52 protein-coding genes (2 of these 52 only partly in view) are annotated in these 57,535 nt (G+C 62.5%); 26 read left to right on the top strand and 26 right to left on the bottom strand.

The features are described from left to right. The 6 genes from ACN0X9_RS02210 to fliQ all read right to left on the bottom strand — a co-directional run. Positions 1-373: the 5' end (the start) of a DUF3137 domain-containing protein gene (locus tag ACN0X9_RS02210; RefSeq protein WP_417486002.1), read on the bottom strand. It extends 599 nt beyond the left edge of the window; 373 of the gene's 972 nt are visible here — the first part of the coding sequence; it begins with the start codon at positions 371-373; the stop codon falls past the left edge of the window. After that, positions 373-3,156: a valine--tRNA ligase gene (locus ACN0X9_RS02205; protein ID WP_417486001.1), complete on the bottom strand. Its 2,784-nt coding sequence runs from the start codon at positions 3,154-3,156 to the stop codon at positions 373-375. Before ACN0X9_RS02205 ends, ACN0X9_RS02210 begins: the two co-directional genes overlap by 1 nt. Positions 3,157-3,278: 122 nt before the next feature. Next, positions 3,279-5,840 carry an ATP-binding protein gene (locus ACN0X9_RS02200; protein ID WP_417486000.1) on the bottom strand — a complete coding sequence of 854 codons (2,562 nt, stop codon included), beginning with the start codon at positions 5,838-5,840 and terminating at the stop codon, positions 3,279-3,281. 39 nt (positions 5,841-5,879) lie between these two features. Beyond that, the gene (gene flhB / locus ACN0X9_RS02195) at positions 5,880-6,971 is read right to left on the bottom strand and encodes a flagellar biosynthesis protein FlhB (RefSeq protein ID WP_417485999.1); all 1,092 of its coding nucleotides are present in this window, start codon (positions 6,969-6,971) and stop codon (positions 5,880-5,882) included. A gap of 15 nt (positions 6,972-6,986) precedes the next feature. Beyond that, positions 6,987-7,739, bottom strand: coding sequence for a flagellar biosynthetic protein FliR (gene fliR / locus ACN0X9_RS02190; protein ID WP_417485998.1), 753 nt, complete (start codon positions 7,737-7,739; stop codon positions 6,987-6,989). After that, positions 7,736-7,999, bottom strand: coding sequence for a flagellar biosynthesis protein FliQ (gene fliQ / locus ACN0X9_RS02185; protein WP_417485997.1), 264 nt, complete (start codon positions 7,997-7,999; stop codon positions 7,736-7,738). Before fliQ ends, fliR begins: the two co-directional genes overlap by 4 nt. 112 nt (positions 8,000-8,111) lie before the next feature. On the opposite strand from fliQ, the gene ACN0X9_RS02180 reads away from it, so the two are divergent. The 3 genes from ACN0X9_RS02180 (at position 8,112) to ACN0X9_RS02170 (ending at position 13,920) form a co-directional block, all read left to right on the top strand. Then, positions 8,112-10,001, top strand: coding sequence for a DUF885 domain-containing protein (locus ACN0X9_RS02180; RefSeq protein WP_417485996.1), 1,890 nt, complete (start codon positions 8,112-8,114; stop codon positions 9,999-10,001). A gap of 133 nt (positions 10,002-10,134) precedes the next feature. Continuing rightward, entirely contained in the window at positions 10,135-12,021 is a 1,887-nt protein-coding gene (locus tag ACN0X9_RS02175; RefSeq protein ID WP_417485995.1) for a DUF885 domain-containing protein, read from the top strand. A 21-nt stretch (positions 12,022-12,042) separates the two neighbouring features. After that, complete coding sequence (locus ACN0X9_RS02170) at positions 12,043-13,920, top strand: DUF885 domain-containing protein (protein WP_417485994.1); 1,878 nt, start codon at positions 12,043-12,045, stop codon at positions 13,918-13,920. A gap of 86 nt (positions 13,921-14,006) precedes the next feature. Here the strand turns inward: ACN0X9_RS02170 and fliE are convergent, their stop codons facing one another. The 3 genes from fliE to flgB are packed head-to-tail and all read right to left on the bottom strand — an operon-like array spanning position 14,007 to position 15,248. Then, positions 14,007-14,327 carry a flagellar hook-basal body complex protein FliE gene (gene fliE / locus ACN0X9_RS02165; RefSeq protein ID WP_417485993.1) on the bottom strand — a complete coding sequence of 107 codons (321 nt, stop codon included), beginning with the start codon at positions 14,325-14,327 and terminating at the stop codon, positions 14,007-14,009. A gap of 44 nt (positions 14,328-14,371) precedes the next feature. Further along, complete coding sequence (flgC, locus tag ACN0X9_RS02160; RefSeq protein ID WP_323762791.1) at positions 14,372-14,785, bottom strand: flagellar basal body rod protein FlgC; 414 nt, start codon at positions 14,783-14,785, stop codon at positions 14,372-14,374. Between the two features lie 10 nt (positions 14,786-14,795). Then, positions 14,796-15,248 carry a flagellar basal body rod protein FlgB gene (flgB, locus tag ACN0X9_RS02155; RefSeq protein WP_417485992.1) on the bottom strand — a complete coding sequence of 151 codons (453 nt, stop codon included), beginning with the start codon at positions 15,246-15,248 and terminating at the stop codon, positions 14,796-14,798. 107 nt (positions 15,249-15,355) lie between these two features. Between flgB and ACN0X9_RS02150 the strand changes: the two genes are divergently transcribed. Continuing rightward, entirely contained in the window at positions 15,356-15,688 is a 333-nt protein-coding gene (locus ACN0X9_RS02150) for a hypothetical protein (protein WP_417485991.1), read from the top strand. Further along, a complete protein-coding gene (fliP, locus tag ACN0X9_RS02145; RefSeq protein WP_011643877.1) occupies positions 15,685-16,440 on the top strand; it encodes a flagellar type III secretion system pore protein FliP in 756 nt (251 codons plus the stop codon). Before ACN0X9_RS02150 ends, fliP begins: the two co-directional genes overlap by 4 nt. Before the next feature lie 633 nt (positions 16,441-17,073). Here fliP and ACN0X9_RS02140 read toward each other — a convergent pair. Genes ACN0X9_RS02140 through ACN0X9_RS02120 form a run of 5 tightly spaced genes read right to left on the bottom strand, consistent with a single transcriptional unit; the run spans position 17,074 to position 23,328 of the window. Then, the gene (locus ACN0X9_RS02140) at positions 17,074-20,496 is read right to left on the bottom strand and encodes a hypothetical protein (protein ID WP_417485990.1); all 3,423 of its coding nucleotides are present in this window, start codon (positions 20,494-20,496) and stop codon (positions 17,074-17,076) included. Further along, positions 20,480-21,211 (bottom strand): MotE family protein, encoded by a 732-nt coding sequence (locus ACN0X9_RS02135; RefSeq protein ID WP_417485989.1) that lies wholly within the window; start codon positions 21,209-21,211, stop codon positions 20,480-20,482. Before ACN0X9_RS02135 ends, ACN0X9_RS02140 begins: the two co-directional genes overlap by 17 nt. 4 nt (positions 21,212-21,215) lie before the next feature. After that, positions 21,216-21,608, bottom strand: coding sequence for a DUF6468 domain-containing protein (locus tag ACN0X9_RS02130; protein ID WP_417485988.1), 393 nt, complete (start codon positions 21,606-21,608; stop codon positions 21,216-21,218). After that, positions 21,605-22,735 (bottom strand): flagellar motor switch protein FliM, encoded by a 1,131-nt coding sequence (gene fliM, locus ACN0X9_RS02125; protein ID WP_417485987.1) that lies wholly within the window; start codon positions 22,733-22,735, stop codon positions 21,605-21,607. Before fliM ends, ACN0X9_RS02130 begins: the two co-directional genes overlap by 4 nt. Before the next feature lie 29 nt (positions 22,736-22,764). Next, the gene (locus ACN0X9_RS02120; protein ID WP_417485986.1) at positions 22,765-23,328 is read right to left on the bottom strand and encodes a flagellar basal body-associated FliL family protein; all 564 of its coding nucleotides are present in this window, start codon (positions 23,326-23,328) and stop codon (positions 22,765-22,767) included. A 262-nt stretch (positions 23,329-23,590) separates the two neighbouring features. Between ACN0X9_RS02120 and ACN0X9_RS02115 the strand changes: the two genes are divergently transcribed. The 4 genes from ACN0X9_RS02115 to flgH are packed head-to-tail and all read left to right on the top strand — an operon-like array spanning position 23,591 to position 26,871. Then, positions 23,591-24,340 carry a flagellar hook-basal body complex protein gene (locus ACN0X9_RS02115; RefSeq protein WP_417485985.1) on the top strand — a complete coding sequence of 250 codons (750 nt, stop codon included), beginning with the start codon at positions 23,591-23,593 and terminating at the stop codon, positions 24,338-24,340. A gap of 16 nt (positions 24,341-24,356) precedes the next feature. After that, entirely contained in the window at positions 24,357-25,142 is a 786-nt protein-coding gene (gene flgG / locus ACN0X9_RS02110; protein ID WP_417485984.1) for a flagellar basal-body rod protein FlgG, read from the top strand. 12 nt (positions 25,143-25,154) lie between these two features. Next, positions 25,155-26,099, top strand: coding sequence for a flagellar basal body P-ring formation chaperone FlgA (gene flgA / locus ACN0X9_RS02105; protein WP_417485983.1), 945 nt, complete (start codon positions 25,155-25,157; stop codon positions 26,097-26,099). A gap of 16 nt (positions 26,100-26,115) precedes the next feature. Next, entirely contained in the window at positions 26,116-26,871 is a 756-nt protein-coding gene (gene flgH, locus ACN0X9_RS02100; RefSeq protein ID WP_417485982.1) for a flagellar basal body L-ring protein FlgH, read from the top strand. Between the two features lie 118 nt (positions 26,872-26,989). On the opposite strand, the gene dksA is transcribed toward flgH, so the two are convergent. Both dksA and ACN0X9_RS02090 read right to left on the bottom strand, forming a co-directional pair. Further along, positions 26,990-27,418, bottom strand: a complete 429-nt coding sequence (gene dksA / locus ACN0X9_RS02095; protein ID WP_011643887.1) for an RNA polymerase-binding protein DksA — start codon at positions 27,416-27,418, stop codon at positions 26,990-26,992. A gap of 160 nt (positions 27,419-27,578) precedes the next feature. Beyond that, a complete protein-coding gene (locus tag ACN0X9_RS02090) occupies positions 27,579-27,989 on the bottom strand; it encodes a flagellar assembly protein FliX (RefSeq protein ID WP_417485981.1) in 411 nt (136 codons plus the stop codon). A gap of 249 nt (positions 27,990-28,238) precedes the next feature. Between ACN0X9_RS02090 and ACN0X9_RS02085 the strand changes: the two genes are divergently transcribed. From ACN0X9_RS02085 to ACN0X9_RS02070, 4 genes are read left to right on the top strand one after another with little or no spacing between them, the layout of a single operon-like run. After that, positions 28,239-29,354 (top strand): flagellar basal body P-ring protein FlgI, encoded by a 1,116-nt coding sequence (locus ACN0X9_RS02085; RefSeq protein WP_417485980.1) that lies wholly within the window; start codon positions 28,239-28,241, stop codon positions 29,352-29,354. Between the two features lie 2 nt (positions 29,355-29,356). Beyond that, positions 29,357-29,683 carry a rod-binding protein gene (locus tag ACN0X9_RS02080; protein WP_011643890.1) on the top strand — a complete coding sequence of 109 codons (327 nt, stop codon included), beginning with the start codon at positions 29,357-29,359 and terminating at the stop codon, positions 29,681-29,683. A gap of 2 nt (positions 29,684-29,685) precedes the next feature. After that, a complete protein-coding gene (locus ACN0X9_RS02075) occupies positions 29,686-30,135 on the top strand; it encodes a flagellar basal-body protein FlbY (protein WP_417485979.1) in 450 nt (149 codons plus the stop codon). A 47-nt stretch (positions 30,136-30,182) separates the two neighbouring features. Continuing rightward, entirely contained in the window at positions 30,183-30,878 is a 696-nt protein-coding gene (locus ACN0X9_RS02070) for a class I SAM-dependent methyltransferase (protein ID WP_417485978.1), read from the top strand. Here the strand turns inward: ACN0X9_RS02070 and ACN0X9_RS02065 are convergent. Continuing rightward, positions 30,875-33,628, bottom strand: a complete 2,754-nt coding sequence (locus ACN0X9_RS02065) for a hypothetical protein (protein WP_417485977.1) — start codon at positions 33,626-33,628, stop codon at positions 30,875-30,877. The genes ACN0X9_RS02070 and ACN0X9_RS02065 overlap by 4 nt on opposite strands. Before the next feature lie 238 nt (positions 33,629-33,866). On the opposite strand from ACN0X9_RS02065, the gene pseB reads away from it, so the two are divergent. Then, positions 33,867-34,940: a UDP-N-acetylglucosamine 4,6-dehydratase (inverting) gene (gene pseB, locus ACN0X9_RS02060; protein ID WP_417485976.1), complete on the top strand. Its 1,074-nt coding sequence runs from the start codon at positions 33,867-33,869 to the stop codon at positions 34,938-34,940. Here pseB and pseC read toward each other — a convergent pair. The 7 genes from pseC to flbT all read right to left on the bottom strand — a co-directional run bounded on the left by pseC (position 34,937) and on the right by flbT (position 40,742). After that, positions 34,937-36,103 (bottom strand): UDP-4-amino-4,6-dideoxy-N-acetyl-beta-L-altrosamine transaminase, encoded by a 1,167-nt coding sequence (gene pseC, locus ACN0X9_RS02055; protein WP_417485975.1) that lies wholly within the window; start codon positions 36,101-36,103, stop codon positions 34,937-34,939. The two genes, pseB and pseC, sit on opposite strands and share 4 nt — an antisense overlap. A gap of 138 nt (positions 36,104-36,241) precedes the next feature. Further along, positions 36,242-37,075 (bottom strand): flagellin, encoded by an 834-nt coding sequence (locus ACN0X9_RS02050; RefSeq protein ID WP_417485974.1) that lies wholly within the window; start codon positions 37,073-37,075, stop codon positions 36,242-36,244. Between the two features lie 231 nt (positions 37,076-37,306). Further along, positions 37,307-37,672, bottom strand: coding sequence for a flagellar protein FlaG (locus ACN0X9_RS02045; protein WP_417485973.1), 366 nt, complete (start codon positions 37,670-37,672; stop codon positions 37,307-37,309). A 99-nt stretch (positions 37,673-37,771) separates the two neighbouring features. Continuing rightward, positions 37,772-38,596 carry a flagellin gene (locus ACN0X9_RS02040; protein ID WP_417485972.1) on the bottom strand — a complete coding sequence of 275 codons (825 nt, stop codon included), beginning with the start codon at positions 38,594-38,596 and terminating at the stop codon, positions 37,772-37,774. A gap of 352 nt (positions 38,597-38,948) precedes the next feature. Continuing rightward, complete coding sequence (locus ACN0X9_RS02035; protein WP_011643899.1) at positions 38,949-39,776, bottom strand: flagellin; 828 nt, start codon at positions 39,774-39,776, stop codon at positions 38,949-38,951. A gap of 199 nt (positions 39,777-39,975) precedes the next feature. Further along, positions 39,976-40,356, bottom strand: a complete 381-nt coding sequence (gene flaF, locus ACN0X9_RS02030) for a flagellar biosynthesis regulator FlaF (RefSeq protein ID WP_417485971.1) — start codon at positions 40,354-40,356, stop codon at positions 39,976-39,978. Then, the gene (flbT, locus tag ACN0X9_RS02025) at positions 40,356-40,742 is read right to left on the bottom strand and encodes a flagellar biosynthesis repressor FlbT (RefSeq protein ID WP_417485970.1); all 387 of its coding nucleotides are present in this window, start codon (positions 40,740-40,742) and stop codon (positions 40,356-40,358) included. The genes flaF and flbT overlap by 1 nt, the downstream gene beginning before the upstream one ends. 173 nt (positions 40,743-40,915) lie before the next feature. On the opposite strand from flbT, the gene ACN0X9_RS02020 reads away from it, so the two are divergent. The 6 genes from ACN0X9_RS02020 (at position 40,916) to ACN0X9_RS01995 (ending at position 47,402) form a co-directional block, all read left to right on the top strand. Next, a complete protein-coding gene (locus tag ACN0X9_RS02020) occupies positions 40,916-42,712 on the top strand; it encodes a tetratricopeptide repeat protein (RefSeq protein WP_417485969.1) in 1,797 nt (598 codons plus the stop codon). A 5-nt stretch (positions 42,713-42,717) separates the two neighbouring features. Beyond that, positions 42,718-43,662: a hypothetical protein gene (locus tag ACN0X9_RS02015; protein WP_417485968.1), complete on the top strand. Its 945-nt coding sequence runs from the start codon at positions 42,718-42,720 to the stop codon at positions 43,660-43,662. 82 nt (positions 43,663-43,744) lie between these two features. Beyond that, positions 43,745-44,710 carry a sulfotransferase gene (locus ACN0X9_RS02010; protein WP_417485967.1) on the top strand — a complete coding sequence of 322 codons (966 nt, stop codon included), beginning with the start codon at positions 43,745-43,747 and terminating at the stop codon, positions 44,708-44,710. Then, positions 44,707-45,756 (top strand): ATP-grasp domain-containing protein, encoded by a 1,050-nt coding sequence (locus ACN0X9_RS02005; protein ID WP_417485966.1) that lies wholly within the window; start codon positions 44,707-44,709, stop codon positions 45,754-45,756. The genes ACN0X9_RS02010 and ACN0X9_RS02005 overlap by 4 nt, the downstream gene beginning before the upstream one ends. Then, on the top strand, positions 45,753-46,481 hold the full coding sequence (locus tag ACN0X9_RS02000) for a cytidylyltransferase domain-containing protein (RefSeq protein WP_417485965.1): 729 nt from the start codon (positions 45,753-45,755) through the stop codon (positions 46,479-46,481). Before ACN0X9_RS02005 ends, ACN0X9_RS02000 begins: the two co-directional genes overlap by 4 nt. A gap of 3 nt (positions 46,482-46,484) precedes the next feature. Then, on the top strand, positions 46,485-47,402 hold the full coding sequence (locus tag ACN0X9_RS01995; protein ID WP_417485964.1) for an N-acetylneuraminate synthase family protein: 918 nt from the start codon (positions 46,485-46,487) through the stop codon (positions 47,400-47,402). Between the two features lie 104 nt (positions 47,403-47,506). On the opposite strand, the gene ACN0X9_RS01990 is transcribed toward ACN0X9_RS01995, so the two are convergent. After that, a complete protein-coding gene (locus tag ACN0X9_RS01990) occupies positions 47,507-48,220 on the bottom strand; it encodes a cupin domain-containing protein (RefSeq protein ID WP_417485963.1) in 714 nt (237 codons plus the stop codon). A 144-nt stretch (positions 48,221-48,364) separates the two neighbouring features. Between ACN0X9_RS01990 and ACN0X9_RS01985 the strand changes: the two genes are divergently transcribed. The 4 genes from ACN0X9_RS01985 (at position 48,365) to ACN0X9_RS01970 (ending at position 53,054) form a co-directional block, all read left to right on the top strand. Then, on the top strand, positions 48,365-49,243 hold the full coding sequence (locus ACN0X9_RS01985; RefSeq protein ID WP_049755801.1) for an AAA family ATPase: 879 nt from the start codon (positions 48,365-48,367) through the stop codon (positions 49,241-49,243). Positions 49,244-49,903: 660 nt separating this feature from the next. Beyond that, on the top strand, positions 49,904-50,503 hold the full coding sequence (locus ACN0X9_RS01980) for a CatB-related O-acetyltransferase (protein ID WP_417486028.1): 600 nt from the start codon (positions 49,904-49,906) through the stop codon (positions 50,501-50,503). 172 nt (positions 50,504-50,675) lie between these two features. Further along, positions 50,676-51,911 carry a parallel beta-helix domain-containing protein gene (locus ACN0X9_RS01975; protein WP_011643916.1) on the top strand — a complete coding sequence of 412 codons (1,236 nt, stop codon included), beginning with the start codon at positions 50,676-50,678 and terminating at the stop codon, positions 51,909-51,911. A gap of 18 nt (positions 51,912-51,929) precedes the next feature. Next, positions 51,930-53,054, top strand: a complete 1,125-nt coding sequence (locus tag ACN0X9_RS01970) for an SO2930 family diheme c-type cytochrome (protein WP_417485962.1) — start codon at positions 51,930-51,932, stop codon at positions 53,052-53,054. Here the strand turns inward: ACN0X9_RS01970 and ACN0X9_RS01965 are convergent, their stop codons facing one another. Further along, complete coding sequence (locus ACN0X9_RS01965) at positions 53,055-53,606, bottom strand: TetR/AcrR family transcriptional regulator (RefSeq protein ID WP_417485961.1); 552 nt, start codon at positions 53,604-53,606, stop codon at positions 53,055-53,057. A 336-nt stretch (positions 53,607-53,942) separates the two neighbouring features. Between ACN0X9_RS01965 and ACN0X9_RS01960 the strand changes: the two genes are divergently transcribed. Both ACN0X9_RS01960 and ACN0X9_RS01955 read left to right on the top strand, forming a co-directional pair. Continuing rightward, positions 53,943-56,372 (top strand): TonB-dependent receptor, encoded by a 2,430-nt coding sequence (locus ACN0X9_RS01960; RefSeq protein ID WP_417485960.1) that lies wholly within the window; start codon positions 53,943-53,945, stop codon positions 56,370-56,372. A gap of 111 nt (positions 56,373-56,483) precedes the next feature. Next, a protein-coding gene (locus ACN0X9_RS01955) for a vWA domain-containing protein (RefSeq protein WP_417485959.1) crosses the window boundary here: on the top strand, positions 56,484-57,535 show its 5' portion. 124 nt of this gene lie beyond the right edge of the window; only the first 1,052 of its 1,176 coding nucleotides appear in the window; the start codon lies at positions 56,484-56,486; the stop codon falls past the right edge of the window.

Here is a 57,535-nt window from a genome sequence, read left to right as displayed (position 1 = left end):
GATCCGAAGACGGCAGAAGACCGAACTCGCGCAGGCGATCAAAGCGGGCCGGGGAATAGGGCTTGGGCGAATAGGTCAGACCCAGCGCTTGCGCGATGGTGGTATTCAGCTCCGCCTTGACCCGTTTGGACATGGCATGCAGCGCGTGGCTGCCGATCATGTAGCCAAGGAAAGGCCCGATCACCATGACCATGACGATCGGGACCCACTCGACACGCTGGAATACCATCACGCAGGCGATCACCGCCGACAGGATCGTGCCGGCAGCGGTCCAGTTCCAGCGCAGCCGGACATAACGGACCCTGTCCGCCTCCAGCCCGGCCAGCCAGGGTTCCAACTTGTCTTGCCACACGGTCTGAAAGCGGTCGTCCATCACATCGCCTCGAGCCGGGCCAGGGCTTCGGCCATCTTGGCTTTCTGGCCGGCATAGTCGGTGAGCTTTTCGCGCTGTTCAGCGACGACCTCGGCCGGCGCATTGGCGACGAAACGCTCATTGCCGAGCTTCTTTTCGAGCCGGCCGATCTCTCCGTCCAGCTTGGCGACTTCCTTGGCGAGGCGGTCTTTTTCGGCACCGAAATCGATGACGCCTTCCAACGGCAGGGCCAGGGTGGTGGTGCCCAGAACGGTCTGGGCCGAGGCCGGCGGGACGGTGTCTGCGGTCTCGATCGAGGCCAGGCGGGCCATGCGCTGGATCAGCGCGTCATGGCGAGCCAAACGATCCGCCACTTCGGCGTCAGCTCCGACCGCGACCAGCGACAGTTTCGCGCCAGCCGGGATGTTCATCTCGGCACGCAGGCGGCGGATATCGGTGACCAGATTGATCAGCCAGTCCATCTCGGCCGTGGCATCGACATTCTGGAGACCGTCCAGCTGCGGCCAGTCGGCGATGATGAGCTGGGTGTCGCGCGTGCCGGTCTGCTGCCACAACTCCTCGGTGACGAAGGGCATGAAGGGGTGGAGCATTTTCAGGGCCTGATCGAGCACGAAGGCGGTGGTCGCCCGCGTCTCGGCCTTGGCGGCCTCGTCCTCGCCATTGAAGAGCGGCTTGGCAAATTCCAGATGCCAGTCGCAGAACACATTCCACACAAAGCGATAGGCGGCCGCAGCGGCGTCGTTGAAGCGGTAGGTGTCGAGCCCGGCATTGATCGCCTCGACCGCCTGGGCGGCCTCCGACAGGATCCATTTATTGACGGTCTGGGTGACGGATTTCGGGTCATACCCGTCCGGCACGACGCATTCATTCATCTCGCAGAAACGCGCCGCATTCCACAGCTTGGTGCCGAAATTGCGATAGCCTTCAACGCGTTCCTTGGACATGCGGATATCGCGGCCCTGCCCGGCTTGGGCGGCCAGGGTGAAGCGCACGGCATCGGCACCGTATTCGTCGATCAGCTCCAGCGGGTCGATCACATTGCCCTTGGACTTGGACATTTTCTGCCCGTTCTCGTCGCGGACGAGGGCGTGGATATAGACATCCTTGAAGGGCGCGACCTTCATGAAGTGGAGGCCCTGCATCATCATCCGGGCAACCCAGAAGAAGATGATGTCAAAAGCGGTGATCAGCACCGAAGTCGGGTAATAGCGCTCGACCATCTCCGGCGTGTCGTCCGGCCAGCCCAGCGTCGAGAAAGGCCAGAGCGCGGAGGAGAACCAGGTGTCGAGGACGTCGGGGTCTTGGGACAGCACCGCTTTTTGAAGCACATCCCTGCCGCTTGCATCAGTACTTCCAACTCCCAGCGAGTTCTCGCCGAAAGCGACTTCGACATCCGAACCGTAGTAGTCAGATGCCTGCCGTAAAACGTCAGCCTCGTCGAGGCCCACGAAGAACTTTGCGTGGTGGTTGACGCTATCCGCGTATCCGTCTGAATTGCTCAGAGGCCCATACCAGGCCGGCACGCGATGCCCCCACCAGAGCTGGCGGGAGATGCACCAGGGCTGGATATTGCGCATCCATTCGAAATAGGTCTTTTCCCAGGTCTTGGGATGGAAGGTGGTGCGGCCATCCTCGACAGCGGCGATGGCGTCCCTGGCCAGCTCGCCGGCATTCACATACCACTGGTCGGTCAGCCAGGGCTCGATGACGACGCCGGAGCGGTCGCCATAGGGCTGCTGGATGGTCTTGTCCTCGACTTCGCGGAGGAGGCCCAGCTCCTCCATCTTCGCGACCAGCGCCTTGCGGGCCTCGAAACGGTCCATGCCGCGCCATTCAGCGGGAATGCGATCAAAACCGCCTGTGCCGTCATCTTCGCTCAAGAGGCGGGCCTGCCGGTCGAGAATATTGACCTTGGGCAGGTCATTGCGCTTGCCGACCTCGAAATCGTTAAAATCGTGCGCCGGGGTGATTTTCACACAGCCGGTACCCTGCTCCGGATCGGCATGCTCGTCGGCGACAATCGGGATTTCCACGTCGGCGATGGGCAGACGGATCATCTTGCCGATCAGGTGCTGATAGCGCTCATCGTCCGGATGGACGGCGACGGCGCTGTCACCGAGCACAGTTTCCGGGCGGGTGGTGGCAACGACCAGCTCACCGGAGCCATCGGCCAGCGGATAGGCGAAATGCCAGAAATGGCCTTGGGTTTCGCGGTTCTCGACCTCAAGATCGGAGATGGCGGTCTGGAAATGCGGATCCCAGTTCACCAGGCGTTTATCGCGATAAATCAGGCCCTGCTGGTGCAATTCCACAAAGACCTTGAGGACGGCCTTGGACAGGCCCTCGTCCAGGGTGAAACGTTCGCGGGACCAGTCGCAGGTGGCGCCGAGGCGGCGCAGCTGCTGCATGATGGCGCCGCCGCTTTCCTCTTTCCATTCCCAGACCCGCTCGATGAAGGCGTCGCGACCCATATCGGCGCGGGAGATATTGCCTTCTGCGGCCAGCTGGCGCTCGACCACCATCTGGGTGGCGATGCCGGCATGGTCGGTACCCGGCTGCCACAGAACCGAACAGCCCAGCATGCGCTTGTAGCGGACCAGCACGTCCTGAAGCGTGTTGTTCAGCGCGTGACCGATATGCAGGCGACCGGTGACATTGGGCGGCGGAATGACGATCGAGAAAGCCTCGGCATTGTCGTCATCTTTTGGCTGGAAAGCCCCGCTGTCTTCCCAAGCCTGATAGATCCGGGTTTCGGCGTCGTTCGGGTTGAAGGTCTTTTCCATGAGGGTCCGCATGTGCTTGAGGCGCGCGAGCGCGCGCGTTTGCCACCTTTATGGACATCTCACCCGAATTGTCAGCCCGCAAACTGCGGATCGGCGACGCCCATTGGCGGGTTTGGTCGCAGCTATTCGCCCTTCTGACCCAGTTCTTCCTTCACCTTCTCGGCCAGCTGGGTCAGCGTGAACGGCTTGGGCAGGAAGGACACGTCCTGTTCCTGGGACAGGGTTTCGGAGAATTGCTCGGCGGCATAGCCGGAGATGAAGACGACGCGGGTGTCGCCCAGCATGTCGCGGGCCTTCTTGAGCAGGCCCGGACCGTCGAGGCCCGGCATGACGACGTCGGAGATCATCAGGTCGAACCCCTCCTCGTCATCCTCGAGGATTTCATAGGCCTCTTCGCCGTCGCACGCCTCGACCACGTCATAGCCGCGCTTGACCAAGGTCTTGGCAGCGATCTGGCGGACAGCGTCCTCGTCTTCGACCAGCAGGATGCGACCACGACCGGACAGGTCGGCGGGCGCCTTCTCGACCGTCTTGGCGACTTCGGCCTGCTCGAGCTCGCTGGTTTCCTCCTCGGTCGGCTCGTGGCCGGGCAGGTAGATGGTGAAGGTCGTGCCCTTGCCCACCTCACTGTCGGCAAACAGGAAACCGCCGGACTGTTTGACGATGCCATAGACGGTGGCGAGCCCCAGACCCGTGCCCTTGCCCGCCTCCTTGGTGGTGAAGAAGGGCTCGAAAATCTTCTCCATCGTCGCCTTGTCCATGCCGTGACCCTCATCGGTCACCGCAATGGCCAGCCAGTCACCCTCGCGCGGGTTGGGGGCCCCCGCACTGCGCACTGTGTCGGCGTCGACGCGGGCGGTCTTCACCACCAGCGAACCACCGCCATTGTCGCGCATGGCGTCGCGGGCATTGGCAGCGAGATTGATGATCGCCGTTTCCAGCTGGCCCTTGTCGGCCTTGATCAGCGGCAGGTCGCGACCATGCTTGATATCCAGCCGGACCGTCTCCTCGACGATCTGGCGCAGCAGGACCGAGACATCCGACAGCAGGTCACCGATCTCCAGCGTCTCCATGCGGAAGGTCTGCTTGCGCGAAAAGGCCAGCAGCTTGCGCACCAGACCTGCGGCGCGAGCAACGGTCTGGTTGATCGATTGCAGCTCGGAATAGTCCGGATCGCCGACCGGGTGGCGGTTCAGCAGCTCGTCGCAATTGAGCCGGACTGCAGTCAGCAGATTGTTGAAGTCGTGGGCGACGCCGCCGGCCAGCTGGCCGACCGCCTGCATCTTGTTGGCCTGGCTGAACTGGCGCTCCAGCTCTTTCCAGGCCGTCACGTCGATGACATAGGCGACCCGCTTGCCACCGCGCGCCGGGGCGAAGGCCAGGTGGACATAGACACCCTTGTCTTCCCGATCGATGCGGGCTTCGGCCGGATCGCTGCTGCCGGCCATCGCTGCCGCGAAAGCGTCGGTCGGCGAGCGACCATCCTCCCAGTTGAACAGGTCGCAGAACTTGATGCCGGGCAGCGCCTTGCCGCCAGACAGCTGGACCAGGGCCGGATTGACGTCCTCGATCATCGCGGTTTCCGGGTCGGCACCATCGAGACGGACGACACCGAAAGGCGCGTTGCCGAACATGTCATCCAGGGTGCGGCCCGCCGGTCGGGCCTCCGATATCGCACCGTCCGCCATAGCCTGGGCGACGCCCGGAGGCGCGCCGGTAACTGACAGGCCATACATGACCGCACGGCCTGCTGCCGGTTCGCCCGGCGCCCATTCGACCGCAATCGCCACCGGGCTCTCGATACCGTCGCGCGCCTTCAATCGGGCATCGATGCGGGCCACACCTTCACCGCCCCTGGTCTGCAGGACGCGCCGGGCACCATCGCCCGTCAGCATGTCTTTCAAAGGCGGCAGGGCCGCGCCCTCGCCCAGGCCCAACCAGTCCCGCAAGGTCGCATTGGCCATCGGCACATCACCACTGGGACGCAGTGAGAAGAGCGCCACTGGCGCATGCTGGGACCAGTCTGACAGGGCCCCGGACACACTGCTATCGCCGTCTCCCTGGGGCGACAGGCGCCACAGGATGAGGCCGTCGTCCTGTGGTGCGGCTTCCAGATTGAAACGGCGAACACCATGCTCGCCCAGGTCGAGCGGCGGGAGGAGTTCGCGGGCGACCTCGCCGCGGGCCGCCGAGCGGGCCAGCCGATAGACCGTGCCGTCCCCGCCACCGGACCCGGCCCACAGGCGGTCAACGGTCGGCAGGCCGAAACTCTGACCGAAGCCGCCGGCCTGGCGGGACAGTTCACGATAAGCCGCATTGGCCCAGCGCGCCGCGCCTCGCTGGTCCGAGATCAGGACCGGATCCGGAAAACCGTCCATCGCCGCATAGCCCAGTTCTGCGGTGGTCGGTGCCGTGTTGCGCGCGACCTGGCGGCGCATGGTCTGACCGGCCGCTTCACCGGCTGCGATGGCGAACAGGATCAACACCGCAATGACCGCGAGGCCGAACAGGTAGACAAGGCCATGCCCGCCATCCTGGCCAGCACCGATCAGCGCCACGGCTGCCGCAGCGACCGCGATGCCGCCGCAGACCCAGAACGCCACTCGTGCGGCCGGTTTCGACCAGAACCGCTTTTGCCCGGTCTCGGCATCAACTTGCGGGGGCGTAGGGGACGTGTCGACCATGCGGCTCTCCGGCGCGAATCAGGACTGCTTGCAGGAAGTCTACTCGCTCGGGCGGTATCGTGCGCGCCGCCCCTGCGAGATAGACAGGACGTAGCCGACGACTTTCGCCACGGCCTGGAAGTGCTCGGTGGGAATTTCCTCGTCAAGATCCGCGGTGGCGTGCAGGGCACGCGCCAGCGGCGGGTCTTCGACGATGGGGACGCTGTGCTCTTCGGCCAGTTCACGGATGCGCAATGCGACCTCGTCCACGCCCTTGGCGACACAGACCGGCGCCGGGGTCTCACCCTGCACATAATGCAGCGCGATGGCATAGTGGGTGGGGTTTGTGACGACGACGGTCGCGTCCGGGACCTTGGTCATCATGCGCCGCTGGGAGCGTTCCTGACGCAGCTGACGCAGTTTCGCCCGGATCTGCGGGTCGCCCTCGGACTGCTTCATCTCGTCCTTGATCTCGCGTCGCGACATCCGGTTGCGCTTCATGAAGCTCTGACGCTGGAATATATAGTCCAGGCCGGCAATGACCGCATAAACCGTCAGCGCCGCCAGCAGCAGTTCGATCGCACCCTGGCGTACCAGCGACAGCAGGGAGCCGATATCCAGCGCCGGCAGGCCGGCCAGGATTTCCCGCTTGGGATAGATGACCAGGAAGGCCGCGACGGCCACAAGCGCCATCTTGCCGACGCCCTTGAGAAAATTGGCCAGGCCCTGCGGTCCGAAATTCCGTTTGAAGCCCTCGATCGGATTGAGCTTGCTCAGCTTGGGCTGGATTTTCTCGGTGGTGAACAGCATGCCCTGCTGGATGTAGTGCCCGGCAAAACCGGCGAAGGCCAGCGCGCCGATCGGCAGCCCTACAATGGCGACCACCTGCCATGCCACAGACTGCATCAGGCCCATCATGGCCCCGGGGTTGATGGCAAAATCGTGTGGTTGCTCGAAGAAGACTTCCAGATTGCCGGCCAGCGCCCGCGACATCATCGGGAAAATGAAGCTCAACAGGGCCAGCCCCGCCGCCAGCACGAACCAGCCGGGAATCTCCTGCGACTTGGCGACATCGCCCTTCTTGCGCGCGTCATCCAGCCGCCGCTGGGTCGGCTCTTCCGTTTTCTGGCTGTCGTCTTCGCCTTCGGCCATGCCTCTTCAGCCTTCTCAGTTCATGTCCATGGCGAAACGCTGCATGCGCTCCAGCCAGACCGCACTCATCGCGCCGAGCGCAATGGTGAGGATGAACAGGCCAATCATGATATTCGACGGCATAGCGATAAAGAAGATCTGTGCCTGCGGCATCAAGCGCGACAGTACGCCAAGCGCCAGATAGAAAAGCAGGCCGTACATGATCAGCGGCGAGGCCAGCTGCACCCCGATCCGGAAGGCATCGACAAAGGCGCTCAACGCCCAGTCGGCGGCATCGGTCAAGGACGGCATGCTGCCCGGATCAAACACCTGGTAGGAGTTGGCCGCCATCTGCAGCAGCATGTGGTGGGTGTTGGTCGCCAACAGAAGCATCAGGAAGGTCAGGTTGAGGAAGGTCGAGATCAGGGCCCCTTGCGCGCCCTGGGACGGATCGAACGACTGGGCCATGGCAAGGCCCGACTGCATGCCGATCACCTGACCGGCGACCGCTGCTGTGGACATGAAGATACGGGCGACCGCACCGATCATCAGCCCGATGATCAGCTCGCTCATCACGATGCCCGCCATTGCCAGCGGCTGCTCCGGCATGGCCGGCAGTGACGGGGCGATGATCGGGCCCAGGATCAGACAGAAAAGGAGGGCGAAGGCGAGCCGGAACCGGACCGGAATCGAGGGTTCGCCAAAACCCGGCAGCAACATCAGGATCGCCCCGAGCCGCGCGAACACCAGCCCGGCCGCGTAAACCAGCGCGGGGAGTTCAGGGATCATGGGTTGGCGATCCGGTCGAAAATCATCGCCATGAAGCCGGCCATCAAACCACCCATCAAAGGCAGGAACAGCAACAAGGCAATGAAGATTGCGATGATTTTCGGAACGAAAACCAACGTCATTTCCTGCACTTGCGTCAAAGCCTGGAACAAGGCGATCGTGACACCCACGGCCAAACCGACCAGCATGATCGGGGCTGCCATGGCAAGCATGAGCCAGATGGCTTCCCTTGCAAAATCGAGAACTTCAGGTCCGGTCACGGGTCTCGCCTCAGCACGAGCGGGGAGAATCGGTCTTACGGTTAATTATGTTTACGCATGCTCCAGCAGCGTTAAGAAATGGTCAATTCTGGTAAACGGGGAATATCCAGCCATGCGCCTTCACCTTCTGCTCGCCAGCGCGAGCGCCCTTGTCCTGGCAGGCGCTTGCACGCCGGCCGACGAAACTGAAACCGCTGCCGCGACCGCGAATCCGCCGGTTGCCGAGACAGGGTCCGAACCGGCCGCCGCGAGCGAGCAGACCGAGACGGAACGCCTTTACGCCTGGTTCCAGCAGGAATTCGAGGCGGAAATGGCCTATTCGCCGATCGGTCAGACCTATCTCGGCATGATCGACGATCTCGACGCCTATGGCCGCTGGGATGACCCGAGCGAGCAAGCCTATCGCGATGGCCTGGAGCGCGCCGCAGCACGTCAGCGCTACATGCAAGAGAATTTCGACTATGACGCCCTGACTCCCGAGGCCCAGGTCACCTGGCGCTTTGCCGAATTCATCACCGAGAACAATGCCCAGCAATCGGAATTCTGGGATCACGGCTACGTCTACTCGTCCTTCTTCGGCCCTCACACCGGCCTCGCCTCGACCATGATCGGCTATCACCGGGTCGAGTCTGTCGAGCACGCCGAAGCCTATGTCAGCCGTCTCCAGGGAATGGGTGATGTGCTCAACACCGCGACCCAGCAGGCCGACGACCGGGCGCAACAGGGCGTCCTGGCACCCGCATTTGCCTATCCGATCATCATCGAAGCCGCACAGCGCTTCGTCACCGGCGCACCGTTTGACGACAGTGGAGAGGATTCCCCGCTCTGGGCTGACTTCCAGGCCAAGATCGGTGAACTCGAGATAGAAGATGAAGCGCGCCAGGACCTGCTGGACCGCGCTCAGGCTGCGCTCCTGACGAGCGTCGGCCCGGCCTATGACCACCTGATCGCGACCATGGAAACGCATGCCGACATGGCCGGCGATGCCATCAATGGCGCCTGGGCGCTGCCCGAGGGCGAGGCCTATTATCGCAGCCAGCTGATGAATTACACGACCCGGGCGGACATGACGGCGGACCAGATCCACCAGACGGGTCTGGACGAGGTCGAGCGCATCCATGGCGAGATGCGGGCGATCATGGAAACGGTCGGGTTTGAAGGCACCCTGCTGGAGTTCTTCGAGCACCTGCGCACAAGCGACGAGTTCTACTACGAAGACACTGAGGAAGGCCGGCAGCGCTATCTGTCCGAGTCGGCAGCGATGATCGACCAGATCAGCGAAGTCGCTCCGCAATATTTCGGTCAGCTTCCGCGAGCGGAACTCGATGTTCGTGCGGTTGAGGAATACCGGATCACGACGGCGACCGGGGCCTTCTACGAGCCGGGTTCCCTCGATGGCACGCGACCGGGCGCCTATTACGTCAATCTCGCCAACATGCGTGACAATCCGACCTATCTGATGGAATCCCTCGCCTATCACGAGGGCGCACCGGGTCACCATTTCCAGTCCTCGCTGGCCCAGGAGCTGGAGAACGCGCCGATGTTCCAGCGCCTGCAGTGGTATTCCGCCTATGGCGAAGGCTGGGCGCTGTATGCCGAGAATCTCGGCAAGGACATGGGCTTCTTCACCGATCCCTACCAGGACTTCGGCCGCCTCTCCTATGAGGTCTTCCGCGCCGCCCGCCTGGTCGTCGACACCGGCATCCATCACCTGCAATGGAGCGAACAGGAGGCGGTCGACTACATGCTCGCCACCACGCCGATGCCGGAAGGCGACATCGTCAACGAGGTCCGTCGCTACATGGTCTGGCCCGGTCAGGCGGTGTCCTACAAGGTCGGCATGCTGACCATTCTCGACCTGCGCCAGCGCGCCATGGATCAGCTGGGCGATGATTTCAGCTATGGCGAATTCCATGACATCGTGCTGACCAATGGTTCGATCCCGCTGACCTTGCTGGAAGAGCTGGTCGATGACTGGATCGCCCGCAAACTGGCCGAATAGTCCGGTCCGCCAATCGGGCGAGACCGCGACCATCGTTTGACAGTCCGACCGGGCGGCAGGTTATTCTGCCGCCCGGATCGTTTGAGCGGCCCGCCCTGTTCCGGGAGAGACAGGGCCTGCCGGGGGAGAACTCATGACACGCCTTCAAAACTGGCTCGCTGCCGCCTCGGTTCTGGCCATTGCCGCTGCCTGCTCGCCGCAAGCCGCCGCGCCGGCCACCGATACAAGCCCGGTCGTCGAAGCCGAGGCCGCGACACCACCGGTCGAGCAGACAGAAAGCCAGCGCCTCTACGCGTGGTATTCGGAACTCTTCGAGGCCGATCTCGCGCGCTCACCGCAGCAACAGACGGGCCTGGGCCGCATCGACGACCTGGACGCCTATGGACGCTGGGACGATGTCAGCGACGCCGCCGCCGAGGCTGCCCAGCAGCGCCGCGTCGATCGCCTCGCCTACATGCGCGAAAACTTCGATTTCGACGCGCTCGATCGCGATGCCAGCGTGTCCTGGCGGGTGTTCGAATACCTGCAGGAAACCGGCATCCGCCAGTTCGAGTTCCGTGATCAGACCTACGTCTTCACGCAGATGTTCGGTCCGCACACCGGCCTGCCGTCGACCCTGATCGGCCAGCACCGGGTCGAGAATGTCGACCATGCCGAAGCCTATATCTCGCGGCTCAACGGCATCGGGCCGGTCCTCGACACGCTGATCGCCCGCGCCGATGCCCGTGCCGAAGCCGGCGTCATCCCGCCCCGCTTCGCCTTTCAATACCTGATCGGCAATACCGGCGCGGTTGTCACCGGTGCCCCGTTTGATGACAGCGATGCGGTCTCGCCCCTGCTCGCCGACCTCACGGCTAAGGTGGAATCGCTCGATATCGACGACGACGCCAAGGCAGACCTGATCGCCCGCGGCACCACCGCGCTGACGGACGTCGTGGGCCCCGCCTATGGCCGGTTGATCGCAATGTTCGAACGCCACGAAGCGATGACCGACGAGCGCGACGGCGCCTGGAAATTGCCGAACGGTGAGGCCTATTACCAAAGCCAGCTGGCCGCCTTCACCACCCTGCCGGACCTGTCGCCGCAAGAGGTACACGATACCGGCCTGGCCGAGATCGAGCGCATCCATGGCGAGATGCGCGGCATCATGGAGCAGGTCGGCTTTGAAGGCAGCCTCCAGGACTTCTTCGAGTTCATGCGCACCGACGAGCAATTCTACTACCCGTCCACCGATGAGGGCCGCGCGCGCTATATCGCCGAAGTCTCGGACGTGTTCGACCGCGTTCGCGGCGTCATCCCCGACTATTTCGACACCGTGCCGCAGGGCGAGATGGTGGTGCGTGAAGTCGAGGCCTATCGCGCCGCCGGCTCACCAACCGCCTTCTACAATACCGGTTCGCTCGATGGTTCCCGACCGGGGATCTACTACGCCAACACGCTGAACATGCGGAACCTGCCGACCTACCAGATGGAGACGCTGGCCTATCACGAGGGCATTCCGGGTCACCATTTCCAGCTCACGCTTGCGCAGGAGCAGGAAGGCACGCCGATGTTCCAGCGCTTCCTCTACCTGTCGGCCTTTGGCGAGGGCTGGGCGCTGTATGCCGAGAGCCTCGGCAAGGACATGGGCCTGTTCGACGATCCCTATCAGGATTTCGGCCGCCTCGCCTATGAGCTGTGGCGGGCCGGACGCCTGGTCGTTGATACCGGCATCCATTCCCTGCAATGGTCACGCGAAGACGCCATCGACTATCTGCGCACCAACACCTCCTTCACCGAGGAGGAGATCACCCGCGAGGTCGAGCGCTATATCGTCTGGCCCGGCCAGGCGACCTCCTACAAAACCGGGCAGATGCGGATCCGGCAATTGCGCGACTTCGCGCAGGCCGAGCTGGGAGACGCCTTCGATTATGGCGAATTCCACGATGTCGTGCTCACCAATGGCTCTCTGCCCTTGGCGGTGCTGACGGCATTGATCAATGATTATGTCGACGAAAAGCGGACCGAAGCGTCCGACTGATGCACTTGAAGGGGTAAGATAATGCGTATTTCACACTGGACTGTCGGCGTTTCGGCGCTCGCCCTCCTCACCGCCTGCAATGCCACCGAGGACACCACGGCCGCCTCCGAGACGATGCCGGCCGAAACGGTCGCAACGGAAACCACGGAACAGGTCGAAACCGCCAGCGTGGAGGAGACGGAATCCGATCGCCTCAATGCCTGGTTCCAGGAGGTCTTCGACCGCAATGTGGCGCGCTCACCGATGACCCAGACCTATCTGGGCATGAAGACCAATTACGACCAGTGGTCGGATGCGTCTCCCGAGTATGCCCAGGAAGGCTTTGAGCTCGGTCAGGCCGATCTGGCACACATGCAGGCCAGCTTCGATTTCGATGCCCTCGACGACAGTGCCCAACTGTCCTGGCGCCTGTTCGAATACAATGCCGAGCGCGCCCGGGAAGCCCAGCGCTGGAATGATCACGGCTACACATTCACGCCGCGTTCGGGCCCGCACATGAATGCGGCCTCATTCCTGATCAACAATCACCGGGTCGATACGGCCGAGGACGCTGAAGCCTATATCGGCCGCCTGCGCAATCTGCCGACCTATCTGGACCAGAACATCGCCAATTCGCGCCGCTCTGCCGAACTGGGCGTCCTGACCCCGCAATGGACCTACGAGCCGATGATCGCCACGGCCCGCAACATCATCTCCGGCGCACCGTTTGATGATGGCGAAGCCAGCCCGCTCCTCGCCGATTTCACTGGCAAGGTCGAAGCGCTGGACATTGACGATGCCGACAAGGCCCGCCTGATCACCGAAGCGACAACGGCTCTCACCGAAGCGGTCGCCCCGGCCTATGAACGCGTCATCGCCCTGTTCGAGGAACAGGCGGAAGTCGCCACCGAGGACGATGGCGTGTGGAAACACCCCGATGGTGGTGAGTTCTACAATTTCCTGCTCAACGGCTACACGACGATGGATTTGTCGGCCGAAGAGATCCACCAGCTCGGCGTCTCGGAAGTCGCGCGCATCCACGATGAAATGCGCGGCATCATGGACCAGGTCGGCTATGAGGGGTCGCTGCAGGACTTCTTCGAATTCATGCGCACCGACGAGCAGTTCTACTACCCCAATACCGATGAGGGCCGGGCCGAATACCTGGCCGAGGCGACCTCGCTCATCGACACGATGACCGAGACCCTGCCGCAAATGTTCAACACCTTCCCCCGCGCCGAGCTCGAGGTTCGCCGGGTTGAGGTCTTCCGCGAGGACGCTGCCGGCAAGGCCTTCTACCAGCGCCCCGCCCCGAACGGCTCCCGTCCGGGCGTCTACTATGCCAACCTGCGCGACATGTCGCTGATGCCGACCTACCAGATGGAAGCGCTGGCCTATCACGAGGGCAGCCCGGGTCACCACATGCAGCTGGCGATCATGCAGGAGCTGGAAGGCATTCCCGCCTTCCGTCGCTTTGGTGGCTACACCGCCTATACCGAAGGCTGGGGTCTCTACACCGAATTCCTGCCCAAGGAATACGGCTTCTATTCGGACCCCTATTCCGACTTCGGTCGTCTGGCGATGGAGCTGTGGCGGGCCTGCCGCCTCGTGGTCGATACCGGCCTGCACTATCACCAGTGGACGCGCCAGGAAGCGATCGACTATCTCAGCGAAAACACGCCGAACCCGCTCGGCGACAATATCGCCGCGATCGACCGCTATATCGTCTATCCGGGCCAGGCGACCGCCTACAAGATCGGCATGCTGGAAATCCTGCGCCTTCGCGGCATTGCCGAAGAGGAGCTGGGTGAAAGCTATGACATCCGCGACTTCCATGATGTCGTGCTGACCCAGGGCGCCATGCCGCTCTCGGTGCTGGAAGAGCGCGTCAATGCGTGGGTCGAAAGCGAGCAGAACTAACGCTCATACATCGGTCGATTGACGACCAGACATGAAAAAGCCCCGGTCTCGGCCGGGGCTTTTGCATTGATGGATGATCACAGGGATCAGATCGGCATGCGCAGGATTTCCTGATAGGCCTTCACCACCTCATCACGAACGGCGACGACAGTTTCCAGCGAGATCTCGGCGGCCGAGACAGCGGTCACCACATCGATCAACTCGGCTTCGCCGGCCGCGCCGGCTGCCGTCATCTGCTCGGAATGGGCCAGCGTCTGGCTGGTGTCGGCAATCGCATTGCCCAGCAGCGAGCCGAAATCGAGGCCGCCACTGGCGGCTGCGCTGTCCTGGCTCGACCCGAGCGAGGATTGCTGGGCCGTGCGGATAGCGGCCTGGTAGGCCTGTACGGCAGAGAGATCAGCGGCCATGGACGTCGTCCTTCATCCTGTTTCTAGGGCTCGCGTCGACTATTCTAGCGACGCAGCAGATCCAGAGCCCGCTCCTGCATGCGGCGGGCATTCTCGATCATGTTGAGATTGGCTTCGTAGGAACGCATCGCTTCGCGCATGTCCATCATTTCCACCAGCGTCTGCACGTTGGAATACTGGACATAGCCCTCGGCATTGGCGGCCGGATGGCCGGGATCATATTCGAGCGTGAACTCGCTCTGGTCGTGCGCGACATCGGTCATGCGGACGGCATTCAGCCCGGTGGCGCGATCAAGCTCGGCCTCGAACACCGGGACCTGACGCCGATAAGGGTCGCCGCCCGGCTCGCGTGCGGTGGAATCGGCATTGGCGATATTCTCGGAGATGATCCGCATCCGTGCGGCTTGTGCCCGCATGCCGAAAGCCGAGATCTGCATCGTATCTGAAGCGTTACCCATCGATCACTCCCTATCGACCCGGCGCACGGATCGCCGTGCGCAGCAGGCCGATGCTTTTCTGGTACAGGGTCAGGGCGCTCTCATAGCGCATCCGGTTTTCCTGGGCCCGCACCATCTGTTCCTCGATGACGACCGAATTGCCGTTCACCGTTGTTTCCGAGTCAGGACGCTCGCTCGCCTCCCAGCTCGATGATGATCCGCCACCCGAGCTGGATGCCGGAATATGCCCGGCGGCGGTTGTCGTCAGATTCAGCGCGCCACGATTGCTGCCGCCGGCGCCGCCCGAATTGCCACCCATCTGGGCGCGAAGCGCGGCGTGGAACTCGGATTCGTCGATATCCCGCGGCGTGTAACCCGGCGTGTTCGCATTGGCGATGTTCTCCGCGATCACCTGCTGGCGATCAGAGTGGAAACTCATCGATTGTCGAAGCAGTGCCAGGACCGGCACGTCGTCGGGCCGCATGCGCGAATCCCCTTTCTCAGTTATGAACGAAGGTGGTCCCGCACGGTTAACGCCGACTTAACCGCATCACCCCAGACAGTGGTTATTGTTTATGAGGCCAAGGCTCGATGTCCGATATCGTCAGCTGGACCAGCTACTTGTTCGCCATCTCCATCCTCGTCGTCCTGCTGGGCGGACTGGGGCTGTTTGGCTATGCCGTCCAGAAGGGCTGGCTGCTGCAGCAAATGACGGGATTGCGTCAGCTGGGCGGAACCGATCGCCGCCTCAAACTCCGCGAAACACTGGTCATTGACCCGCGCCGGCGGGTGGTGATCCTGCAGGCCGACGGCGAGGAACATGTGGTGCTGTTGGGCGCGGAACGGGAGACCATTCTGTCGACCGGCGCGGCCAAGCCGGTCAGTGCTGCGGACTTGCGAGACGCGATGGAGAGCTCGGCATGAGTGCCCGCAAAGGTTTCTGGTTCTGTTTTTCGCTGTTCCTGCTGGGCGTGATCACCCTGATCGGCTTTCAGGCCGACGCCCAGACCGTGACCATCGATGCCGGCCAGGAAGGCGCGCTGACCGAGCGGGTCTTGCAGCTGATGGCGCTTTTGACCGTGCTGTCGCTGGCGCCGTCCATCATCATCATGACCACCAGCTTCGTGCGCATCATCGTGGTGCTGTCGCTGCTGAGAACCGGGCTCGGCCTGCAACAAAGCCCGCCAAACGCGGTCCTGGTCTCGCTGGCCATCTTCATGACCGGCTTCATCATGGCGCCGGTTTTCACCCAGTCCTATGACGAGGGCATCCAGCCCCTTCTGAACGAAGAGATCGAGCTGACCGAGGCCTTCGACCTGTCGACCGCGCCGCTCAAGACCTTCATGCTCAGCCATGTCCGCGAGGACGATCTCGCCCTGTTCATCGACATGTCCCAGGAGGCCGTTCCGGAATCGCCGGAAGCGACCTCGTTCTGGATCGTCGCTCCGGCCTTCATGATCTCGGAATTGCGCCGCGCCTTCGAGATCGGCTTCCTGCTGTTCATTCCCTTCCTGATCATCGACCTCGTCGTCGCCTCGATCCTGATGTCGATGGGCATGATGATGCTGCCCCCGATCGTCATCTCGCTACCGTTCAAGCTGATCTTCTTCGTGCTGGTCGATGGCTGGCGACTGGTGGTGGGATCCCTGGTCCAGAGTTTCGGGACGTTGAGTTGAATAACGGGGACAGGTGTATTTAACGCGCGGGCTCGTCGGCCGAGCGGCCCAGGAATGGACGCGTTAAATATACCTGTCCCTTTCTGTCTCCCCCCTTTATCCCCCGAATAGCCCATCCAGTACCGTCATCCTGACGAAAGTCAGGACCCAGCCTCGCACACTCAATTTCACCAAGCGTGGCAACGGCTTCGCGTCGCAATCTGGGTCCCGATCGTCATCGGGATGACAGTGTGTGAGGCGGGGATAGAGACGAACTTATCCTCCCCCCTCGCCGCCCACCCCATAATGCCTTCGGTTTTCGGGACGGGAGGCGCGAGCTCAGTCACTTGTGCCCGGAAACGAGCGGAGCCTGTCCGCGCGACGGGGATGACTTCCCGAAGCTCCGGCAGGGCGTGCGACCAGGTCGCGGGGCACTAAACGACCGACCCCATCTACCTGACGCATTGGAAACGGGGTGGAGACAGCCCGGGAAATCTCCGCGAACGGGATGTCGACGATGTCACGTTAATCATATCAACCCGATGTCGAATGACATCCCGTTCCCTCCCATCCTTCGGCGCGAAAGCGTGCGGAGACGAAGAGGCATGGACGTCACGGAGGGACACGTACCAAAGGTACATGACCCAAGCCCAGTCAGCTCGGCCCACCGCCATTCACGAAGCGCGCCCGGAAGGGTTCCATGAAGGCATCCAGCGTATCGATGCTGGCGATACGGGAGGCCATGTCGGAGAAGCGGACATTGCCCGGGGTCGCCCCATCGTCGGTCAGCAGGCTGAACGCGGCCGCCTGGTCTGTCAGTGTCATCGCTTCGCCATAGCGCTCACCCAGGCGCACCGCGCCCGCCGTGTCCCGTGACAGGCTGTATGCGATGGCGGCACGCAGGAGGTCGTCTTCCTCGGTCGGTTCCAGCGGAGCCGGATCGGAATATCGATTGCCGAGAATGCCTTCCAGACGACGGCCGGCATTGCGCCAGTCGCGCTGGGTCCAGGCCACATCAGCGCGCAGGCGGCTGGCGGCCTCGGACTGGTCGGAGGCGATCAATTCCAGCGCCTGATCCGATCGACCCAGCTCGGACAGGGCCCGCGCTTCAAGCAGATAGCGTTCATCGACCAGCTCTTCCGGGAGGCCGGCTATGCGCGATCGCCGGATCGTGTTGAGGGCATCCTCATAACGGCGGTCCATCAGGTAGACGATGGCCAGATCCGTTGCGACCCGCGCCCGGGCCAGCGGTTCGCGCAGGCGATAGTCGACCTGGTGCTGCAACAGCTCAGCGGCCGGATCGAGCAGGTCGAAGGCGATCAGCCGGTCGGCCAGGCGCCGGATCATGCGGTCACCATCGGCACCGATCGGGGCCAGGTGTTGATACTGGTAGAAGATCGCGACGGCCTCAACCGGGTCCATGCGATCAGCTTCGCCATCCAGGAACAGGCGACGGAAGATCGACACCATGTCCTCGCCGATACGGCGTCCAGCTTCCGATTCCGGGAAGCGCGCCTGGGCCGTGGCCATGGTTTCCAGTCCACCGGCGAAGTCGCCGGACTGGACATAGAGTTCGCCAAGCGTGCGGACCGTTTCCAGCTCGATCGTGTCACCGCGCCAGCGGAATCGCAGGTTTTCCAGGTTCTCGATGGCTTCGCTGCGGCTGATCAGGCCTTCCTCCAGCTGCAGCCGGTTGAGGTCGTACAGGGCCCGGGCTTCCGACTCCGGATGACCGGACTCCGACAACTCCTCGAAGCGGCGGATCGCCTCGGTGCGGTTACCGCCGGCCTCCGCCAGTCGGGCCGCGACGAAGCGGGCGTCCAGACGCGTCTGCCAGTCCGGATCACCGGCCTCAACGGCATAGAGATAATCCTGGGCCGCAGCGGTGTCGCCCAGTTCGAGAGCGGCTCGGGCATGGGCGGCATTGAATCGCGCCTGCCATTCCGGCGGATAGTGATAGACGGTCGCTTCGCCGGTATTGAACCGGCGGCGGGCGTCCTGCCACCGCTCCTCTTCGACAGCAATCATGGCGCGCCAGAGGTCGGCTGCGGGATCCTGCGCCAGGGACGCATGCGACAGGTAGGCCGTTGCGTCTTCCGGGCGATGCAACATGTAGCTGGCAACAGCTCGGAGCGACCGAACGTGCGGGTCATCGACCAATTGCGGCTCGGCGGCGACGGCCAGTTCGACCATGCCCAAGGCCTCCGGCGCCAGGTCGCGGGCCAGCAGGAAACGCGCAAGCGCTATCTGCCCGTCCGTACCATCTTCCAGCGCGGTCCGGCGCAGGCGGGCATTCCATTCATCCATGTATCGACCGGCACCGCGCCAGGCGTCGAAATACATCAGGGCCGGCGAGGAAATATTGGCCAGGACAGAGCTTTCCACGTCAGCGCGGCCGGCGGTGGCGGCCGGTGTCAGGTCCAGCCCGCTGGGACGGCTGATCGCCGCACCGGCGCCGATCAAGGTAATCTCGATGTCTTCGGCAACAGCCTGCACAGCGCCGCCCTGGGCACTGGGCAACAAGGCTCCACCAACGAATTCGCTGCGCGCAGCGAGTCCCTGGATCGGACCCAAGGCGGTAATCACGCCAACCGTGTCACCGACCACCGGATCATCGATCCAGCGGATGGCGTGGGCGCTGGCCATATCCATCAATATGCGACCGGGTCGACCCCGACGGGCATCCCGGCGCACGGTGATCGGACGCGGAGGAGCATCAATCCGCTCGGACAGGACCACGGTCCAGCGATTCCCGTCCAGGCGGGCTTCCGCCTGCGAAGTGGCCGGCACGATCAGGCGTGCAGCCGCATAGGTCTCGCCATTGACGCCGGTGAAGTTGCGAACGTGGCGCCGGCTGGCGCCATCGAGCTCGCCGAGGTCGAGGTCGGCAGCCGCATCGAAAACCACCCAGATCGCCTCACCCCGCCGGAAAACCGCCATGCCGAGTGGCGCCTGCCAGTTGAAGTCGATCCTCAGATCGCCGTTGAAATCAGAGACTTCGGCGCGCACAACGCCGTCGGTCGGGACCGGGTTGGCGCCGGGCCGCGAAGCTGACAAATCCGTCGGACCGTTGTCGGCCAAGGCAGCAGCAGGCGGCGGCGTTTCGGCAGCAACCGGCGCAGGCTCCTCGGCCGGACGTGTGGCAGGACGTTGCGGACGTGGAACAGGGACCGGCTCGGCCTCTGCCTGCGAAACCGCGTCGCCGGCAATATCATCCGGTTCGAATTCAGCGCCGGTGGCCGCCTCGATTTGCGCCAGCAGAGTCTCGGCATCGGCAAAGGCCGGGTCAGGCAGATCGATCGCGACACGCCCGCCCTCGCCCCAGGCCCGCACCTGGACGCCGGGCTCGACATCGAGCGTCAGGACAAATTCATCACCGTCGCGTGTCGCCGTCAGACCGTTGAGGAACCGCGGCGGAGATCCGGCCAGACGGCTCAGATCAACATCCGCCGGCGCGTCAAACCGCACTTCCGCGACATCTCCGGACTGACTGACCGAAACCTCGACCTCTCGCGGCCAGAGCAATTCAATCCGTGTGTATTCAGTGGCTTGGCCGACCCGGTATTGCACTGGCAGCGCCTCAGCAGGCGGCGGTGCAGGCGGGGGCAGCGCGGCCTGTTCAGCAGCCAGGCGCGCGGCCTCGATCTCACGCGCCTCACGGGGCGAGACAATGTCGTCCGGTCGGGCTCCACCCACCGGGACAAAATCGATCGCGACCTGGTCGTAACTCGCCGAGGCATAAGCCTCGACAGTCTGGTTGAGGGCGATACGGAGCGTCGATCCGTCAGCATCCAGCCGGGCTCGCGCAGCAAGCCCTTGCAGCTCCCCACCCAGTGAAGACCCATCGGCGTCCAGCGGTTCGCTCAGACGGGCGATCAGGACTGTATGCTCGACGGTCACATCGGCCGTCGGCTGCCTGTCGGCCACCGCATCGTCATAATCGATCAGCAGGCGCAGGGAATTATCGCCACGCTCGACACTGAGCGTGGCTGGCGACTGGGCCAGGGCTGTTGACGCCAGCAACAGCGGCAGGACGCATCCGGCAAGGCCGGCCGTATGTCTAGTCGCCCTCGGCAATCCGCGCCTCCAGCTCGGCGACGGTTTCCGGCAGGTCCGACCGGCGTGCCATGCGCTCGGTCAGCGCCGCGGCGGCACCGGTATTCATCTCGGCCAGGATTGCCCCGAACACGCGTTGCGACATGCGTGAGGCGATCTGCAGCTGGGTATCCATGTCCAGGGTCGCGATGCGCTCGGAGGAATCGCGGGGGTCCATGGCGGAATACCAGGACACAATCACCTGCATGTCTTCATCTTCGCGGTCCGACAATTCGCCGGACAGGCTTTCGATCTGGGTCCGCAGGGCATTCAGCTCGGTAATCTTGGTGTCCACCCGCTGTTCCATCGCCAGCATCAGGGCTTCGCGTGTCTCCAGCTCGCGCTCGCGACTGTCGAGCTCGGCGCTACGCTCCCGCAAACGGTAGATGACGCGTTCTTCCTCGGCTGTCCGGACACCACTCGCGATCCGCTCGGCAAAGGCGGCGGACACGTCCGACGCACTCGGCTCGTCCCCGGACGGTATGGGCGCAGCGTGATCGGCCGGCATGATGGGCGCATCCTCGCCTTCTCCGGCTTGATTTTCGCCCTGGGCCTGCTCTGAGACTTCGGCGGCCATGGCACTGCCCTGGGCTTCCCACCAGTCAGCCGCACCATTGGCGATCGACAGTGTCTTGAGACCCAGCAGGCCGCCCATCAGGACGGCAAGCACGGTGAGGAAGCGAAGGGGTTCGCGCATGAGACTATCTCACATCCTTGAGGTCATTGATGACGCGGGAGCCGGCTCCGTCCGGAAAAATGTCGGCAGCGCGGCGACGCGGAGCCCGGCGCTGGGCCAGGCTGTCGGCCTTGCGGTCGACATTGCCGGTCACCAGATGGAGTTCATCGGCAAGGGTCCGCGCTTCACTGACACGCTTTTCCAGCACGTCGACAGACTGTGCGGTGGCACGTTCCAGGGCGCCAAGGCTGGCGCGGGCACGATCGGTCGCCTCATTGAGGGCGATCACCGACTCGCGCACCCCGTCCTGGCCCTTCTTCAGGGCGCTGAGACGGCGATCCACGCGCCAGCACATGACGACAGCCACGACCAGGAGCGCGGCCACGAGGCCTTCGAAAATCAGGGCGGCGAGTGTCATGCAAACCTCATCATGGCTTTTTTGGCGCCCGGCGAGAGCGGTCCGCTCAGGCGCAGGGCAACATTGTGTCCGATGCGACCCATGCGGCCGCGGGTCAGGGGGACCTGACCGCAGCGCAGCTCGACATCACTGCTCGGCGACGCGTCGAGATAGAGCGTGTCACCCACTTTCAGATTGGCCACGGTGCCCAGGGACACGCGCTGCTCGTCGAGCACGGCCTGGACCTCCATCTTGGTCGACCAGAGTTCGGTCGCCAGGTGGCCTTCCCAGATATTATCACGTCCGAATTTTTCCCCCATGAACTGCTGGAGCAGCATTTTCCGGATCGGCTCCAGAGTCGCATAGGGAAGAAGAAGCTCGATTCGACCGCCGCGGTCTTCCATGTCGATCCGCAGCTTGACCAGAATGGCCGCATTGGCCGGTCGGGCAATAGCGGCAAAGCGCGGATTGGTCTCGACACGCTCGAGGTCAAATTCGACATCGGTCAGCGGTGCGAAGGCCTGTTTGGCATCGCCCAGAACGACTTCGATCATGCGCTGGACCAGCATCCGCTCGATCGTGGTGTAGGGCCGGCCTTCGATCCGCATGGCCGATGTGCCGCGGCGACCGCCGAGCAAAACGTCCACAATCGAGTAGATCAGGTTGGAGTCGACGGTCAGCAGGCCGTAATTGTCCAGCTGCTGGGCCCGGAACACCGCCAGGATGGCCGGCAGCGGGATCGAGTTGAGGTAGTCGCCAAAGCGGATCGAGGAAATATTGTCGAGCGAGACCTCGACATTGTCCGAGGTGAAATTGCGCAGAGACGTCGTCATCAGCCGCACGAGGCGGTCAAAGACGATCTCCAGCATCGGCAGGCGCTCATAGGAGACCAGCGCCGAATTGATGATCGCGCGGATGCCGGACTTGTCCGCAGCGTCGTCATCAGAGAGCGAGAAGCCAAGCAGGCTGTCGATTTCGTCCTGGTTGAGGATACGCTCGGCACCGCCGCCGACGGTCGGCAGCTCCTGCTCGTCGTCCTCGGCACCGACCATGGCCTCCCATTCGGATGCCAGGTCGAGGTCGTCTCCGTCCTCGGCCATGGCCTCCCATTCGGCCGCCAGTGCATCTTGGTCCATATCGTCAGACATGCGTGTGCTTTCCGTTGGTCGCCGTGGGCCTAGTCGACAATCATGAATTCCTGGATCCAGACCGCGTCGATCTGCGCGGGCTCGATGGCCAGGTTGACCCGGCGCAGCAGCTCCAGCTTCACGCGGTGCATGCCGGCAGAGCCGTAAAGGTCGTCCTCGCGCAATTCGCGCAGAAACATGATGAACTGGTCCATGATCGGGTCGACATGCTCTTCCAGGATCGGACCGAGATCGTCGCGGCTGGATTCAAACGTGATCTTCAACTGTACGATGACCGGCCGCCCGGTCGCCGAGCGGATATTGGTGGTGATGGTCTCTTCGGTGCCGTCGCCCTCGCGCAGGTCATAATAATATACCTCGTCAGTGGCGTGGCTGTCGGCGCCGCCATGACCGTCCGCACCCTCACCATGACCGGCGTCGGCATGTTGTTCTTCATCATCGCCGCCACCGGCGAACATCATGAATCCACCGACACCCGCGAGCAGCAGGATCAGAACGGGAAGACCGATAAAGAGCACCAATTTCAATGGGTTCTTCTTCGGCGCCTCTTCGCCTTCGGCGTCGTCTTCAATCTCTTCGTTGTCGTCAGCCATGACCAGGCTCCCAGTCGGGGGAATCATCTGATCCCATTAACGGCCAGCGCGGTTAACGTTTCGTAGTGATTGGCGGCGACCCGGCAACTTCTTCCCCCCGCTGTGACGGTCTTTGCCGGAAAGGCTTGCCGGGCTTTTCGCCTCCTCCCCGTCAACCTCTTGTTTTCCATGAAAATTAACCTTGGCACGCCGCGTGCAGCAGCACTGGCAACTGCCGCGCAATGACGACGGCGGACCCCAGGCTCCAGAAAGGAACCGCCCGATGGACAACGCAATGATGATCGGCCTCTCGCGCCAGATGACCCTTCGCCGGTCTATGGATGTCGTGGCCAACAATATCGCCAACGCAAACACGGCCGGATTCAAGGTCGAATCCCTGCTGCTGGAAAACCGCGCCGCCCCGACCGCGACACATGATGACGGACCGAGCGACGTCCAGTTCGTCAATACATGGGGCATGGCACGCGATTTCCGCCAGGGGGAATTGGCCTTCACCGGTCGCGAATTCGACCTCGCCATTGATGGCGAAGGTTTCTTCGCGGTTGAGACGAATGGCGAAGAACAATTCACCCGCGACGGACGCTTCCGCCTTGATGGTGCCGGCCAGCTGGTCGCCTCCGACGGCGCCCCGGTGCTGGACGCCGATACCCGCGGCCCGATCCTGATCGACGCCTCGGCCGGCAGCGTCCAGATCGTCGATGGCGGCATGATCATGCAGAACGACCAGCAGATCGGCCGGATCGGCGTGTTCGAGATCGCCAACCGCTCGGAAATGTCCAAGCAGGGCAATGGCCGCTACACCATCCCGCCGATCGAAGACCCGGCCAACGAGCCGCTGGCGATGATCGATCCGACGGTGAGCCAGGGCTTCGTCGAGCAGTCCAACGTCCAGTCGATCCTCGAACTCACCGACATGATGTCTGTCATGCGCAGCTATCAGTCGGTCTCGAAATTCCTTGAACAAGCAGAAGATCTGAGCAAGCGCGCCATCGAGCGCCTTGGCCGGATCTGATCGGAGGAGAACGAATATGCGTGCTCTCACCACCGCCGCCACCGGCATGCAGGCCCAACAGCTGAATGTCGAAGTGATCTCGAACAACCTGGCCAACATGAACACCACCGGGTTCAAGCGCCAGCGGGCCGAGTTCCAGGACCTGCTCTACCAGAACGTCCAGCAGATGGGCATGGACTCATCCGACGCCGGCACCATCGTGCCGACCGGTGTCCAGGTCGGCCTGGGTGTCCAGACCGCCTCGATCTATCGCATCACCGAACAGGGCGCCCTGTCGAACACCGGCAACCCGTTGGACCTGGCTATCTCCGGCCATGGCTATTTCCGGGTGCAGATGCCGGACGGGTCGGACGGCTATACCCGCGCCGGCAATTTTTCGACCAGCCCCGAAGGCGAACTGGTGACGACCGACGGCTATACCGTCGCACCGGGGATCGCCATTCCCAATGGTGTCCGCGAGATCTCGATCAATCAGCAAGGGCAAGTCCAAGCCCTGATCGACGGCCAGACCGATCCGCAAACACTCGGCCAATTGGAGCTGGCGACCTTCTTCAATGAGGCAGGCCTGGAAGCGCGCGGAAACAATCTGTTCCTGGAAACCGCAGCGTCCGGCGCAGCCAATACCGGCACGCCGGGCTCACCGGGCTTCGGTTCGGTTCGCCAGGGCTTTGTCGAGACCTCGAACGTCAATTCGGTGTCCGAGATCACCTCGCTGATCCAGGCCCAGCGCGCCTATGAAATGAACGCCCGCGTCATCACCGCATCCGACGAGATGATGGCCGCTTCCTCCAACCTTCGCTAACGGGAGAAATTGATGATCCGCACAAGTCTCATCGCACTCGCCTGCCTCACCACGGCCCCGTTTGCGACCTCCTCAGCGCTGGCGGCCGAAGCCGTCGTGTTGCGCGAAACCATCCGCGTCGACAGCGCCCAGATCACCCTGGGCGATCTGTTCGACATCACCGGAGAGCAGGCCGACATCGTTTTGGCCCGCGCCCCGGCGCCCGGCAGCCGCACCGCGCTGGACGTCAATTATGTCCGCCGTATCGCGCTCGAGAATGATCTCGACTGGGCCAATGCCGGCGGCCTGCGCCGTCTGTCGATCGAACGCGCCAGCCGCGTCGTCTCGGCCGACACGCTGGCCGACATGCTGGAAGGCGAGCTGTTCGCCTCGGAAGGGCGGGTTCACGATGTGCAGCTGTCCAACACCGCGATGGCCTTGCACGCCCCGCTCGATAGCATTGGTGGTCCGGAGATCCATGATCTCTCCTTCGACAGCCGCTCGGGCATGCTGGCTGCCGAAATCGCGCCCTATCACGGCGCCCAGACGGTCCGTGTCACAGGCCGGGCCTACGCCACGATCGAACTGCCCGTGCTGGCCCGCCCGGTCGCATCCGGACAGGAAATCACGGCCTCAGACATCACCTGGATCAGTCATCGTTCGGACCGTCTGCGTCCCGATGCCATTCTCGACCCGGAAGCCCTGATCGGCATGGAAGCGCGCCGCGCCCTGCGGCCCAACGAGCCGCTTCGTGGCTACGATCTGCAGCGCCCGCTGATGGTCGAGCGCGGCGACCTGGTCGTCCTGATGTTTGAAGTTCCCGGCATCCAGCTGACCGTGCGCGCCCGCGCCATGGAAGACGCCGCCGACGGCGAAGTTGCCCGCTTCGTCAACCTGCAATCAAACCGCACGGTGGAGGCCCTCGTCGACGGCCCGGGTCGTGCCCGCGTCGGCACCTCGCCGTCCGCCAGCTTCTGATCAAGGAGATCACGCCATGATCCGCAAACTCGCCGCCCTCATCGTCGCCGCTGCCGCCCTGCAAGCTTGCGCTGTCTCCGACCGTCTGTCCTATGTCGGCCAGACACCGCCGATGACGCCAATCCAGAACCCCGCCGAACTCGCCGGCACCGGTCCGTCGCAACTGCCCATGCCAATGCCGCGCATGCCGCAACAGCGCTATGCGACCAATTCGACCGCCAACAACTCGCTGTGGACCGCCAATTCTCCGACATTTTTCGGTGATCCGCGGGCTGACCAGGTCGGTGACATCGTCACGGTCAACATCGCCATTTCCGACAGCGCCCAGCTGAACAACACCACCAACCGCAGCCGTTCATCGGCCGAGGACAGCGACCTGACCAGCTTCCTGGGCGCCGACCTGACCGGCTTCTTCAATGACAATATCGACCCGACCTCGATGACCAGCCTCGGCTCGACCTCGTCGCTGGCGGGTTCGGGATCCGTCAACCGCACCGAAAGCATCTCGCTGACTGTCGCGGCCCTCGTCACCCAGGTCCTGCCGAATGGCAATCTGGTGATCGCCGGCCGTCAGGAAGTCCGCGTGAACAATGAGGTGCGCGAACTTCTCATCACCGGCATTGCGCGTCCGCAGGACATCGGGTCTGACAATACGATCGCCCACACGCAAATCGCCGAAGCCCGCATTTCCTACGGCGGTCGCGGACATCTCTCTGATGCCCAGCGCCCCCGCTACGGCCAGGAACTCTATGACATCCTGATGCCGTTCTAGGACCACGAATCCCCACCACCATCGGGACCAACTGGGCCGTTGCGCAACACGCGCGACGGCCCATTTTTTATCGGGAATTCACAATAGGAGCGTGCGGCGTAAGGCCTGGAACGCGCTATCAGCTGTCGCGGTGGACGCGTTCCTTGCGCTCGTGGCGCTCCTGCGCCTCGAGGCTCAGCGTGGCGACGGGGCGGGCGTCGAGACGGGCCAGCGAGATCGGCTCTCCGGTCTCGTCACAATAGCCGTATTCGTCCTCTTCCAGTCGGCGCAAGGCCTTGTCGATCTTGGAGATCAGCTTGCGCTGGCGATCACGGGCCCGCAGTTCCAGCGAGCGGTCCGTCTCGGTCGACGCACGGTCGGCCAGGTCGGGCAGAGCCCCCATATCCTGCTGGAGATTCGTAATCGTCGAGCGGCTCTCCCGGAGGATGTCATCCTTCCAGGCCATCAGCTTGCGTCGGAAATATTCCTTCTGCCGGTCATTCATGAACGGCTCGTCTTCCGACGGGAAGTAATCCTTGGGCAGTTCGATCGGTTCAGCTTCGCTCATCGCTTTCCACTCAACTCCACGCGGTACAGCGCTCTCCCCCAGAAAGCGGGCGGAGAATATGCACCGAGCCGCTCAAGTCAATGTGGAGACGCTGTTGCTACACCTGTCAGAGAGAGCAAATAGCGAAAAACCTTGAATGATTTGTGTCGAAATCCGCGAGCTAGCTGAACTTGGCCAGCTCCACCGCGGCCCGGGTCTCGACCTCGTCGAGCGCCGCTTCGAGACGGGCATCATTGGTCGCGTCCCGACGGGTCTGCAGAAGATCCATCAGCGCGATCAGCTTGGCCCGTGGCAGGCCACCCTCGAGCAAGGCAATCTTGAGCTCGTCGAGCATGTCCAGCATGTCGAATGCGCGATCGGTCGCCTGCTTGCGGGCATGGGTGAAGTCCTCAACGCCCTGCAACGCCAGGATGGCATCAACCGACTGGACCGAGGACACACCGCTTGCCGTCATCCCGGCGCCGGCCTTGGCCGGCGTATCCAGCTTGAACGCTTCACCGGACGTGCGCGAAGTGGTCTTGCGCTTGCCGGCAGAAACGGAACTGGTTGAGCTGGGTCCGGAGACTTTCATGGCAGGAATCATTTCCTCGTGATGACGCCCAATGGATGCGGCCGGGGCGATTAACAGAGACTTAACCCGATTGCCCGGATCGGCAAAATCTGCCGGTGCGCTATTGCAGGCGGCGCGTTTTTCCGCCCCTGCGATCAGCACTCTACTCGCCAACCCATTGTTTTTCAGCGTTTTATTTTATTAACCAAATCCGGAATTCTGGCACGCCTCTGGCAAGGTCGTGGGCGAACCTGTTCCGGAGACCGCAAAATGCGCCTGATCATCGCCCTTCTCGCCGCCTTGTCCTTGGCGACGCCCGCCCTGGCGTCCTCCCGCATCAAGGACATGGTTGATGTCGAGGATGTCCGCGACAACCATCTGGTCGGTTACGGCCTGGTGGTGGGTCTGGACGGGTCCGGCGACAGCCTGCGCAACTCTGCCTTCACCAACCAGTCGCTGAACGCGATGCTGGAACACTTCAACGTCAACACCCGCGACGCCAACCTGAACACGCGCAATGTCGCCGCGGTGATGGTGACGGCCTCACTTCCGGCCTTCTCCTCGCAGGGCAGCCGGATCGATGTGACGGTTTCCGCCATTGGCGACGCTTCCAGCCTGCAGGGCGGCGTGTTGATCGCCACCCCGCTGTTTGACAGCCAGAGCCGCGCCTGGGCCGTTGCCCAGGGCTCGCTCGCCGTCGGCGGCTTCGAAGCCGCCGGTGACGGCGCCAGCATCACCCGCGGCGTGCCGACTTCAGGCCGCATCGCCAACGGAGCCCTGGTCGAAAACCCGTTCGAGGGATCCGGCATCGACCCCTGGGCCGAAATTGCCAACCGGGCCAGCCTGCGCCTGTCGCTGCGCAATCCCGACTTTACCACCGCCCGCCGCATGGCCGATGCCATCAATGCCTATGTCGGCCCCGGTTCGGCTCGGGCCACCAATCCCAGCACGGTCACACTGCAGCGCCCGAGCCATTTCGACGGCGACATGATCGACCTGCTGTCCGAGGTCGAACAGCTTCGCGTCGAGGCCGATATCCCGGCCCGCATCATCATCGACGAAAATACCGGCACCATCGTGATGGGCGAGAATGTCCGCGTCTCCACCGTCGCCATTGCCCAGGGCAATCTGACCATCACGGTGACGGAAAGCCCGATCGCCAGCCAGCCGGCTCCCTTCTCCGAAGGCGAGACCGTTGTCCTGCCGCGCACCGATGTGTCCGTTACCGAAGACGACATGCAGCTGGGCGTTCTCGAGGAGAGCGTATCGCTGAGCCAGCTTGTCGATGGGCTGAACGCCATGGGTGTCACCCCGCGCGACATGATCACCATCCTCCAGGCCATCAAGGCAGCTGGTGCCCTGCAGGCCGAAATCGAGGTGCTGTAGTCATGGACGGCATGCTGGAACTGCAACTCGCCAATGCCACCGGCGCCGGCCGCGCCCAGGGTGCTCCCAATGTCGGCGGAGCTCGCAACGAGACCGAAGCCCGCGCCATTGCCGAGGACTTCGAGAGCTTCTTCCTGTCGCAGATGATCGAGCAGATGTTCGCCCAGACCGGCGAGGAAAACCCGTTTGGTGGCGGCTCGGGCGAGCGCGCCTTCACCGGCCTGCTTCACGAGGAATACGCCAAGGTGATGGCCCAGTCCGGCGGACTCGGCCTCGCCGACCGCCTGACATCAGAAATCCTGCGCTATCAGGAAACCGGGGAGATCTAATCATGACCGAACTTGCTGCCGGCAATCCGGCTGAACGCGCTGAGGGCCTGCTCAAGCTGACCCGTCGCCTGACCGACCTGATCAATGAGGAAACCCGCCTGTTCCAGGACCGCCGTCCGCACGACGCGCTGGGCCTGCAGGACGAAAAATCCCAGCTGGCGAACATCTATCGCGCCGAGGTCGCCCGCGCCCGCAAGGAGCCGGCGCGCTTTTCCGGCGCTCCGGCACCGATCAAGCAAGCCTTGCGCGATGCAACGACCCGCTTTCACGAGTCACTGGCAGAGAATGGCCGGATCGTCGGCGCGCTGAAGACCGTCACCGAAGGGGTCGTAAAGGCAATCGCCGACGAGGCCGCGAGACAACGGTCGACCGCTGGTGGTTATGGTCCCGGCGCGTCGCAGCAGACCGGGCGAGGCGGCAATTTCGCTATCGCGGTCAACCGCACTGCCTGACCTGGACCAGCTGATCGCGCTAGACTGTCCGTGAGCGGGCGGCAATCTTGCCTGATCAGGCCGGCTGCGGCATGCCCTTTGCCATGAGCCAGTCCTCCGACACACCTGTAAGACAGGCCTACGATCTGTGGGCCGAGCGATATGACAGCGATCACAACAAAACCCGCGACCTCGATGCGCGATGCCTCATGGAGGCGAACCTCGAGCTGACCGGCAAGAATGTGGTGGAATTCGGGGCCGGGACTGGCAAAAACACCGCTTTTCTGGCCCGGCACGCTGACCAGGTCCTGGCAATGGACCTGTCACCGGGGATGCTCGACCAGGCGCGAAGCAGACAGCTCGGCGCTCGCGTGCAATTCCTCGAACACGATGTGACCTCGACCTGGCCGCTCAAGAGCGGGTCGGTCGACCTTGTCATTGGCAATCTGGTCCTCGAGCATATCGAAGTACTGGCGCCGGTCGTCAGTGAGGCTGCCCGTGTCCTGCGGCCGGGCGGGTTGCTGTATCTCGCTGAGCTCCACCCCTTCCGCCAACTGCAGGGCAGCCAGGCCCGTTTCGAGCAGGCTGACGGCAAGGAGGTGCGCGTTGATGCCTGGTATCACGGCGTCGCCGATTACTGTGCGGCCGCCTGCGACGCCGGCCTGCGGCTGGTCGACCTGCGTGAGCCAGCCGACAGCGCCCTCACCGTCGGCGCCAGAGCTGTGCCGCGCTTGCTGGTGATGCAGTTTGTAAAGACTGACTAGAGGAAGAGTCCGGCCTGGCTGCCGCCGCCGGAGTTCAAGCGGGCCAGTCCCGCCTGGTAATTGGCCAGCTGGGCATTGTAGTAGGCTGGCACGGTGCCGCCCTTCTTTCCGGCCTGCGGCCCGTTCAGCAATTCCTTCAGCGCCGGATCCATGGTCAGGTCGCGGTAGGCCCGCTGGACCTTGGACAGGGCGTCCTGCAACGCCTCCATTGCCTCGGTCGCGGTATCCTCATCGGACAGCGACATCACCGTCGGCAGATCGAGCGCGAACAGGGGCGGTGCATCCGTCGTCTTGTCATCATCATCCAGGAGCGAACCCGTATTGACGATCGCGCCAGCCGAGATGCCCAGCGATTTCAGGAGGTCGCGGCCTTCGCTGCCAGCGAACAGCTCGATCTTGGAGCCTTCCGCCGCCTTGATACGCAGCATGTCACCCTCGCTCGAACGACGTACATCAGCGGTTCCGTCCAGGACCAGTTTCGCGTTGATCTTGAAGCTGAGCGACCGCATCGTGTCATTGGCGTCGATGGAGATTTTCTTGCGACGGTCGCCGTTCACCGAAACATAGAAGAAGTCGTCCTCACGGGCAGAGCTGCGGTCCGTGACCAAGCGGCTGTCGGAATAGGTCAGCGTGCCGGTCGGCAGACCAAGCGCGTCGAGCACGCTGTCATCGGTGGTCGACAGGGCGATGCCCTTGGCATCGGCCAGACCACCGCGACCGGAAATCTGGGTGGACCAGTCGAGCGCGCCGGTCGACGCATCAAGCTGGGCCGCGAACGCATCGCGCTCGCCATTCAGCGTATCGCCATTGATGCCGCCCAGCGTCTTGCCGGCGATGTAGATCTTGCCGTCATGCACCTGAACGCCGGCGGCGCTGTCATCCTTGTCGGAACCGACAAAGGTCAGGAAGTCGGTGGTCGGCGCGCCGCCATCGGACAGCTTCATCACGAATGCGTCGCGCACACCGCCCGCATGGGCGGAAACCGGAGCCGTCGGTGCGAATGCGTCGCCCGCCGCGCCGGTAAGATAAATGCCGGTGGCGTCAATCGCGAGACCACCGACACGGCCATCATCGAGGTCACCAAGGTCCTGCTCCCAGATCGCAGCAGAGGTATCGTCACTGACATCGAACTTGCGCAGCACGGCGTGGCCATCCTCTTCGCTGGCCACGACCAGATTGCCGTCATCGGCGATGGCAATTGCCGACACCGACTCATCGCCGGCCGATCCGACCCGGCGCGTCCACAAGGTGGTGCCGCTGGTATCGATGGCGCGGATATAGCCGTCCGAATTCCCGCCCTCATGGGCATCACCGCCGAACGCGCTTGCCGACTTGCCGGCCACATAAACCGTGCCGTCATCCCCGATCGCAACGGTGGCCGCCTGATCATCCTTGGTCCCGCCGAAGCGCTGGGTCCATTGCTCCACACCGCTGGCAGAATATTTGACCACGACGCTGTCACTGCCGCCAACATTGGTTGTGTCACCGAGACCGCCCTCGACCTTGCCGGCGACAACTACATTGCCGCTGGAATCGGTCGCGATCGACAGCCCCTGCGCACTTTCGGCTGCGCCGAGCACACGGCTCCAGACGCGATTGCCGGTCGAGTCATACTTGGCCAGGATCAGGTCCTGCTCACCTTTGAGCACCTGACCATCGGTCGAGGCCGAGGCATGACCGACAACGAAAATGCCACCGTCAGCCGACGCTGTCGTTGCGTGGATTTCGAGCGGATTGTCTTCCTGCTTGATACGGGTTTCGCCCTCTTCACCGCCGACGACGGCGACTTCAGAGGTGCTCGGATCAGCGCTGAATCGGGTGGTGTAACCGGTCTGGGGTGTTCCGCTGGCCAGGTCGGTCAGTTTCACGACCTGTCCACCCGCACTGTCATTGATGCCCGAAACGCCCGCAAAATAGAGCGCCGGCTCGGCGGCTGCAGCGGAGAAGGAAATGGTTTCCGTCGAGACACCGGAAATCTGGAAACCGTAGTTATTACCGGGAACGACACCGACATCATTTTCTTCGCCGATCTTGGTGCGCTCGAAGCGCGAGAGCACGCCAGCGGCTTCCAGCCGGGTGTTGATGTGATCGGAAATGTTGTCGAGATTTCGCGTTGTCGCGCCCATGTCGGCCAGATTGATGTCGATGGTCTGGGTAACGCCGCTTTTCTTCACCGAAATCGAGAACTGGACATCGCCTGTCAGGCTGGCGACTTCGGCATCAAAATCACCGGTGTGGATCGTGTCGGTCGTATATTGCGACGTGCCGCGCGCAATCGCGACTTCGCTTTCGATCTTGGACAGCTGCTCGCCCTTGAGCAGGGTCAGGCCTTCCAGGTCCATGTCGTCAAAAAAGCCGTCCAGTTGTGCAAGACCGGATTGGAAACTCTTGTCGAGGAAGGAACGGCGGCTGTCCGCGGTCGTTTTATCCTGCGCTTCCTCGGCCAGGGCAGCGAGGCGCTTAAGACCCTGGTGCAGAGAGAAAAGCTGCTTGTGGTCATCCGGCGCATCCAGGCCGGAGAATTCGCGGTCAGGATCATTGAAGAAGATGCCGTTGGCGAGAACCTTGCGGCTCATCTCTTCCAAGGTCATCAGGTTCGGCGAGCCGATCTCCCAAGGCGCCGGGGCGGTCGGTTGCTGGGAGCGCGCAGACGACGCTGTCGACAATGAAGTCGACGAGGCCAGCGAGGCGCTGATACGTGAATTGTACCACCCCGTCAGAAGCCCGACATCCAGTCCGATAACGCTCACGGCGAGTATCCTTTACATTCGACGTTACATTCTGGGCCTCAAACACGAAGAAAGTGTTGCGAGACAAGGTAAATCGGGAGCTTCAAATTGTCCGCAAAAGCGCGACCGGCAGCGACAGATGACAGGCCTGCTCACAGATGCGGGAATCTGCTAGTATCCAGCGCTGACGGACATGCCTAACGCACCGTTAACCTTGGCAGCGCAGCGTCGGACACTGGATACGAATCGCGAGGCCCGCATGTCAGACAAGACAGTGCCCGAAGCGTCTTTCGAGGAAATGATGAACCAACGCTCCTTCCTCGACCCACGCATGCCGCTCGACGGCAAAACCATTCTCGTCACCGGCGGGACGGGTTCGTTCGGCCGCAAGCTGACCGAGACCATCTGCGCCGAGTACAAGCCGAAAAAGCTGATCATCTTCTCGCGCGATGAGCTGAAACAGTATGAAATGGCTCAGGATTTTTCGCCCAGCGACTATCCCTTCCTGCGCTATTTCATCGGCGATGTTCGCGATGAATCGAGGCTCGACCAGGCGATGCGCGATGTCGACATCGTCATTCACGCAGCCGCGCTGAAGCATGTCCCGATCGCCGAATACAATCCGTTCGAATGCATCAAGACCAATGTCATGGGTGCCGAGAATGTCGTGCGCGCCGCCATCAAGCGCGGCGTCAAACATGTCTGCGCCCTGTCGACCGACAAGGCCGCCAACCCGATCAATCTCTACGGCGCCTCGAAACTGGCGGCGGATAAAATATTCACGGCCGCCCAGCACATGGGCGGTGAAGGCGGTCCGGTCTTCTCGGTGGTGCGATACGGCAATGTCGTCGGCTCGCGCGGTTCGGTCATTCCCTATTTCCGCCGCCTGATCGACAATGGCGCCAAGGAATTGCCGATCACCGACCCGCGCATGACGCGGTTCTGGATCACGCTTGAGCAGGGCGTCAATTTCGTGTTGTCCAGCCTGTCCATGGCCCATGGCGGCGAGATCTTCGTCCCCAAGATCCCCTCGATGAGTACAGCCGATCTGGCCCGCACCATGGCGCCGCACCTGCCACACAAGGTGATCGGCATCCGTCCCGGCGAAAAGCTGCACGAAATCATGATCCCGGAAGACGATGCCCGTACCACAATCGAGCTGGACGACCGGTTTGCGATCCTGCCCGCCCATGGCGCCAAGGTGACGGCCCGGTACCTTGCCAGCGGTGGCCACCTCGTTCCCGACGGCTTCAATTACGCGTCCAATACCAATCCCGAGCAGCTGACCGATGCGGCACTGCGCCAGTTGATCGGCATGGCAGCGGCAGCCTAGCGGCTCACGACCCTCGCAAGGGCATCGACCACATGGGCCGGATCCTCATCGAGCATGTCGACATAGAGCGGTAGCGACAGTGTGCGCTGATAGTAGGACTGCGCACCTGGCAGGACCTGCCGACCATAGCGGGCGATGTAATAAGGCTGCTGGTTGACCGGAATGTAATGCACCTGGCTACCAACGCCCTGCTCGGCCAGGCCCGACATCACCGAGGCGCGGCTTTGCCCGATCCCGTCGAAGTCGATCCGGACCGGGTAGAGGTGCAGGCACGGTTCACAGTCAGGGGTCCGAGCGAGCGGCGCGACCGGTATGCCAGCGTCCGCCAACGCCACGTCATAGGCCCGCGACAGAGCTGTGCGCCGGCTCGCAAAACTGTCAAGCCGATGCAGTTGCGACAAGGCCAGGGCCGCCTGAATGTCGCTGAGGCGGTAGTTCCAGCCGAGGACCTGCATCTCGTGCCACCAGGGCTCATCGTCCCGGCGCTGATGGCGCGCGGCGTCCCGCTCGATGCCATGGCTGCGCAACTGGCGCAAACGGCGCGCCAATTCGGGGTCATTCGTCGTCACCATGCCGCCCTCTCCGGCCGCGATGGTCTTGACCGGATGGAATGAGAAACAGGCTGCCCGTGAATGGAGACAACCGCCAACACGCTGTCCTTTCCAGCGCGAGCCGACTGCATGGCAGGCATCCTCGACCACTACCGCGCCTGACCTGCCGGCAATCGCGGCGAGGTCGTCCATGGCTTCGCACTGCCCGGCCAGGTGGACAGGCAGGACGGCGCGGGCCTTGCCGCCAGCGCGCTCCAGCGCCGCAGCGAGACTGTCCGGCGTCATCAATCCGGTGTCTGGGTCCACATCGGCGAACACGACATCGGCGCCGCAATAGAGCGCCGCATTGGCGGTGGCCATGAAGGTTATTGCCGGAACGATACAGGTATCACCGGGCCCAACCCCTTCCGCCGCCAGGGCGAGATGAAGGGCCGTGGTCCCGTTTGAGCAGGCGACCGCATGCTCCGCGCCGACTATGCCGGCGAACTCGGCCTCCAGGGCATCGATTGTGGGGCCTGTGGTCAGCCAATCGCTGCGCAGGACGTCAACCACAGCCTTGATATCGGTTTCGTCGATCGATTGGCGGCCATAGGGCAGAAACCTTTTGGGCATGAGCAATACTCCCTGCGGATCCCGGCGAGGCAACTCTCAACCGCCATGATGACGGAAATGATGGATTGAGTCGCTCAAACGGAAACGGCCCCCGGAGAACCGGAGGCCGCGCCGTGGTGGTGGAGGTGGGTGGGCGGGTTAACCGCCGAACAGGTTGAGGATGATCTGAGGCTGGCCATTGGCGATCGACAAGGCCTGGACCCCCAGTTGCTGCTTGACCTGCAGGGCCTGCAGTTTTGCACTTTCGACCGCGAGGTCGGCATCGACGAGGTCACCGACACCGCGGGTCAGCGAGTCCATCAGCTTGCCGACGAAATTGGAATGGGCTTCCAGTTTCTTGGTGTCGGAGCCGAGATTGGCAAGCGACTGGTTGACGTTCTCCAGCGACGTCTTGATAGCCGCTACCGCATTGGTCGCGAGAGTCACAGAACCGAGGCTGGCCGTCGCTGCAATCGTCAGGATGGCGCCGCCAATACTCATGTCCTGCGACTTGAGCGTCACCGACCGTGCCGCGTCGGCATCGGCCAGGAATTCGATGCCGCTCGAGATCGAGCCGTCAAGAATGTTGGCACCATCAAACTCCGCGTTCTGGAGAATGCCGCTGATCTGATCGAGCAGAGCCTTGAAATCGGAGTCGTAGGCCGCGCGGGAGAAAGTATCGAGCGACGGGTCCATCGCTGCCGTCGCCTTCTCACGCATCTGAACAAGAAGATCAGAGATCGACTCGCCAGCGGCCAGGGCGACATCACCAATTGTCGAGGCCCGGTCGAGACCGCTCTGCACGGCTTCCAGTGCGCGAATGTCTGCGCGCATGCCCTGGGCAACGGCATAGATGGCAGCGTTATCCTTCGCGCCGCCAATTTTCAGGCCGGTATTGATCCGGTTCTGAACGCCCAACATGTCGTCATTGGTCTTGTTCAGGTTCTGAAGAGCGATCATTGCTCCGGTATTGGTGTGGACGCTCATGGTCATGCGACATTCTCCCGCGTTCTCAGTAACCGCCATTCAGCGGCTGTTCGAACCGGTATGCGCAAGAGGCGTGCCGTTTTGGAACGCCGTAAAAAAGTACGATAATTCAATTGGATAAGGAAGGCCCAGGCCGCGCGGCGGGGATGTGACCACCAGGGATTGCCGGGGCACATATGCCCGGGTGGTCAAATTTTGCCGGGTTGTGGTGCCACCTGTCGCTGGATCGGAACGCGCTCAGGCGCGCTGGTCAACAATGCCGGCCGAGCGGGTACGCAGGTATTCCATCAGGTCAGCATGCTTTTCCGGCGGCCAGCGTCGCACAGTCTCACCGGTATCCTGATCGATCATCAGATAGATGTATTGGCCAGAGGCGTTGTCCTGAAGGATTTTCAGACGCGAGTTGCTCAGGCTCTCCGCCGCCAGGCGCTCGATGTCGGCGGAACGATCCGAAGTCGCATTCCGGTCGGTCGCGGTACGATCGCTGTCCAGAACGGGCTCGACCCGCCGCACGGCATCGCGTGGGCGGTCTACAGCTACATTTCTGTTCTCGGTGATGGGCGCCACTGGAACAGATTTCGGATTGAACCCCGTTTCTGCCATTTGAACTTTCGCTGACGCGGAGGCATCAGCGCCTCACTAGTTGTTCGCGTCAACCGCGGAGGCGGATGGCGGAGCGAGGCTCCGCCATCCAGTCCGTGATTAACGGAAGTAGCCCAGGATCGTGCTGGGTGCCGAGTTGGCGATCGACAGGGCCTGGACGCCAAGCTGTTGCTTGACCTGCAGGGACTGAAGACGCGCACTCTCTTTGGCCAGGTCCGCATCGACCAGGTTGCCGATACCCTTTTCCAGGGCGTCAGACAGCTTGCCGACGAAACCCTTGTGGATCTCGAGCGAGCTGGACGCGGTGCCGAGCTTGGCCAGCGATGCGTTCAGGTTGTCGAGCGAGGTTTCGATCGTGGCGACGAGCGTGGAAGCGTCGCCAGCAGATGCGAAGGAAGCCGTAGCCGCAACGGTCACATTGCCGCCGCCCAGAGAGAAGTTCTGGTCAGAGATCGTGATCGTGTTGGAGCCGTCAGCATTGGCCAGGGCCGAAATGGACGTAACCGAGTTGTTGATCAGGTTCGTGCCATTGAATTCGGCATTGTCGACGATTGTGGAGATCTGGTCGCGAAGGGCCTTGAAGTCTTCGTTCAGGGCCGTACGGGACGCCGTATCGAGAGACGAGTCGGAAGCAGCCAGGGCCTTTTCCTTCATCTCGATCAGGATATCGCCAATTGCTTCACCGGCGGCGAGGGCCACGTCGGTGGTGGAAGCAGCCAGATCGAGCGAGTTGCCGACAGCGGCATAGCCGTTGACGTCAGAACGCATCTTCTGGGCAATCGCGTAAACGCCGCCGTTATCCTTGGCGGATGCCACAGCCAGACCGGTGTTGATGCGGCTCTGGACTTGCTCCATGTCGCGGTTGGTCTGATTGAGGTTCTGCAGCGCAACCATGGCGCCGGCATTCGTGTTGATTGTAGCCATTTCTTGGCCCTTTCCATTCTGGTGATGTACGGACGTTCTGCCCGCCGGGTCTTCTGACCCTGCCAAGGAAAGAGCAAGCGCGGTGCCAATTGGACATTGACCACAAGGGTTAACTCGGAGTCGCGTGATTCGTAGGACTGTTTTTGCCGAGTCAATCTTTGCCCAGTAACCATTTGGGCGGCAAATTTTGCCGGTTCATAGGCGAATTTTGCTAGGAAATTTCTGCCGGTCGGCAAAATTTTATGATTAATATCAGGTTAATGGCGGATTGCAGGCATGCGTCTGCGCCAGCGCCGGCGAAACTGAAAAAAATGACCGGGACCGCCAAAGAGGCGATCCCGGCCGGACGAACTTAGCCGAAGAACGACAGGATGGTCTGCGGCGCCTGGTTGGCGATGGAGAGCGCCTGGACACCCAGCTGCTGCTTGACCTGCAGCGACTGGAGTCTTGCGCTTTCCTTGGCCAGGTCGGCATCGACCAAATTGCCAATTCCCTGCTCCAGCGTATCACTCAGGCGGGACACGAAACCCTTGTGTATTTCGAGGGATTTCGATGCCGTACCGAGCTTCGCCAGCGAGGTGTTCAGATTGTCGAGAGAGGTCTCGATCGTGGTGACGAGTGTTGACGCATCACCAGCCGAAGCGAAGGAAGCCGCGGCCGCCACCGTCACGGTACCACCGGCCAGAGTAAAGTTCTGGTCGGAGATGAGAATCGTGTTGGAGCCGTCCGAATTGGCCAGTGCGGAAATCGAGGTCACCGTGCCGTTGATCAGGTTGGTGCCGTTAAATTCCGCGTTAGAAGTGATCGTTGCGATCTGATCCCGCAGGGCCTTGAAGTCTTCATTCAGTGCCGTCCGGGAGGCTGCATCAAGCGATGAGTCAGATGCCGCGAGCGCCTTCTCCTTCATTTCGATCAGAATATCTGAAATTGCCTCACCGGCAGCCAGAGCCACATCGGTGACAGACGCGGCGAGGTTGAGACTTTGCTCGACCACACCATACCCGTTGACCTGGGAGCGCATGCGCTGGGCAATGGCGTAAACACCACCATTGTCCTTGGCACTGGCCACTTCCAGCCCGGTATTGATGCGGTTCTGAACCTCGTTCATGTCCATGTTCGTCTTGTTCAGATTCTGCAGGGCGATCATCGCCCCAGCGTTGGTGTTGACAGAAAGTGCCATTTTTTTGCTCTCCATTCTGGATGCGTTTAAGGCTGAATTTTTCAGCCGCGAGCGTTTTGCCCGCACATGGCATCGCAAGCGCCATGCCGCGCATGGCCGCCGGATAAGCGCGACTTTTCAATGCTTTAGGATATTAAAAAAGGCACCCTCGGGAGAGGGTGCCTGATTCTGCCTGCCGTTATTGCCCTGTCGGCAATTGTTACCCCACCGCTTGCCCCGCACCCGCGGAAGCCTGCGGCATCAGTCCCTGCATCACCGTCCGGTTGATATCGACCAGATCATCGATCGCCTCCGGATTGCGCATGGCATGGCTGCCGTGCTTTGAAACGAAAATGGACAGTGAAATGATCGCGGCCCGCAGGGCTTCAGGAAGCTTGTTGTCCTGACTGGCACAATCGAGCGCCAGATTGCTCCAGACACGACGGTTCCAGTCGATGGCGGAGGCCCGGTCCTTGACCGCTTCCATCGGAAGCGTCTTGGCGTTCATGAGCGAACGCGTGACCTGGGCGAACAAACGGTATTCGGTCGCACGCGGGTCTTCCGCCCGGGCAGCGGACTTCTGGTAGGCTTGAAGGGACATCAGCTCAGCCTCTCGGCTTCATAGGTCATCAGTTTGCGACAGCCGAGCAGCGCCTTGTAGTGCTCGCTCGCCATGACATCGCGGCTGACATTCACACACAGACCCAGGGTCTGCGGATCCGAAACAACTCCCATGAACTCGTTCATGCGCAGCACGAACTCGTCATAGAGTTTGTCATCTGTCTTGTCGGACAGATACATCATCATGATCGGGAAATAGATGCGCTTGACCGGCGTATCGACGTCCTCGGCATGGAGAATGTCTTTCTCGCGAAGGACGGACGCCTTGTTCTGCAGCACAAGATTGGCCCGACGGTCACCATTCTCGATGACGGCTCCGTTCAGGACAAACTTCTCGCCGGGTTTGAGCGAGATTTTGAGCGGCATGTGATCCCTCCGGTCGACAATTGACGCGATCAATGACGGTCGCTGCGCACACGTTCGCAATACGGGGTGAAGAAATGGTTTCCGGCCCACACCTCGACGATCATTGCTTATTAGCGAGTTCTTAAAGCGAATCTCCTGCCTTGCCCGTTAGAATCGAGGCAGGATTGATAACCATGCAACAAGCCAGCACGCTCGACCTTGATGCGGAAATCTCCGCCGAGGCAGAAGTCGAAAAGAACGAAACCCGCGACTCGGTGCCGCTTGGCAGGCAGGCCGTGCGCGTGGATGCCCATCTGAACCGCGTCCCCGCCGACCGTCGCCGGGTCTTCCAGAAGGTCGCAGCCCTGGCCAAGCGCGCCATGAAAACATCTGCAGAAGGCGACAATATCGCCGCAGCCCGACTGGCCCACAAGGCCTACCTTCTGGCACCGGACATGGCGCTCACCAATCATGTACTTGGCTTGATGCTGTACAATCTGGGCAGATTGTCACGCGCACTCGATTTCTTCGAGGCCGCCTGGAAGATCGATCCGAATGACGCCGAAATCTACCAGAAGCTGGGGCTCGTCGCCTGGAAGCTCAACATGCTGGACGCGGCCGAGAAATTTTATCGGCTGCAATTCAAGCTCGCGCCGACCGCCGTTGACGCCACCATCAACCTGGCCGGCGTCCTCCGAGATGCCGGCAAGTTCGAGGAAGCCACGGAAATCCTTCGGACCGCCATCTATGCCAATCAGGAAGATTACGAACTGTGGAATTCAATGGGCACCGTGATCAATGACAGTGGCGATCCGGTCCAGGCCCGGACCTTCTACGAGGAAGCCCTGCGCCTGAAACCAAGCTACGGACGTGCCCACAACAACATGGCCAATATCCACGAGTTGTTGGGTGAGCCGGAACTGGCGATCCCGCACTATGAGGAGGCCCTGAAAGACCCGGCTGACGCCATGGAGGAAGCCACAATGCGACATGGTCGCTCAATGGTCATGCTCGCGGCCGGTCACATCGAGGAAGGCTGGGCGGCCAATGAAAGCCGGCTGGACCCGAATCGCGCCCAGGCGACACTTTTCACGCTGAAACCTCCGCGTTGGGACGGGGTCGATCCGGGCCAGCTTCGTGGCAAGACGCTTGTTCTGGTCGGCGAACAGGGGCTCGGCGACGAAATTCTGTTCATGAATGTCGTCAAGGACCTGATCGACGCCCTCGGGCCGGATGGTGAGCTGCGCATCGCCTGCGAGTATCGCCTGATGCCACTGGTGAAACGGTCTTTCCCGAGCGCTGTGGTCGGCCATCACATGTCGGCGACGGTAGAAGGACGCGACATCCGGGCTGTGCCGAAGCTGGAGGATGGTGCCGACTACTGGACACCGATGGCAACCCCGCTCCGGGCGTTCAGAAACCGGATCGAGGACTACCCGTCCGAAGCAGGGTTTCTTGTTCCCGATCCGGAGGTCCAGGCAGGTTTCCGCCGGCAGATCGACAGCTTCGGGTCCGGCCTGAAGGTCGGCATCCTGTGGAAGTCATTGAACATGAATGCCCGCCGCTCACGCTTCTTTTCGGCCTTCGATGCCTGGGAAGGCGTTCTGAGAACGCCGGGTGTCGACTTCATCAACCTGCAATACGGCAAGGTCGAGGAGGAACTGGCCCTGGCCAAAGACCGCTTCGGCGTGACGCTTCACCAGCCAACCGACATCGACCTGAAAATGGACCTCGACAAGGTCGCGGCTTACGCATCGGCCTGCGACCTGGTTCTGGGACCGATGAACGCCACGTCCAACCTGGCCGCAGCCTGCGGCGGCAAGGTCTGGTTCATTCATGCACGGTCCTCCACCTGGACGCTGCTCGGCACCGACCGACAGCACTGGTATCCGCAAACACGATCCTTCTTCGGGTCCGGCTTCCGCGACTGGGACAACACGATGAAACGTGTGGCGGACGAATTGGCGGCGCTTGCCGCCAGGAACGACTGACGCCGGTGCCGGCCAGGATCGCCATTCGGGCAGACGGCTCGACCACAATCGGTCTCGGCCATGTCATGCGATGTGGCGCCCTGGCCAACGCGCTCGCCGATGCAGGCGCTGCCGTGACCTGGCTGACCGAAACACCCCATCACCTCCCGGCGGATCTGCACGGGTCGATCAAACGCATCACACTCACCGGCGATGACAGCCTGCCGAGCCTTCTGCGTGGCCAGGGCACCACCCACCTTGTTGCTGACTGGAAGCAGACTGACCCGCGGCGCGTCTCCGCTCTGCGCGAGGCGGGGTTTCACGTGACCTTGATCGGGAATTTCCTGCATGAGGCCATTCCCGATCTGCACGTCAAACAAGGCTTCCTGCCCGGCCTCTCGCCGTCTGGCAGCCCGGCGCTGAGCGGACCAAGATACCTGCTCCTGCCCAGGTCGTGCGAGGCGCTGCCTTCGCGCAAGGTCATCGACAGACCGAAGCGTGCCCTGCTGTCGCTGGGCGGCACAGTCACCCCGCTACTCGACCGTGTCCGCGAGCGGATCGCGGTGACTTGCCCCGATCTGGAGCTCGACACGCGTGGCCCGGCTCGTGACGGTCCGGTCGAACCCATGATCGAAGCACTGCGACGCGCGGACATTGGCGTTCTGGCGGGAGGCACCTCCCTGCATGAAGCCGCCGCGACCGGCCTGCCAACGCTTTGCCTGCCAATCGTAGACAGCCAGATCGAGCGGGCCGGTCAATTCGAAAGTGGAGGCCTGGGGATCAGTCTCAATCCGGCGGACCCCGGCTTCGAGCACCGGTTCGACACGGCCCTGACGGCCCTTGCGAGCGACTTTGGGAGGCGTTGCGACATGGCCCGGACGGGACAGGCACTGGTCGATGGCGGCGGAGCCGGCCGTGTCGCCCGGCATCTTTGCGAGCTCGCCACCACCGCCATCAGGGAATCGCAGTAAATCCTTAAGCTGAACAGCGTCCATTGGAGCCTGGGCGGGCGAACGATTCGCCCCCCCATTTCACAGAAGGCCTGCCCCGACCATGACCCTTGAGACACCGAACTCCGGCGCCGCAATCGACCAGGTCTGGCCGAACTTCCTGGTCATCGGCGCCCCCAAGTCCGGTACAACCTCGCTTTACCACTATCTCAGCCAGCATCCCGACGTCTTCCTGTCCCGGGTCCGCAAGGAAGGCCGCTTCTTCTCCGGCGTCGGCGACGGGTCAGTCTACTGGCCGGCCTTCTATCATTTCGACACCGCGCCCGATGTCAGCGACTACCAGGCACTGTTTGCCGACCATGACGGCCAGGCCCGGGTCGGCGACGTATCGCCGGACTATTACGCTTACGCGGCGATCGCGGCCCGGCGTGTAATGACCTATTGCGGCCCCGACACGCGGATCATTGCCATTTTGAGGACCCCGATCGACCGCACATGGTCGCACTATCTCCAGAATGTCCGACGGGACGCCGAATTCTACTCCTTCGAAAAAGCCCTCGCCGACGAGCCGCGGCGCATTGCCTCCAATTGGGGCTTCCAGTGGCTGTATGCCGACACGGGCTGTTATGCGGACCGCCTGCGCCAGTTTCGCGACCGCTTTCCCGGCATGCTGGTTCTGCTGCAGGACGAGCTGGACCAGGACGGTCCCGGCACCGTGCGTCGCATCTTCGAGTTTCTCGAAATCGACGCCGATGCACCGGTCACCGTCGAGAAACGCTTCAATACCGGCGGCATTCCGCGCTCGAAAATGCCGATCCTTGAAGGGGCATACGACCACCGGGACACGGACAGTTTCGAAACGCTCCACGCCGAACTGATCGCGCCGGTGACCGGTGTTTCAGGTGCCACCAGTGCCGACGGCGTCTACCCGCCGATCCAGGACGATGCGGTGTCGATACCACCGATGGCCGCCCGGACCCGCACCAGGTTGCAGGCCCGTTTCGAGCCCGAGATCGCCGCCCTGGAAGACCTGCTCGGCCGGCCACTCGACCAGTGGCGAGCCTCATGAGCCTGGCCGCACTGACAAAGGGTGTCCTCGTGACCGGTGTGGGCGCGCCCCCCGGACTGGGCACTTTGCGCTCGCTTCGCCAGGCCGATCCCGACATCAAGCTGGTGGCCGCCGATATCAATCCGCTGGCCGGCGGCATGTTCGAGCCAGGCACTACAAGTGTGGTCCTGCCCTCCGCGACCGATCCCGAGGCCTACAGGACGGCCGTTCGAACGCTCTGCACGGACCGCAAGCTCGACATCATCATCCCGGGTTCCGAAGCCGAAATCGCCGCCCTGGCACCCGTGGCACGTGAATGGAGCGAGGCCGGTCTGCGGGTCCCGGTCGCCGATCCGGACGTCATCGCCTTCGGGATCGACAAGGGCCTTTTGCTGGAGCGCGTCAAACGCGTCGGCCTACCGCATCCGCAAACCTTGCAGCCCACCAGCGCTGACGATCTGGCCGACTGGTCCGGCGGGTTTCCCTGTGTCGTAAAACCCCGCACATCGCGCGGTGCACGCGGCGTCTGTTATCCGGCCAGCGCCGACGAGCTGGCGTCGATGTGGCGGGAGACGGCGGCAGAGCACGGCCCGAGTCTCGTCCAGCAGCTGATCCCCGGCGGCGCCGAGACTGTCTACACCATCGGCTCGCTATGGAATCGCGGCGACCTGGTCGTCTCCACCCTGCACCGCAAACTGCAAACCAACCCACCGACCGGCGGTGTCGCCATTGCCGGCGAGACCGTCGATGACCCTGAACTCATGGCCGCAGGACTGGCAGTGCTGCAGGCCTCCGGTCCCTGGCATGGGCTGGCAGCGGTCGAGGTGAAACGTCCGACAAAGGACGCTCCGCCCTACCTGCTTGAAATCAATCCGCGCATGTGGGGTTTTGGGTATCTGATGACACTGGCCGGTCTCAATATCCCAGCCCTGCTGGTGCGCATGCTGGCCGGACGCGAGCACTTGTCCGGCCATATCCCGTCAACCTTTCCGCCCTACACTCCCACGCGTATGGTCCGATCATGGCAAGACATCGAAATCCCGCCGAGCACGGAGACAAGCAGATGACCCGAACTGTTGCCGTTATCCAGGCCCGCACCGGCTCAAACCGGCTGCCCGGCAAGATCCTGGAAACGCTCCACGATGACGTCTCACTGCTGAGCTATCAGTGCCGCCAGCTGCGCACGATCGAGGGCGTCGACGAGCTGGTGATTGCCACCACGACCAATCCGGACGACGACGCCGTTGTGGCGCTGGCCGAGCGCGAGGGCATCCGCGTCTTCCGCGGTTCGGAAGAGGACGTGCTGTCGCGCTTCTTGCTGGTCGCCGAACAGACCCTGGCGAAGACCATCATCCGCATCACCTCGGACAGCCCGTTCCGCGACCCGGCGGTCATCGCGCGCTGCGTGGCCGAACACCGCGAACACCAGGCCGAATATACCCGCCCCAGCGCCGGACACCTGCCCAAGGGTCTGCGCGCCGAGGTCGTCGAGACCGGCGTCCTGCGCCAGCTTGCCGAGGCCGCCGAGACGACCGCGCGTGACCGCGAGCACGTGACGGTCTTCATCCGCGATCACCTCGACCGGTTCCGTTGTCACGCCGTCGACTTTCCGGAGTCGCTGCGTCGCCCGGACCTCGATGTCTCGGTCGACACGATCGAGGACCTCGAGCTGGTCCGCGCGCTTTATGCGGCGCTGGTTGACCGTGACTGGCCGGTCGATACCGAACACCTGTGCCGTCTCTACGACGAGACCAACGTTCTCAAATCCATTCTCACAGACCTGGCTTCCTGATCCATGACCCATATCGATGTCATCGCCGAAATCGGCTCCAATCACGGCGGCGATCTCGACCAGGCCAAGCGCTATATCGAAGCCAGCGCCAAGGCCGGCGCCGATGTGGTCAAGTTCCAGACGCTGACCCGAGAGGGGCTGATCGCCCGTTTCGTGAAGGGTGCCGACGGGTCTGTCTCCGAAAATCCGAAATTCGCCGCCTTTGGCAATGCCGGCCTGCCCGATGACTGGCACGCCCCGTTGATGGCCTGCGCTGCGGACAATGGCGTTGAATTCATGTCGACGCCCTTCTCGCTCGACGCTGTCGAGTTGATGGAGAGCCTCGGCGTCAAACGCTACAAGATTGCTTCGGGCGACCTGACCTTCACCCCGCTTCTGGAAGCCCTGGGGGCGACCGGCAAGCGCCTGATCCTGTCCTCCGGCGCCAGCTATCTCGACGAGGTGACCACAGCGGTCACCACCCTGACCCGCAGCGGCTGCCCGCATCTGACCGTCCTGCACTGCGCCGCCAGCTATCCGCCGGCCTGGGACGATCTCAACCTGTCGGCCATCACCACGCTGAAGAAGACGCTGGGCCTGCCGGTCGGCCTGTCCGACCACTCACCCGGTGCCATGGCACCGATTGCCGCGGCGGCGCTGGGCGCGGTAGTGATCGAGAAACACGTCACCTTTGATCGCGCGACGCCGGGGCCGGATCACCCCTTCGCGATGGAGATGGACGAGCTGGCCGCCATGATCGCCGATCTACGCAATCTGGAAATCGCGCTCGGGGATGGTGACAAGAAGCCGGCCGCCAGCGAGATCAACCGCCGCCGCAATCTGCGCCGCGGCCGCTATGATGCCGCCACCGGCAAGCCGGACGATAACGGCAGCGACTGGCTGCGCCCGCAACACGCACCGGATGACCGGGCGGAGTTGTGATCAATCGACCTGGGCCCTGACCTTCGTCAGGGTGACGGTAAAATTGGGCCACAACGAAAAAGGGCGCCCGAGGGCGCCCCTTTTGTCTTGGCTGACACCGGAATTTACTTGGTGCGGATCGCGTCGATCTTCGAGGCCGAGACACCGTCAACAATCGTGCGATTGATCATCGGATGGTTTTCGTCCTGCGGGCCGAAATCACTGTCCGGGTGATAGGCGATGACCCGCATCTCGGTGTCGAAGGTGCGGAATTTGTGATTGCCCTCATAGGGGATGCGGAACATCACGCCCGGCTCGAGCGGGATGACGCCCTCCGGCGTTTCGCACTCACCGCGCCCGGAATAGACCACACCGATGCGGTCGGACGGATGGGTGTGCGGGGTCTGGTCGATGCCCGGCGGAAAGTAGAGCAGGTTGAGGCAGGGGTCGCCCATCTTCACCGGCGCGATCAGCAGGCTGTCCGTGCAGCCATCGATATATTTCAGGCGACCTTGCGGTTCGACCGGGCCACCGACCATGAAGAAGGCCTGGTGGCTCTCACGCGCCATCACAATGCCGCGGCCACCGGAGACGGTCAGCGCATTGTTGGCCGAGAAATACATGCCCGCCTGGAGTTTGAACTGGCCGGACGCCGTCACCAGCGTCGCCTCGCCCGACTGGACGAAACCGAAATAAGCCGTATCCACATTGCCGAGATCAAGCGTCGCGCCGTCCCAGGCATGCAGGGTTGTCGGAAAATTCGGATCGCAGTCCGCCACTTTTCCGGTCAGCCATTCGAAGGCGTAAAAGTTCTGGGTCCGAATCATCCCGTCAGCCATGGATCGAGCACCTTTTCCATATTGCGAACCCACTCGACGGGATTCGTCTTTACAGTCTCTTAATCGACGCGTGTTGGTGGCGAATACAAAATTAGCGGCTAAAGCCCTCTGGAGACATGCGACCAATCGCGCTAGATCGCTGTCATGCGCTTTGAAGGTACAGATCAGTATGTCGCTGATGGAGAACTGAGCGCCGCGGTCAACGCCGCGGTGGCTCTCGAGCGCCCGCTCCTCGTCAAGGGTGAGCCGGGTACGGGCAAGACAGAGCTGGCCAAGCAGGTCGCCCAGGCGATGGGCATGCCGCTGATAGAATGGCACGTCAAATCAACGACCAAGGCCCGCCAGGGGCTGTACGAGTATGACGCCGTCGCACGCCTGCGCGACAGCCAGCTCGGCGATGACCGCGTTCACGACATCAACAACTACATCCGCAAGGGCAAGCTGTGGGAGGCCTTCGCGGCCCCCGAGCGCTCTGTCCTTCTTATCGACGAGATCGACAAGGCCGATATCGAATTCCCCAACGACCTCCTGCAGGAGCTCGACCGGATGGAATTCCATGTCTACGAGACCGGCGAGACCATCAAGGCGGCCAACCGCCCGGTCATCATCATCACCTCGAACAATGAAAAAGAACTGCCCGACGCCTTCCTGCGCCGCTGCTTCTTCCACTTCATCGCCTTCCCCGACGAAGCGACCATGCGCAAGATCGTCGAAGTCCATTATCCGGGTCTCAAGGGCCGCCTGCTGTCAGAAGCGCTGACCCTGTTCTACCAGATCCGCGATGTGCCCGGCGTCAAGAAGAAGCCCTCCACCTCGGAACTCCTGGACTGGCTGAAACTCCTCCTCGTCGAAGATATCGACGCCTCGGTCCTGGCCGAACGCGACCCCCGCAAACTCATCCCGCCGCTGCACGGTGCGCTGCTGAAAAACGAGCAGGACGTGATGCTGTTCGAGAAGCTGTCCTTCATGGTGCGGAGACCAGGTGGGCCGGGTGACGGTCCGCGCGGGCCGGGCGCGGCTTAGGAACAAACACCACGCCCTCCCATTTTTCCCGGCCGAAGCCCCGCAAAAGCGGGGCGCAGAGCCGGGACCGACAAGCCTGACCGGCAAGCAATGAGTCTCCCGTAGGTCCCGGATCGCGCAGACGCGCGTCCGGGAAAAATGGTGGGTGAGGTGAGACTGGCGATCCGTTTTCGGGTCGAGGCGCGGAGCGCCCACCGCGCCATAAATTCCTTGCCGGGAGTTCGCCGTATCCGGTTCTTGAGCTCAAGGGTGAAACCGCGAAGCGGGGGCTGCGCCGCCCTTGTCCTCAAGAACCGGATACGGCCCGCTGGCTGACAAGGGCTCTATGGGTCAGGCTGCGCCCGGCTCGAACAACAAGATGTGTGCCCTGCTTTCTCGACACCGTTTTTCGTGCCCCATCTTCACCGTCATCCCCCGGTCACGACCCCGTCGTGATCCGGGGGATGACGGTGGAACGCGGACCGAATGGCAGCTATAAGTGCACCCAACACAGGAGAGCGCCCAAATGAACATGTCCGGCTAGACCGCGCCTGACCGGGAGACCGGGGGCGCATTTCGACGATCCGAAATCCACCTCACGCCCGGAGTCTGTTCATGTCTGCCTCTTCCAATACGCCTGCCTTCGATCACCCTGCCCTCGACCCGATGAACCCGGCGCCCATGCCGGCGGCGGCATCGATGGCCTATCTCAAACCCCTGGTCGCCGATCATCCCAAGATCACGGTCGGCGATTACAGCTATATCCATTCCTTTGACGATCCGGCCCGCTTTGCCGAGATGCAGCTGAAATACGCCTTCGATTTCATCGAGGACCGTCTGGAGATCGGCAAATTCTGTTCGATTGCGGCGGATGCCAGCTTCGTCCTCAATGGCGGCAATCATTTTGCCGACCGGCTGTCGAGCTATCCCTTCCCGATCTTCACCTGCTGGGGTGAGCCCGATCCCGGTCCCTGGCCGAACAAGGGCGGGATCACGATCGGCCATGATGTGTGGATCGGCTGGGACGCGGTGATCATGCCCGGTGTCAGCATCGGCCACGGCGCCATCATCGCGGCGAAGTCGGTGATCACCCGCGATGTCGCGCCCTACTCCATTGTCGGCGGCAATCCCGGACAGGTGATCCGCAATCGTCTGCCCGAGGCCGATATCAAACGCCTGTTGGCGCTGGCCTGGTGGGACTGGCCGGTCGAGGCGATCCGGGCGGCGTCAGACGCCTTGATGAAGGCGGATATCGAGGCTCTGGAGCGATTGGCACCCTGACAACTCAATCAGGGATGACCCGACGCGCCCCGTTAACTGTCAAAGAAACAGAAACTGTTTCTGTTTCTGTTTCTGATTGTATCTGCGCATTGAATGTGAAAATTTGCTAGGAGAAGCGATCGGCGAATGCCGAACCAAAAGTCATGGGCGGCGAGACGCCGGGGAGAGCAAGATGAAGACATTCAAGTATCTGATGATCGGGGCATCCGCGCTGGTTCTGACCGCCTGCGGCAATAGCGACACGTCACGCGACCTCGCTGAGGCCAATGTCGATTACCAGGCGACCCTGATGGAGCAATTGATCGATGCCCAGCCGGGTGACGTGATCGAGATCCCGGCAGGCGTGTACAGCTTCGACCGTTCGCTGAGCCTCAATATTGATGGCGTGACGATCCGCGGCGCCGGCATGGACGAGACCATTCTGAGCTTCCAGGACCAGATCGCCGGAGCAGAAGGCCTGATCGTCACCGCCAATGACTTCACCCTCGAAAACCTCGCCATTGAAGACACGATCGGTGACGGGCTGAAGGTGAATGGCGGCGAGAACATCATCATCCGCGGCGTCCGCGTCGAGTGGACCAATGGCTATGCCACCGAGAACGGTGCCTATGGCATCTATCCGGTGCAGACCACCAATGTGCTGGTCGAAGACACCGTCGCCATCGGCGCTTCCGACGCCGGCATCTATGTCGGCCAATCGCGCAATGTGATCGTCCGCAACAGCCGGGCCGAATACAATGTCGCCGGCATCGAGATCGAGAACTGCATCGGCGCCGACGTCTACGGCAACACCGCCACCAACAATACCGGCGGCATCCTCGTCTTCAACATGCCGAACCTGCCGCAGCCGGGCTATCACACCCGCGTCTACGACAATGACATCTTCGCCAACAATACCGAGAATTTCGGCCATGCCGGCACCCCGGTCGCCAGCGTCCCGGCCGGTTCGGGCGTGGTCATCAACTCGAACGACCAGGTCGAGATCTTCAACAACCGGATCTCCGACAACGACACCGCCAACATCATCATCTCCAGCCTGCACTCGACCGGGTATTCCGATTACTCGGTGCAGACCGATTTCGATCCCTATCCGGAGTCGATCTGGATCCATGACAACACCTATTCCGGTGGCGGCACCTCGCCGGACGGTCTCGACCTGACCGCGCTGAAGATCGCCATGTTCGGTCTCAATGGCGCCCTGCCGGACGTGTTGTTTGACGGTTTTGTCGACGATGCCAAGCTGGTCGACGGTGCTCTGCCCGACGCGCTGCGGATCTGTGTCAGCGATCCGGTCGACGTGCTCAATGCCGACGGTCCGAATGGCTATGCCTCGCCGAGCGTCGATACCGAGGATTTCCGTTGCAGCCTCGACAGCCTGAGCGCCGTCGAACTCGCCTTCGCCGACTAAGCAATACCGGGATTTGTCGTGACCGTGTTTCGTGGACTGATACTGATCGCCGCCGCCGCTCTCGCGGCCTGTTCACCGAACGCACCAACGGCGCAATTCCATCCGGACGACAATCCCCGGCTGCTCTCCGAATGGGGACAGCTGGGTATTGTCGCCGGCTACCTGCAACTGGCCGACGGGGTCGTGCCCTACGACATCAACACACCGCTCTTCACCGACTATGCGCTGAAGCTCCGGACCATCTGGATGCCAAGCGGCGAAACCGCAGCCTACCGCGAGAACGACACGCTCGACTTCCCGGTCGGCACCGTCATCACCAAGACTTTCTACTATCCCCTTGCTGACACGCCCGGCCAGGTCACCCGCGGCGATGGCCACAGCCTGACCCGCGCCGATGGCAGCCTGGACCTGTCCCGTGTGCAGCTGATCGAAACCCGCATCCTGGTTCACCGTGAAGCCGGCTGGGAGGCCCTTCCCTATCGCTGGAATGATGACCAGACGGAGGCCGTGCTCCTGCGCTATGGCGACGTCGTGCCCATGACTGTGGCCGAGGCCGATGGCAGCGCTTCGACATTCAATTATGTCATGCCGGATGTGAACCAGTGCGCCAGCTGCCATGCCCCGGACTCAAACACCCGCCAGATCGCTCCGATCGGTCCGAAACCGCGCCATCTGAACCGCGACTTCGACTATCCGGACGGCACCGCAAATCAGCTCGAATATTTGACCGAGGTCGGCTACCTCACCGGCGCGCCGGTGCCTGCCGACGCGCCGCGCAATGCGGACTGGGAAGACCTGGAAGCGAGCCTGGAAGCGCGGGCCCGCGCCTATCTCGATGCCAATTGCTCACACTGCCACAGCCCTGTGGGACCGGCCGATACGTCCGGGCTGAACCTTCAGCCGGATATCGCGCACGGCCCGGCACTGGGCATCTGCAAATTGCCGATCGCGGCCGGGTCAGGCACCGGGGACCGTCGGTTCGACATCGTCCCGGGGCGTCCGGACGAGTCGATCCTGCTGTTCCGCCTCGACAATGTGGAACCGGACCAGATGATGCCGGAGGTCGGGCGCTCGACCAATCATGTCGAGGGCATCGAACTGATCCGCGCCTGGATCGAAAGCCTGCCTGGCGATTGCGGCTGATCAGTCCAGATAAGGCGCCAGATACCGCTGCAGGGCCATCAGGGTTTCATTGAAATAGGTCTCGGCCTGCTCCGGTCGGTCACGAGTGGCGAAAATCAACACCTCAGCCGCGCAATAAAACTCGACCGTCAGCCGGGCGACGACTTCCGGGTCGCCATCATGGAAACCGTCCATGCCCTTGTGCCAGCGATGTGACAGGACGGCCGCCAGACGGAGGTTCCAGCGCTCGCGGACAACCCGCAATTCCGGCGTCGTCAGGGTCAGCTGGAAGACAGCACCATAGGACGGACTACCGGCGACCAGCTGGCGCAACCCGTTCAGCATTCCAAAAATGCTGATCCGCCAGTCCTGCTCCTCCGGGTCCTCGAGGATGGTCGAAATGATCGCTTCGGCCTCGAGCATGAACTCGTCGAGAATGGTGCAGTGAAGGGCGTAGATATTCGGGAAATATCGATAGACCGAACTGACCGGGACGCCCGCCTGGGCTGCGACACTTGAGGTCGTAATCGCGTCGGCACCGTCATTTTCGAGCAGATATTTGGTAGCCGCCACGATCTTGTTGATTCGATCCTGGGAGCGCTTCTGCCTGGGGGCAGCGCGCCGCTCAAGATCGACATTTTCGGTGGGGGCTCGCTCGTTCACTGTCTGCCTCGTTGATATTGCTCCGTAATTTGGCACACCTGCGCCGTTAGGCAAGTGTGACCAATTTGCGTCTCATGTTCAGTATAGCGCGATCCCCGCCTCTCGCCGCTTGAATAACTGAAAAAAATTCTGTTTCGTTTATTGGAATGTCCAGTCGGATATTTCAAAGGGGGAGTCCCGGCAGAGCGCGCGAACAAGATGACGCGTCGGATCGGGAAATCGGGCCAGTTGCCCAGCGGAGGAATCATGAAACTCAAAACGTCAGCCAGGCGCCACAGCCTGCGCTACCTGCTCGCATCGACTGTCGCTTGTATCGCTGCGGCGCCGGCCCTGGCGCAGAGCGACGAGACGCCGGACGACGTTATCGTCGTCACCGCGCAGCAGCGCGCCCAGTCTTCGCAGGATGTGCCAATCTCGCTGCAGGTGCTCGACTCTGAGTTCATCGATGCGGTCGCGGCTGACGATATGGGGGATCTGGAAGCCTTTGTCCCCGGTCTGGACGTGTCCAATGGCAGCCCGACCCAGCCGCGCTATTCGATCCGCGGCATCACCACCAGCGATTTCGGTGTCGGTACCGATCCGGCGGTCGGCATCTATGTTGACGGCATCTATGCAGCACGCTCTGGCGCATCGCTGCTGGCCTTCAACGATATCGAACGCATTGAGGTCCTGAAAGGACCGCAGGGCACGCTGTTCGGCCGCAACTCTGCCGCCGGAGCGGTCTCGATCATCACCCGCGAACCCAGCGACGAGCTGGAAGGCCGCGTCGCCGTCCGCATCGGCAGCCATAACCGCATGCGCACCGAGGCGATGCTCAACCTGCCGATCACGGACACGCTCGCCATTCGCGCCAACTTCCTCAGCAACAAGGCCGATGGCTGGCTGACCGACGCGGTGACCGGCGAAGACTATCGCCGCGAGGATTCCTCCGCCGACCGTTTCACCGTCCGCTGGAATGCCACGCCGTCGACTGAGATCCTGCTGCGCCACAGCCGCGACACCATCGATCAGGACGCCCGTCCGGCGATTGGCATTGTCGATCTCCCGGCCGCCCCGGGCACACCGCCGCTTCCCGTCGACACCACCGCCTTCCTCGACCCGTTCAGCGCGCCTGTGCGCAATGATGTGGTGTTCAACCGCGAGGCCCGCAATCTCGCCGAAACCACCCTCACCGTCCGTCAGGATATCGGCGACATGACGCTGACCTCGCTGACATCGTATCGGGAATTCGACACGATGAACCGCGAGGACGAGGACGGCACCAACCGGATCGACACCTATTTCGACACCAATAATGTCGAGGACAATGAAGCCTTCTATCAGGAATTCCGCCTTGCCGGCACGACCGGCACGGTCGATTGGCTGGTCGGCGCGAGCTATTACGACGAGACCGCGATCCAGGCTTCGGAAACCTTCACCTTCACCGACACCGTCAACACGGTGCTCGGCAATGTCGGCGCCGGCACGCCCTTCACCGATCTGGAATACGGTCTCCTGGTCCCGTTTGGCCTGCCATTCAGCATGCTCGGCCACTCCTGGCAGGAGACAATGAGCAATCAGGGCGAGTTCACCGCCCGCGCGGTCTATGCCGACATGATCTGGTCAGCCACAGACCGCCTGAATGTGTCAGTCGGCCTGCGCTATACCGAAGACGAGAAATCATTCCAGTGGATCAATGGTGGTCGGCAGGCTGACAGCCTCGACCAGACTTTGGCGGCACTCGACAATGCCGGTATTCTTGGCCTCGCTGGCGCCTCCCCGGCAGATTTCCAGTTCGATTTCGTCTTTGACCTCGCCCCGCTTGCCGGCGTGGCCTGCGACAATGGCGTCAATGTCGCCGAGGGCGTGGCCTGCGTGATGGAAGACAGCTGGAACAATCTCAGCCCGCGCGTGGTCGTCGATTACCAGCTGACCGACAATGTCATGATCTATGGCTCGTTCAGCGAAGGCTACAAGGCCGGCGGCTACAACTCGGTCGAGGTCGGTTCGCGCTTCGAGAACGAGACCGTGACCAGCTGGGAATTCGGCTTCAAGTCAGACTTCCTGAACCCCGATCTCGTCTTCAACATGTCGGCCTTCTCCTACGTTTACGAGGACAAGCAGTCGATCCGTCTGGTGGTGCCGGCCGGTGGCGGTGTACCGCAATACCTGGTCCAGACCTCCGATGACGAAGCGATCGGTGTCGATATCGAGCTCGACTGGGCGGCTTCCGACGCCTTGCGCCTGCGCGGCAATGCCCAGTGGCTGGACTCCACCCACAAGCGCCGCGTCGACAGCAATGGCGCCGACCTGGCCGGTGAGCCGACCGGCGAGCCGTTCTGGAACGTCTCCGTCGGCGCCGACTATGTCATCGATCTGGATGGCGGCAGCGACCTGACCCTGCAGGCCAATCATGCCTGGCGCGGCGAGAGCCGCTGCAACAGCCAGTCGGTCCTGCAAGGCACCTGCGGCGGCTACACGGCCTTCGCCACCGGTGAAGCCCGCAACCGCACCGATTTGCGAGCCCGCTGGACAGCACCGAACGGGGACCTGACCGTCAGCGCCTTCGTCAACAACGTCTTCGACAACCAGTATGTCGGCGGCGTCAACAACATCACGGCGAGTACGCTGGGCACAGCGTTCGCGTCAATCTCGACGCCGCGGGTTTGGGGGTTGGAGATCGGATACGACTTCTAGGTCCGAGCTCCAATGCGGCTGGACGGCCTCGCCTTCGGGCGGGGCCGTTTTCTTTTGTGTAGGGAACACACCTCCCCTTCCCTGCTGCGCGAACCCCGCTAGATTGGCGCCATGCTGCATCATTTCTTCACCGAGCTTCGCGCCGCCAAGATCCCTGTCACCACGCGGGAATACCTGACCTTGCTGGAGGCCCTCGACAAGGGCGTCATCGAGCCGGAAATCAAGCATTTCTACTCGGTCAGCCGCGCCGCCCTGGTCAAGGACGAGAAGGATTTCGACAAGTTTGACATGGTGTTCGGCCATGTCTTCAAGGGCGTCGAAATGCTCAGTGAAATGTTCGAGGACAAGGAAATCCCGGATGAATGGCTGCAGGCGATGATGAAACGTCTGCTGACCGAAGAGGAAATGGCCGAGCTCAAGGCCCTGCCCTTTGACGAGCTGATGGAAGCCCTCAAGAAGCGCCTGGAAGAACAGGAAAAGCGCCATGAGGGCGGATCCAAATGGATCGGCACTGGCGGCACCTCGCCCTTTGGCCATTCCGGCTACAACCCGTCCGGCGTGCGCATTGGCGGCGAAAGCCAGAACAAGCGCGCCGCCAAGGTCTGGGAACAGCGCCGCTACAAGGATCTCGATGGCGAGCGCGAACTGGGCACGCGCAATCTGAAAGTCGCCCTGCGCCGCCTGCGCAAATTCGCCCGCGATGGCGCTCGCGAGGAGCTTGATTTGGGTGAAACGATCGACGCCACCGCCAAGCAGGGTTGGCTCGATGTGGTCATGCGCCCCGAACGTCGCAACGCGATCAAGGTGCTCGCCCTGTTCGATGTCGGCGGATCGATGGACCCGCACATCCGCCTGTGCGAGGAGCTGTTCTCGGCGGCGCGCTCGACCTTCAAGAATCTGGAATACTACTACTTCCACAACTGCCCCTATGAGGGCGTGTGGCGGTCAAACCTGCGCCGTCGCACCGAGACCGTGCCGACCCTGGACCTGATGCACAAATACCCGGCCGACTGGAAGGTCATCCTGGTCGGCGACGCCGCCATGGCGCCTTATGAGATCACCCATGATGGCGGCTCGGTCGAGCATTGGAATGAAGAGGCCGGCGCGGTCTGGCTGCAGCGCATCGCCGACACCTGGCCGCACCTGATCTGGATCAATCCGAC

Origin of the sequence: Maricaulis sp. (assembly GCF_048268525.1) — a bacterium.
Lineage (GTDB): Bacteria > Pseudomonadota > Alphaproteobacteria > Caulobacterales > Maricaulaceae > Maricaulis.
The sequence above is the reverse complement of the archived record's forward strand: the minus strand, read 5'-3'. Positions and strand labels throughout refer to the sequence as shown.

What these genes read in the sequence shown, in the direction of transcription:
- ACN0X9_RS02205 (WP_417486001.1), bottom strand. Translation starts at nt 3,156, where the DNA reads ATGGAAAAGACCTTCAACCCGAACGACGCCGAAACCCGGATCTATCAG.
- ACN0X9_RS02200 (WP_417486000.1), bottom strand. Translation starts at nt 5,840, where the DNA reads ATGGTCGACACGTCCCCTACGCCCCCGCAAGTTGATGCCGAGACCGGG.
- flhB (WP_417485999.1), bottom strand. Translation starts at nt 6,971, where the DNA reads ATGGCCGAAGGCGAAGACGACAGCCAGAAAACGGAAGAGCCGACCCAG.
- fliR (WP_417485998.1), bottom strand. Translation starts at nt 7,739, where the DNA reads ATGATCCCTGAACTCCCCGCGCTGGTTTACGCGGCCGGGCTGGTGTTC.
- ACN0X9_RS02180 (WP_417485996.1), top strand. Translation starts at nt 8,112, where the DNA reads ATGCGCCTTCACCTTCTGCTCGCCAGCGCGAGCGCCCTTGTCCTGGCA.
- ACN0X9_RS02175 (WP_417485995.1), top strand. Translation starts at nt 10,135, where the DNA reads ATGACACGCCTTCAAAACTGGCTCGCTGCCGCCTCGGTTCTGGCCATT.
- ACN0X9_RS02170 (WP_417485994.1), top strand. Translation starts at nt 12,043, where the DNA reads ATGCGTATTTCACACTGGACTGTCGGCGTTTCGGCGCTCGCCCTCCTC.
- fliE (WP_417485993.1), bottom strand. Translation starts at nt 14,327, where the DNA reads ATGGCCGCTGATCTCTCTGCCGTACAGGCCTACCAGGCCGCTATCCGC.
- flgC (WP_323762791.1), bottom strand. Translation starts at nt 14,785, where the DNA reads ATGGGTAACGCTTCAGATACGATGCAGATCTCGGCTTTCGGCATGCGG.
- flgB (WP_417485992.1), bottom strand. Translation starts at nt 15,248, where the DNA reads ATGCGGCCCGACGACGTGCCGGTCCTGGCACTGCTTCGACAATCGATG.
- ACN0X9_RS02150 (WP_417485991.1), top strand. Translation starts at nt 15,356, where the DNA reads ATGTCCGATATCGTCAGCTGGACCAGCTACTTGTTCGCCATCTCCATC.
- fliP (WP_011643877.1), top strand. Translation starts at nt 15,685, where the DNA reads ATGAGTGCCCGCAAAGGTTTCTGGTTCTGTTTTTCGCTGTTCCTGCTG.
- ACN0X9_RS02135 (WP_417485989.1), bottom strand. Translation starts at nt 21,211, where the DNA reads ATGCGCGAACCCCTTCGCTTCCTCACCGTGCTTGCCGTCCTGATGGGC.
- ACN0X9_RS02130 (WP_417485988.1), bottom strand. Translation starts at nt 21,608, where the DNA reads ATGACACTCGCCGCCCTGATTTTCGAAGGCCTCGTGGCCGCGCTCCTG.
- fliM (WP_417485987.1), bottom strand. Translation starts at nt 22,735, where the DNA reads ATGTCTGACGATATGGACCAAGATGCACTGGCGGCCGAATGGGAGGCC.
- ACN0X9_RS02120 (WP_417485986.1), bottom strand. Translation starts at nt 23,328, where the DNA reads ATGGCTGACGACAACGAAGAGATTGAAGACGACGCCGAAGGCGAAGAG.
- ACN0X9_RS02115 (WP_417485985.1), top strand. Translation starts at nt 23,591, where the DNA reads ATGGACAACGCAATGATGATCGGCCTCTCGCGCCAGATGACCCTTCGC.
- flgG (WP_417485984.1), top strand. Translation starts at nt 24,357, where the DNA reads ATGCGTGCTCTCACCACCGCCGCCACCGGCATGCAGGCCCAACAGCTG.
- flgA (WP_417485983.1), top strand. Translation starts at nt 25,155, where the DNA reads ATGATCCGCACAAGTCTCATCGCACTCGCCTGCCTCACCACGGCCCCG.
- flgH (WP_417485982.1), top strand. Translation starts at nt 26,116, where the DNA reads ATGATCCGCAAACTCGCCGCCCTCATCGTCGCCGCTGCCGCCCTGCAA.
- dksA (WP_011643887.1), bottom strand. Translation starts at nt 27,418, where the DNA reads ATGAGCGAAGCTGAACCGATCGAACTGCCCAAGGATTACTTCCCGTCG.
- ACN0X9_RS02090 (WP_417485981.1), bottom strand. Translation starts at nt 27,989, where the DNA reads ATGAAAGTCTCCGGACCCAGCTCAACCAGTTCCGTTTCTGCCGGCAAG.
- ACN0X9_RS02085 (WP_417485980.1), top strand. Translation starts at nt 28,239, where the DNA reads ATGCGCCTGATCATCGCCCTTCTCGCCGCCTTGTCCTTGGCGACGCCC.
- ACN0X9_RS02080 (WP_011643890.1), top strand. Translation starts at nt 29,357, where the DNA reads ATGGACGGCATGCTGGAACTGCAACTCGCCAATGCCACCGGCGCCGGC.
- ACN0X9_RS02075 (WP_417485979.1), top strand. Translation starts at nt 29,686, where the DNA reads ATGACCGAACTTGCTGCCGGCAATCCGGCTGAACGCGCTGAGGGCCTG.
- pseB (WP_417485976.1), top strand. Translation starts at nt 33,867, where the DNA reads ATGTCAGACAAGACAGTGCCCGAAGCGTCTTTCGAGGAAATGATGAAC.
- pseC (WP_417485975.1), bottom strand. Translation starts at nt 36,103, where the DNA reads ATGCCCAAAAGGTTTCTGCCCTATGGCCGCCAATCGATCGACGAAACC.
- ACN0X9_RS02050 (WP_417485974.1), bottom strand. Translation starts at nt 37,075, where the DNA reads ATGACCATGAGCGTCCACACCAATACCGGAGCAATGATCGCTCTTCAG.
- ACN0X9_RS02045 (WP_417485973.1), bottom strand. Translation starts at nt 37,672, where the DNA reads ATGGCAGAAACGGGGTTCAATCCGAAATCTGTTCCAGTGGCGCCCATC.
- ACN0X9_RS02040 (WP_417485972.1), bottom strand. Translation starts at nt 38,596, where the DNA reads ATGGCTACAATCAACACGAATGCCGGCGCCATGGTTGCGCTGCAGAAC.
- ACN0X9_RS02035 (WP_011643899.1), bottom strand. Translation starts at nt 39,776, where the DNA reads ATGGCACTTTCTGTCAACACCAACGCTGGGGCGATGATCGCCCTGCAG.
- flaF (WP_417485971.1), bottom strand. Translation starts at nt 40,356, where the DNA reads ATGTCCCTTCAAGCCTACCAGAAGTCCGCTGCCCGGGCGGAAGACCCG.
- flbT (WP_417485970.1), bottom strand. Translation starts at nt 40,742, where the DNA reads ATGCCGCTCAAAATCTCGCTCAAACCCGGCGAGAAGTTTGTCCTGAAC.
- ACN0X9_RS02020 (WP_417485969.1), top strand. Translation starts at nt 40,916, where the DNA reads ATGCAACAAGCCAGCACGCTCGACCTTGATGCGGAAATCTCCGCCGAG.
- ACN0X9_RS02010 (WP_417485967.1), top strand. Translation starts at nt 43,745, where the DNA reads ATGACCCTTGAGACACCGAACTCCGGCGCCGCAATCGACCAGGTCTGG.
- ACN0X9_RS02005 (WP_417485966.1), top strand. Translation starts at nt 44,707, where the DNA reads ATGAGCCTGGCCGCACTGACAAAGGGTGTCCTCGTGACCGGTGTGGGC.
- ACN0X9_RS02000 (WP_417485965.1), top strand. Translation starts at nt 45,753, where the DNA reads ATGACCCGAACTGTTGCCGTTATCCAGGCCCGCACCGGCTCAAACCGG.
- ACN0X9_RS01995 (WP_417485964.1), top strand. Translation starts at nt 46,485, where the DNA reads ATGACCCATATCGATGTCATCGCCGAAATCGGCTCCAATCACGGCGGC.
- ACN0X9_RS01990 (WP_417485963.1), bottom strand. Translation starts at nt 48,220, where the DNA reads ATGGCTGACGGGATGATTCGGACCCAGAACTTTTACGCCTTCGAATGG.
- ACN0X9_RS01985 (WP_049755801.1), top strand. Translation starts at nt 48,365, where the DNA reads ATGCGCTTTGAAGGTACAGATCAGTATGTCGCTGATGGAGAACTGAGC.
- ACN0X9_RS01980 (WP_417486028.1), top strand. Translation starts at nt 49,904, where the DNA reads ATGCCGGCGGCGGCATCGATGGCCTATCTCAAACCCCTGGTCGCCGAT.
- ACN0X9_RS01975 (WP_011643916.1), top strand. Translation starts at nt 50,676, where the DNA reads ATGAAGACATTCAAGTATCTGATGATCGGGGCATCCGCGCTGGTTCTG.
- ACN0X9_RS01960 (WP_417485960.1), top strand. Translation starts at nt 53,943, where the DNA reads ATGAAACTCAAAACGTCAGCCAGGCGCCACAGCCTGCGCTACCTGCTC.